The organism is Glycocaulis sp., from assembly GCF_050485565.1.
Classification (GTDB): domain Bacteria; phylum Pseudomonadota; class Alphaproteobacteria; order Caulobacterales; family Maricaulaceae; genus Glycocaulis.
Genome location: NZ_JBJHBQ010000008.1, coordinates 1 through 55,906, shown reverse-complemented (window position 1 = coordinate 55,906; position 55,906 = coordinate 1). Strand labels below are relative to the sequence as shown.

Here is a 55,906-nt window from a genome sequence, read left to right as displayed (position 1 = left end):
CAAAGACGTCGATCTGGTTGTCGAGGCGGTGTTTGAAAACTCCGATCTCAAGGCGGAGATCACGAAGAAGGCCGAGGAGCATCTGGGCAAGGATGCCGTGTTTGGCTCTAACACCTCCACCATTCCGATCAGCTCTCTTGCGAAGGCATCGGAGCGTCCCGATCATTTCATCGGCATTCACTTCTTCTCGCCGGTAGAAAAAATGAATCTGGTCGAGCTGATCGTCGGCAAGCACACCGGCGATTATGCCGTCAGCCGCGCCATCGATTTCGTCAGCAAGATCAAGAAGACGCCGATCGTGGTGGCCGATACGCGCGGCTTCTACGCCAATCGCTGCGTGATGCGCTATATCGAGCAGGGCACCTCGCTGCTGACCGAAGGCGTCAAACCCGCCCTCATCGAGAACGCGGCCAAGATGGCGGGCATGCCCGTCGGCCCGCTCTCCCTGCAGGACGAGGTGGCCATCGATCTTGGCTACAAGGTGCTCCAGCAGACCAAGAAGGATCTGGGCGATGCCTTCGAACAGACGCCGAATGCCGAGGTGATCGAGAAGATGTACGAGCTTGGCCGCTATGGCCGCAAGAATGGCAAGGGCTTCTACGTCTACGAGGAAGGCGGCAAGCGCCTGTGGGACGAGCTTGGCCAGTTTGCCCCGAACGGCAAGCTGCTCCCCGCAGACGACCAGCCGAGCGTGGGCGAGATCAAGGACCGTATCCTCTATGCACAAGCCATCGAGGCGGCCCGCACCATGGCCGAAGGCATTGTTGAAGACCCGCGCGAGGCCGATGTCGGCTCGATCCTGGGCTGGGGCTTTGCGCCCTATACCGGCGGCGTGATCTCCTTCATCGACACGGTTGGCACGGACAAGTTCGTGGCACGTGCCGACGAGCTGGCCAAAAAGTACGGCAAGCCGTTCGAAGTGCCCCAGCTCCTGCGCGACATGGCGGCGAAGAAGGAAACCTTCTACGCCCGCTTCGCGCCGAAGAAGGCGGCCTGATTTTCAGGTGAATGACTGACGAAGAGCCCCGGTGCGGTGACGCACCGGGGTTTTTCGTTGGGCGGAAGCTAGAAAGCTGGCAGAATTGAGCTAACTTCGTATTTGTGAAAGACACGCACCAATGCTTCCCTATGGAAAACCAAACACAGAGGGCGAGGCCCATCTGGAACGTTTAGCAAAGCGCGTGTTTTTGGACCTTTGGACGCATACTTCACCATTCCGTCCGAAAACCAGCGGAACTAAGGAAAAGCCGGTTGAACTTTGCGATTTGCTTATCGTTTATGGCAATGTTGTGCTGGTTATTTCGGAGAAAGATATAAAATATCCGCAATCTGGATCAGATGAAGTTCGATGGGCGCGATGGCATAAAACATCCATCATTAAATCTGCTTCACAGGCACGCGGTGCTGAGCGATGGCTAAAAGCAAATCCAAACGAAGTTTTCACGGATAGGCGTTTAGAGTACAGTGTTCCAAATGTGCCAGCTGATGCTGAAATTTTTAAGATATTATTGGTCAGAAATTCGAATGTAGCGTGCATTAACCACTTTGGTGGTGATACAGGATCATTTTCACTCTACGCTGGACCGGATGGATATCAGTCACCTTTTTTTGTTAATCAAATCGTCGACGGCGAGTTGTTTCATATATTTTGCGAATCGATTTTTGAGCTTATTTGTCGATTTATTGATACGCCGGAAGACATCATAAATTATTTGCGTGAGCGTCAGAAGCTATTTCTGAGTGCGCAGTCTGTTTATGTCAAAGGTGAGGAGGGCATCTTAGCAGAGTACATGAAGTCTGTTAACGAGTATGATCGACATTCACTATCAAAAATATATAGCAATGCTAATGACACCAGCTACATAGCATATGATGAAGACGATTTTCAGAGCTTGTATTTCGATGAGCGTTTTCGCCGGCGCGTGATAGCTGATGAAGTTTCGTACGCATGGGACCGGTTGATCGACCGATTTGGTAAAAACATGCGCGAGGGCACAAGTATCGATTTATTCAATACTAGCCTCGAGCAAAAAGAGCAGGGGATGCGATACCTTGCAATGGAAAACCGAACAGAACGACGCCTGATAATGGAGGGTGTGGTTGAATGGGCAGAAGAGCATATCGATAAACCTCTGGCTGCCCGTGCTATGTTGCGCCGAAAGCATGCTTCGGGACGCAAGCTTGCCTACGTATTCCTCCAGATGGACCGGGAGGAGCCAATTGTCGAAGGAGAATATGATGAATATCGACGCTCCAGAACTTCTTCGTTGTTCATGTACATGATGGGGTTATTTCAAAAAGACCTCGAGACTGAAATCGTTGTCGGCATAGCGTTCGAAAATCCAGCTAAGAAATTCAAATTCCGCTCTGAAGACATTATTTTTGCGACGCGGGACGCCCTGGAAGATGAGGATTGGGAATCTTTCGAAAAACTTTGTCAGGAAGTCGGTAAGAGGCCATTTGCGAATTCTGCTTTAATTGAAGCCAGCGTGTCTGAGTACCCTGAGGCGTGAGAGGTAAGCTCCGCCCGATTTCTTTTGTTCGCGAGGCATTTACCGCGTGAGCGCGAGGCGGAGCCGAGCTTCTGGGCGCCGTATAACGGCTCTCTCTCTGGCCTTTCAACCGGGTTCCCGGGCTTGACCCGGGATACCGAGATCATAGCGAAGTCAGTGCTGGTTGGCACTGGGTTCCCGCCTGCGCGGGAACGACGAGGTAAGAGGGAGTCCCCCTAAACGCTCAAGCCCTCGATCACCTTGGCCCGCAATTCCGCCAGCCGTTCGGGCGGCGTCTTGAACAGGCGGCGGGCTTTGAGATCCATCATGCAGGCGACGCCTTCGATGGACCAGAGCGGCTGGCCGGTCACCGGATCAAGCATCCAGTGGACCAGCGAGCGGACATTCTCGCTCGCGCCGATAAGCCCCGACCGCATCAGATAGCCATCACCGGGCAAAGGCAGGCGGCGATAGATGATGCGCGCTTCGAGCAGCGCGCCGCCAAGCTCCAGCCCGGCCCCGTCACCATGGGCGGACCATTCCTCCGGGAAGCCGTCCTTGAAATGGATCACGCTGTCGGAGGTCTTGCCGATGGCGGCTTCCGCGCGCATGCGCCCGAAAATGTCGGCATCTTCCGGCCCGAACCGCCCGCGCCCCGTCACCGCCATGCCGAGCTTGTCCGCAAGCTTTAGCGAAATATCGCTGCGCGGCTTGGAGGCGGTAAGGGTGCGCGCAATCACTTCTGCAGGCCGCTCGATACGCAAGTCTTCCAGCCCTTCGCGCAGACGGTCCGACCAGTTGAAGGGCTTGCCCGAACGCGGGTCGCAATGATCGAGCCGGATGAGGAAGCTCGCTGCCGGGCGTTCCTTGACGGTGTGTTCCATGATGAGGGCCAGCTCCACGCTGTCCTCACCGATATCCGTTACGCCGCCCTGTATGACCAGCGGCACGCCGGCATGGCATTCGGCGAGATAACGCACCTGCAGCTCGCGTGTGATCAGCGTGGCGATGGCGTCGCTGCGGAAGGCATGGCGCATGCCGGCAAGGTCAGACAGCGTGCCGACCGCCTGCATGGCCTTGGCGATGTAGAAGCGCACATTCATGTGCCCCAGCTCATCGCATTCCCATGCATTGGCATTACCGCGCCACAGCTCTTGCATGCTGACCTCCCGCCTCTTTGTCTGACCGGGAAAAGCCTAGGCCGGTTCGGGCAGGCGCGTCACGCCTTGCTGCATTGCGCGCAGCGCCCGTAATGCTCCAGCACGGAGCGGGCGATCTGAAAGCCTTCCGGCGTATGGTCGGGCAGGGCAGGGGCGTGCTGCTCGCGTACCTTGCCGCAGGTCTCGCAGATGAACAGCTCGGCAATCTCGTCACCATGGCCGTGCACGCAGGCCAGATAGGCGTTCAGCGCCTCCACCCGGTGGGCAAGGCCGGCCTGAGTGAGGAAATCGAGCGCGCGGTAAATGGTCGGCGGCTGGGCGCTGCCATCAGGTTTCAGCGCGGCCAGAAGGTCATACGCCTTCACCGGCCCTCCCGCTTCCAGCAGTAATTCCAGCACGCGCTTGCGCAGCGGCGTCAGCGACAGGCCCTTCTGCGCGCACACGGCATCGGCCTTGGCAAGCTTGGTCTCGGTACTGGTATGCGTGTGTCCCATAAGCCTCACCGATACAGCGAACGCGGCAAAAGTGCGAGCCTTTCTGCATATGGGTGCAGTAAGCGGGGTTGCCAGCGAGTGTTATGTAATAATATGACGTTGCGCAACACTATAACGTAGCGGCGGTTGATCGGACCTGCCGCCCATAGCGACAGGGGTTCCCGCATGCTCAGGCTTTCTCTTTCCGCATCCACGGCGCTGGCGCTGGCGTCAGGTCTGCTCGCGCTGCCTGCTGCGCACGGCGATGCCAATGCCCAGCAGCGCGGCGATGCTGCTCTGGACCGGATCGTGGTCACCGCAGGCCCGCTCGGCCGGCGCTATGTCGACGAGATGATCCAGCCGGTCAGCGTCCTGCATGGCGATGAGCTGGCCCGCCGCATGGCTGGCTCGCTGGGCGAGATGCTGGACGGCATGCCGGGCGTCACCAATGCCGATTTCGGTCCCGGCGTTGGCCGCCCCGTGATCCGCGGCCAGCAGGGTTCGCGCGTCATGGTGCTTGATGACGGCCTGCCGGTGGCAGACGTGTCCGGCGAGGGTGTGGACCATGCCGTGGCCATCGATGCGCGCGGTGCCAGCCAGATCGAAATTTTCCGCGGCCCGACCACGTTGATGTTCGGTTCGGGCGCGGCCGGCGGCGTGGTCAATGTGCGCAGCCAGCGCTTCCTGCCGACCTTCGCCGACTCTCCCTATCTGGAGCTGGATGCCAGCTATTCTCCCAATGGCAATGACCGCCAGCTTGATGTCAGCGGCGAGTATCAGCTTGGCAATGGCTTTGCCCTGCGCGCCAGTGGCGGCATCCGCCGCACGGATGATTTCGACATTAATGGCTTCCAGGAAGACGATCAGACCGAAGGGTTTGAGGGCCGCCTGCAGAACAGCTCGATCGAGACCGAGCTGGCCTCGCTGACCGGCATCTCTGCCGGTGACTGGGGCTTTGCGGCCCTGTCGGCCAGCTACTGGTCGACCGATTACGGCATTCCGGAAGTCTTTGACCCGATGCGTATTCGCGGCGATGGCTCGGACCATATCGAGCGGGTGACGGCGGACTATGTGCGCCTCGATTTCCGCAGCGAGCTGAACAACCCGCTGCCCGGCTTCTCGCTGGCCCGCCTGGCCGTCGCCTGGACCCGCTATGACCAGGACGAAACCGAGCTGGAGTTCAGCCGCACCGATGGCTCTTTCGAGGAGGCTGTCGTTGAAGCCACGTTCGAAAACAAGGAGTTTGAGGCACGCGCCGATTTCCTGCACGAGCCCGTCGCGGGCTGGGAAGGCGTGATTGGCTTGCAGTTCACCAACCGGGATTTCTTCGCCGATGATCCGCGCGGCGCTGACCGGGGCTTCTATGTCCGCCCGAACCAGACGCGCACCTTTGCCGGCTATCTCATCGAAGAGCGCCGCTTTGGCCCTGCCGTGATCGAGCTGGGCGCACGCGTGGAGCACACACGCAGCGAAAGCGATCCCGTCATCGCCTCGCGCGTGCCGGGCGTGACCCTGCCTGACACGACCTTCCTGCCCCAGCCCGAACAGATCGCGGATCGCAACACGACTGCCGTCAGCCTGTCGGCGGCGACGATCATCGATGTAGGGCCGGACTATCATCTGCGCTTTGGTCTGACCCGCGCCGAACGTACGCCGTCGCCCGAACAGCGCTATGCCTTTGGCCGCCACTCTGCGGCCGGCACGTGGGAGGTCGGCAATCCCGATCTCGACACCGAGCGCTACCTCAATTTCGAAGCCAGCATCGAGCGCCATACCGGCCCGCTGCGCTTTGACCTGACCGGCTTCTACAACCGCGCCGACAACTACATCTACCTGGCTTCGGAAGATGACGGGACGGGTAATCCGGTCTTCGTCAACGATATCGGCAACCGTGAAGGCGAAGGCGCGGCCGCTGGCTGTGCGCCCGGCGCCGGTGGCCTGTGCCGCCTGCGCAACCAGCTGGTCTTCAACCAGCAGGATGATGCCCATTTCTATGGCGCGGAGCTGGGTGGCAGCTGGGAGATTGCGGAAGGCGATCTGCCCTTCACCCTGCACTTCACGGCTGACTATGTTCGCGGCTCACTGCGCGATGGCGGCGACCTGCCACGCATCTCGCCCTGGCGCTACGGGCTGGGTGCCTCCACCCGGCTGGGTGATCTCGCCTTGCGCGCCGACTATCTGCGCGTGAACGCCCAGAACCGTGTTGCCGAAGCGGAAAGCGAAACCGGCGGGTATGATCTGGTCTCGTTTGATGCCAGCTATGCCCTTCCCTTTGAAGGGCTGGATGCCTCGCTCTATCTGAAGGGCCGCAACCTGCTTGACGAAGCCGGGCGCCGGCACACCTCCTTCTTCAAGGATGAGGCCCCGATTATCGGCCGCGCCATCTACTTTGGTGTACGCGCCCGCTTTGGCGGCTAGGCGTTCCGCCTGGAACGGCATAGAGCTTGCAGCCCTGCACGGGTAACGTGCGGGGCTGTATTGCCTTGGAAAGGCTGCTCCGCTAACAAGCCCGCAAGTGTTTTTTCAAGGGGAACTACAAATGGCTGATGCCGCAACCGGTGCGCCCAAAATTCAGGGTACACTGCCGCTTTACAAGAAGCCCGAGCCGCTACATGCGCAGACTCACAAGGGTAAGGGCCTGAAGTATGGTGATCGTCCGTTCGACTTTCTGAACCAGACGCATTTCTTGCCTCTGACCATGAGCGAGTTCGCTCAGGCAAGCAGTGCCTATCCCATCATCTTCCTGGGTGCCAACTACACACCCGTCGCGGTGATGGGGCTTCAAGAAGCGACCAACCTTTTTGTGGACCCCGAAACGGGCCTGTTTGAGCGCAACACTTATGTTCCCGCATTTGTGCGCCGCTACCCGTTTGTCGCAGCGGTCCACACCGAGGACAATGAGCGCTTCACCCTGTGCGTCGATGCCGGTTCGCATCTCGTCACATCGGACAATCCTGACCAGCCATTCTTTGATGAAAGCGGTGAGGCGACCCCGCTCGTTCAAAATGCGATCGAGTTTGTCCAGCGCTATGAAATAGACGCGCGCAATACCACGCAGCTGGTCCAGCGCTTGCGTGACCTTGATCTGTTTGAAGAGCAGAAAACCCACTTCCAGCCGCGTGACGAGCAGGGCCAGCCCACCGGTGATCCGCAGGTGATTGCATCCTACTGGGGCGTCTCGGGAGAGAAACTCCGGGCTCTGTCGCCTGAAAAGCTCGCCGAACTTCGTGATGATGCCACGCTCGGCGCGATCTATGCGCACATGATTTCGGTCGGACGCTGGGACGGTATTGTTGCCCGTGCCACCGCGCGTCAGCTGGGTGCGGCCGCGGCTGCGCCCCAGCCGGGCATCACCCCGCCTCCGCCTGAAGCGTAATCCGCTTCTGACAAGGCTTGCGTAATTGCGATGGCGGTCCCTTTTGGGGCCGCCATTTGCGTATCGGTTTGCGCCGCTGGATCACAAGACCGTCAGCCCCCTCGTTACCGATTGGAATGACAGCTATATCTAGCTTCAGCCGGGCCAGCACTTTGCGCCGGGCGTGAAACGGGACGAACGGGAGTCTGTCTTGCTGCGTACCTTCCCTGCCGGAATTCTGATCGCCCTTTGCCTGTTCACGGGCCTGGCTGCCGCGCAAGGCGCCAGTGGGCCTATGGTCGAGGCGAGCCTTGTCAGCGAGCGCAGCTCGGTCGCGCCCGGCGAGACCTTCCACCTCGCCCTGCATCAGGAAATCACCCCGCACTGGCACACATACTGGCGCAATCCGGGCGATAGTGGAGAGGCGACCCGCCTCTTCCTTGACCTTCCCGAAGGCTGGACCGTTGGCGAGATGGTGTGGCCTGCGCCCTCCACCTACCGGATCGGCCCGCTGACCAATTACGGTTATGAGGACCGGGTTACGCTACCCGTGCCGGTGACGGTACCGGCTGATGCAGAGCCCGGCACAGTCACCATCACCGGCGAAGGCACCTGGCTGGTCTGCGAGGATATCTGCATCCCCGAGGATGCGACATTCGAGATCACGCTGGAGGTCGGCGAGAGCGCTGCCGACCGGCAAGGCGCACGCCTGATCGAGACGGCCTTTTCGCTTGCGCCGCGCACCGGTATCGCCATCGAGGCCGGTCTTGCGCGCAAGGATGATGTGCTGGCGCTGACGCTGGCGGGCGACAGCTTCGCCGGCGGCGCTGACGAGATCCGTGATCTCTACTTCTTCCCGCACGATAGCGGCGTGGTGAACCACAGCGCGCCGCAGCCCGCGCGCGTCGAGGCCGGGTTCGCCCGTATCGACCTGACGCCCGGCTTCCTCACACGCAACGCCATCAATGCCGACTATACCGGCGCGCTGGCCTTCGAGGCACGCATCGGCAACCGGTGGGAGCGCCGCGTCATCGAGGTGACGGCCATCGCCGGTGAAGAGGTCAACACGCTTGCCGCGCCGGCCTCTGCACCAGCTACGGGCAGCGGAGGTGGTGGCGGCACGTCCGCGCCTGCGATGAGCTTCTGGCAGGCGGCCCTGTTTGCGCTGGTCGGCGGCCTGATCCTCAATCTCATGCCCTGCGTGTTCCCGATCCTCTCCATGAAGGCGCTTACCATCGTGCAAAAACGCGGCGCGGAGCGCGCCCACGCGCGCGAGCTGGGCCTGATCTTCGGGGCAGGGGTGATCGTGACCTTCCTGGCACTCGGCGGTCTCGTACTGGCGCTGCGCGGGCTTGGCGGCATGGAGGTGTGGGGCTTCCAGCTGCAGGAGCCGTGGGTGGTAGCCGGCCTTGCTGCGCTGATGTTCATCATCGGCCTCAACTTCCTAGGCTTCTTCGAGATCGGCACCTCCCTGCAGAGTGTTGGCGGCAATGTGCAGGGCAATGACCGCTCCGGCGCGTTCCTCACCGGCGTGCTGGCCGTCTTCGTGGCCGCGCCTTGCCTTGCGCCCGTCATGGCGAGCGCGCTCGCTTTTGCGCTCGCCCAGCCGCCGCTCGCCTCGCTGACGATCTTTGCCTTCCTCGGCGTGGGCCTTGCCCTGCCCTTCGTGATCGTCAGTTTCGAGCCGCGCCTGCTCGCCTTCCTGCCCAAGCCCGGCGTGTGGATGGAGCGCTTCAAGCAATTCCTCGCCTTCCCCATGTTTGCCACCGCCATCTGGCTGGTCTGGGTCTTGAGCGTGCAGACCGGTGCGCAGGGCGTCTTGTGGATACTCGTCCTGTTCCTCGCGATCAGCTTTGCCGTCTGGGCCTTGCGCTCGCCGACCCTGCTCTCGCGCGCGGCGGGCATTGCAGGCGTCGTGCTGGCCGCTGGCGCGCTGTGGACGACAGCCAGTCTGGAACCAGCTGCCATCGCTGCGGGTAATGGTGAGTATGAGGAGTGGAGCCCGGCGAGAGTGGAGGAGCTGCGCGCCGAGGGGCGGCCTGTGTTTGTCGACTTTACCGCCGCCTGGTGTGTGACCTGTCAGGTCAACAAGCTGGGCGCGCTGGCCGATAATCGCGTGCGCTCAGCCTTCGCCGAAAACAATGTCGCTTTGCTGCGCGCGGACTTTACCAATCGCGATCCTGTGATCGCCGGGGTACTTGCCGAGCATGGCGCGCCCGGTGTTCCATTCTACCTTATGTACCCGGCAGATGGCGGAGAGCCGGACATCCTTCCGCCACTGTTGACTGAGACCATCATGATCCGGGCGGTGGAGGCTGCTGCCAGGAATTAGTGCCACTCGAAGCCTGAACCTTTTTAACCTGAAGGAGACTTCCCGCCATGGCCATTTCCCGCCGCACCTTTACCCTGACTGCCAGCCTTCTGGCCGCTACCGCGCTGAGCTTCGGCGCTGCCGCCCATGCACAGCCTGTCATTGGCGAGCGCGCGCCCGACTTCACCGCCACGACCGCGACCGGCGAGACCGTGTCGCTGGCCGATTTTGCCGGCCAGACCGTCATGCTGGAATGGACCAACCATGACTGCCCGTTCGTCGTGCGTCACTATCAGGGCAATATGCAGGCCCTGCAGGATGAAGCGGCTGAAAACGGCGTTGTCTGGATTCAGGTGATCTCCTCGGCACCGGGCGAGCAGGGCTATGTCAGCGCCGAGCGCGCGCTGGCGCTCAATGAAGAGCGCGGCGCATCAAATGTCGCCCATGTCTTCATGGACGCGCCGGGCATTATCGGCCGGGCCTATGATGCGCGCACCACGCCGCAAATGTATGTCATCGATAGCGAAGGCACGCTGCGCTATAATGGCGGTATTGATGACCAGCCGCGCCCGCGCGCTGGCGATCCCGACCCGATCCCCTATGCGCAGATCGCTCTGAACGCCGTGCTGGCGGGTGAAGCGGTGGAAATGCCCGAGACCCAGCCCTATGGCTGCAACGTGAAATACGTCGACGAGGCGTAAGCCGCTTATCTGACCTGTTTCAGATGACAGACCCCGGTCCGGCAACGGATCGGGGTTTCATTTGCGAGAACGATAAGAGCTTTACACGCGTGGCGAATAGACAAAATCGTCAGGGTCTATTCCGGCGTCCACCAGCTTGGCCTTGATCAAATTGACTTCTTCTTCAGTGAACCAATCCCGCCATTGGCCGATACGGCCATCACGGACAAACCGGCTTTTTTTTTCCGATGAGTCTTTTTGCCTTGTCGCGATCACGCGTATGCATATGGCCATTCTCATCTTCGAACTGCTTGGCGCGTTTCATGGAAGAGTGTTCGGCAGCCATGTATGCAAGCTCGTCTGACACAGGCAGTTTATAGAAGTCAGCAGCTTTGGCGATACAGTCCGCCGGGCGCTCAATCATATCCTCGTAAGACAGCAGCAGAGCACGGCCGTCCGACTGTAGCTCGTGCAAGCGCTTATATGGTCGTGTGAACCTTGGCGCGCGTTCTTCAATGATGTCCCGTGGGTGAGCTTTCGTGGAACCGTTTCTGGTGTAAAAGTAAAAATAGGCCGAGACGAGTTGGTCTAATGGGTTGCGGTATAGTCCAATCAGCGGGCCGGCCAGTTTAGACCCCGAGCCAACACTATGGCCATAAACAAAATCTGAGTAAGTTTCTGGAAGATATTCCCTATTCGGTGTCTCCTGGTTGTTTTTTATATAGTCAGCGAATTGGTTGGGGAATGCCGCTACCAGATCATCATAGGTTTTTGGTTCCAGATCGCCTTTCAGGTGCGCGAGGTAATTGAACATTGCGACACGAAAAAGATTGGTTCCCGACTTCGGTATCGACGCCAGGAGCATTTTCGGGTTCTGATCCGCCAATGCGATGTTCCTTCGTTTAAAGCAGTGGTACCATTTCGCACTGGTGATCGAATATCTCAAGCCCGAGGCGGTCGCGGCTTTCGCGACAGGCCCCGGATACCGCGAAAGCGGTTCCGGGGTTTCAGCAATAGTTCGATCTGAACTCCCGGAGGCCCGAAGGGCCGTCCGGGACCGGATGCAGAACACGTTGAGAGGGGCCCCGGACGCTTTGTGTCCGGGGTTTCATCTATCCCGCAGACGGACAGGAAGGCGGAAAGCCGGTATCCGGGCCTTCGGTTTCCACATCGGCCGCTATGATGACGGCGTGGGAGAAGGTGCGGGCGAGCTGGCGATAGTCTTCTGCGCTTGCCGGGTCAGCCTCCAGCGCAGCGCGGCGTATGTCGGCATCCTCGGCCATGCCGCGGAAGATGCAGGGCAGGTCGGCCGGGCCGCCATGCGTATCGATATGAAGCGCCAGTGCGCGCATGTCCGCGGAGAAGCGCACCGTGTCGGCCAAGAACGCATCTTCGGCTTCGGCGGTTGGAGCGCTGCCTGCCTCAAGCAGGTCCGCCCGCATTTGCGCCTCGCCCTGCAGGCGTTCAGAGAGCGCAATCAGCCTGCCTGCGTCCTGCGCGAAGGCCGGTGCGGCCCCAGCGGCGAGCAGGAGAAGGCATGCGGCGAGGGCGCGAATGAGCTGCATTGGAACACTGGCCTTTAAAGTTTGGACGGCTAGTTGATGACCGTGCAAGGGGCGGGCCGCTTGAAAGCGGCGCGTGCAAAGGCTACTCCGGCCCTCCTTTCGATAGCGTTTCCATCCAGACCGGATCTGTCCCATGGCCAAAGAAAAGAGCTTCCGTCCCAAGGCGCGCCGCCCGCGCGGGTTCGAGGACCGGGCCGCCCATGTGATCCGGGCCGAGCGCGCGCTGGTGACAGCTGCCTCTGCCGTCTATGAGCGCTGGGGCTTTGAGCCGCTGGAAACGCCTGCGTTCGAATATGCCGATGCGCTCGGCAAATTCCTGCCCGACGAGGACCGTCCCAATGAAGGCGTGTTCGCCATGCAGGATGATGACGGGCAGTGGATGGCACTGCGTTATGACCTGACCGCGCCATTGGCGCGCTTTGCGGCGGAAGGCTTTCAGGATCTCGTCAAACCCTATCGCCGCTACCAGTTCGGCGAGGTGTGGCGCAATGAGAAGCCGGGGCCGGGCCGTTTCCGCCAGTTCGTCCAGTGCGACGCCGATAATGTCGGTGCCTCCGGTCCTGCCGCTGATGCGGAAATGATCGCGCTCGCCGCCGAAGTGATGCGCGCCGCTGGCTTGACCGACAGCGATTTCGTCATCCGGGTAAATGATCGCCGCCTGCTTGACGGTGTGCTGGAAAGCCTTGGCCAGGCGGATGATACGCGCCGCATGCGCGTGCTGCGCGCCATCGACAAGCTCGACCGGCTGGGGATGGAGGGCGTGGAGCTTCTGCTCGGCAAGGGCCGCAAGGACGAAAGCGGCGACTTCACCGAGGGTGCGGGGCTGGACGAGGCGGGCCGCGCGCGCGTGCTCGGCTTCCTTGAAGCTTCAAAAGCCGGTGGCACCCGCGCCGAAGTGACCGCGCGCCTTGCAGGCAGCGCAGGCGAAACCGCCGCCAGGGCCGGCGTAGAGGCGCTTGACGAGATCAATGCGATCCTCACCTCACTCGGCATCCCTGAAGAGATCGCCGTATTTGATCCCTCCGTCGTGCGCGGCCTTGGCTATTATACCGGTCCGGTCTTCGAGACCGAGTTGCTGGCCACCCCCACCTATCCCGATGGCAGCCCGATGCAGTTCGGCTCGGTGGCCTCTGGCGGGCGCTATGATGATCTCGTCGCCCGCTTTACCGGCCAGCAAGTGCCCGCGACGGGCTTTTCCTTCGGGGTCAGCCGGTTTGCCGCCGCGCTCTCCGCGCTGGGGCGTCTGGAAGGGGCTGATGCTGCGCCGCTGGTCATCGTGGTCGCTGCCGACAAGGCGCGCATGGCGGAGTATTTTGCATTTGCGGCTGAGCTGCGCAGCGCGGGCTTGCGCGCGGAAGCCTTTACCGGCAATGGCAATATGGGCAAGCAGCTGAAATATGCCGACCGGCGCGATGCGGCCTTCGCCGTCATCTGCGGCGAGGAGGAGTTCGCCAGCGGCACGGTCCAGATCAAGGATCTCAATCTCGGCGCGCAGCTGGCCGAATCGATCACCGACCGCGATGAGTGGAAAGAGCAGAAGCAGCAATTCTCCGTGCCGCGCAGCGAACTGGTATCGGCGATCCTCACCCGTCTGTCCGCGCGCGGATGATGGGTGCGCTGCGGCAAAAACGAAAACCTGCCTTGCACAAAGGGGTTGACTGAAACCTGTCTTCTGAGTCACGTTCATTAACAGACAGGGCCTGACCGTCTTGTCTTCTTGAGTGACGGCTCTGGGGAGGAGACGTCTCTTATCGACCAACCAAAATTTCAAAGCCCGGCATCTTCTGGATGCCGGGCCTTTTTTTGGTTTGGGGTTTGGCACTCTTGCTCAATTCCCTCGTCACCCCCGCGCAGGCGGGGGTCCAGAGATGCAAGAGCGAGGACTTCGCCGGTGGCTCTGGGTTCCCGCCTGCGCGGGAACGACGAGTCGAAGGGATTGTGAGGGATGTTTCCTTCCCTCACTCCCCGCCGGCCAGTGGCGGTTCGGGACGCTGGCGGATCATGCGCTGACCCTCATCGGAATTGAGCCAGCTGGTAAGGGCATCGCCTTCCAGCTCCTCGCCATCAATCCAGACGCGCACGCGGCCATCGCGGTCTTCCACGCGCACCCGGCGGCGGTCGGCGCTGTCGCTACCGTCGCGGCGCAGGGCCACGGCGCGGCGTTCGCCCGCTGCATCGTCTCCAAGCAGGACGGCGTGCTCCCCGCGGAACTCGGCGATACGCGCTTCCAGCCGGGCGCGGGTGGCTTCCATCTCCGCGCGTTCCTCAGCCGTCATGGCGCGCCGTTCGCCATTGCGCCAGACCTCGCCACGCTCCAGCGCCTCGTCTATGGCCCGCAGGCCCGCCTCCATGCCGCGCGCACCGGCATGCAACCCGATCACGCGGACGCGTTCGCCTTCAAGGCGGGCAAGGCGGCCCATCTCGCGGGCGCGCATGCCGGCTTCTTCGGCCCTTTCACGGGCGCGCTCCGCCACCACGCGTACGCGCTCGCGATGGGCTTCGCGGTCAAAACCGTCCATATCGCGCCATTCAAAGCGGAAGCCGCCCTCCGGCCCGCCGGGCAGGGTGGCCAGCGTCTCGCGCAGGGTTTCCATCGCCTCGCGCAGGGCCGCGCGGTGCTCCTCGCTCCAGCCGGTATCGTTGTCAAAGTCGAAGTCGAAGACCAGGCGCCCCCGCCGGCCTTCCCCGAGGGCCTCCTCCACGATGCGCCCGGCCTCGTCACCGATCTCCACTGTGCCGTCATGGATGAGGATAACGCGGCGTTCGGTCTCGCGCGGCGGATGCGGCGGTTCGGGCGGGACCGGCGTGGCGGCGATGAGAAGCGGGCTGGCCGCTACAGCCCAGATGAGATGTTTCATGGATGTGTTCCTCCCTTAACTCGTGCGCCATTACGCGCCGCGGCGAATTACACGGAGATGACAGCGCGCTTAATTGTTAGGAAGGACAGCAATGCCATCGCGCACTGGACAGGCAGGCTTCGGCGCTGCCTAATCGGGCGCGGGGAAAGTTTGAGGGGATTGCAGGCATGACAATGGATCGCCGCCAGCTTCTGGCCGGGCTTGGCCTTGCCGGTGCGGGTGCAGGACTGGCCAGCGCGCAGCCCGAACACTTTCCACGCATTGCCGAAGTGCCGGTTCGCCCGCTGGAGGCGCAGATTGCCCGCCTCATCATCATGGGGTTTGTCGGCGCTGATCCGCGCGGCGAGAGCGCTGATGCCATGGTGCGCCACCTTGAGGAGCGCTCCATCGGCGGTGTTCTCATGCTGCGCCATAATGCGCGCGAGCGTGATCCGGCGCTGGCACTGGCGGCAAGGCTGCGTGCGGCATCGGCTGATGCGTGGCTTGCCATCGATCAGGAGGGCGGGGTGGTCCAGCGGCTTAATGCCGAGATGGGCTTTACCCGCATACCGCGCGCTACCGAGCTGACCACGCGCGGGCTGGAGGCAGGCGCCGAACTCTTCGCCGTGGCCGCGCGCGAGCTGGCTGATGCCGGCTTCAACATGAACCTTGCGCCCATCGCGGACCTTTACGACCCGGCCAATGACGCCATCGGCCAGTATGGCCGGGCCTATGGCCCTGATCCTGACAGCGTGGCCACATGGTGCGCGGCCTTTATCGAGGCGTTCGAGGCGCAGGGTGTGGCCTGCGCCATCAAGCACTTCCCCGGTCATGGCCGCTCACGCGGCGACAGCCATGATGGCTATGTCGATATCAGCGATACCTGGACGTTCGAGGAGGCTGCCCCCTTCGGCCAGCTCATGCGCTCCGGTCATGCCCATCTGATGATGGGCGCGCACCTCATCAACCGTCGTCTGGAGCCCGATGGCCTGCCGGTGACGCTCTCGCGGCGCGTGCTGCACGGGCTCCTGCGGCAGGTGATGGGCTATGAGGGCGTGGTCATCACCGATGATCTCGACATGGGCGCGATCCGCCACCATTACACCCGCGAGCAGGCCGTCATCGGCGCGCTCAAAGCCGGTAACGACCTCCTGCTCATCTCCAACTCGGCCAATCCCGACCCCGACCTGCCGGCCAATGTCCAGCGCTGGGTGATGGCGGCCATCGAACGCGGCGAGCTGTCTGAGGAACGTATCAGCGAGGCCAATCAACGCCTTGACGCGCTTGAGGGGCATGTGAGGGGGTAGGGGAATTTTTCCCCACTCGGCCCGCCCTTCGTCATTCCGGGCGAGCCTGCGGCGAGACCCGGAACCCAGCCGCATTTTAAATCAACTGTGTTCCAGATAGCCCTTCGGGCTTCTGGAATGACGAGGGTGGAAAAGCATGGGTGGCCCGGTCAAGCCGGGCCATGAGGCGCGAAGGAACTCCCCATCCAGCGTTTCACCGGCGAAAGCCGGTGCCCAGTCAAACCGCTGCTCTGGGTCCCGACTTTCGTCGGGAAAACGAAGAGAGTGGGGGGAGACACCAGGGACATCCGGCCATGACAGCGCGGTGAGGCCAGACAAAAAAAGGGCGGCTGTTGCCAGCCGCCCTTTTCCGTATTCCGAAGGGGATAGAGCCTAGAAGCCCATATCGCCCATACCGCCGCCCGGCATGGCCGGCGGGGCGTCTTTCTTCGGCAGTTCGGCAACGGCCGCTTCGGTCGTGATCATCAGCGAGCCGACAGAGGCCGCGTCCTGCAGGGCAGTACGCACCACTTTGGCCGGGTCGATGATGCCGAAGGCGAACATGTCGCCATACTCTTCGGTCTGGGCATTGAAGCCGAAACCGTGCGAGCTGTTTTCCAGAATCTTGCCGACAACGATGGAGCCTTCAACCCCGGCGTTTTCGGAGATCTGGCGGATCGGCGCCTGGATAGCGCGCGCGATGATGGCGATGCCTTGCGTCTGGTCGGCATTGTCGCCTTCCAGGCCTTCAAGGGCCTTGGCCGCTTTGAGCAGGGCCACGCCGCCGCCGGCCACGATGCCTTCTTCCACCGCAGCGCGGGTGGCGTTCAGGGCATCGTCAACACGGTCCTTACGCTCTTTCACTTCGATCTCGGAGCCGCCGCCGACCTTGATCACGGCCACACCGCCGGCGAGTTTCGCCAGACGCTCTTGCAGCTTTTCCTTGTCGTAGTCAGACGAGGTGTCTTCGATCTGCTTGCGGATCTGGTTCACGCGGCCTTCGATCGCGGACTTCTCGCCAGCACCGTCAACGATGGTGGTGTCGTCCTTGGTGATCGACACGCGCTTGGCGGTGCCCAGCATGTCCAGCGTGACGTTTTCCAGCTTGATGCCGAGATCTTCGGAAACAACCTGGCCGCCGGTCAGGACAGCGATGTCCTCCAGCATGGCCTTGCGGCGGTCACCAAAGCCCGGAGCCTTCACGGCAGCCACTTTCAGGCCGCCACGCAGCTTGTTGACGACGAGCGTGGCAAGCGCCTCGCCCTCGACATCTTCAGCCACGATGAGCAGCGGACGGTTGGACTGCACCACGGCTTCGAGAACCGGCAGCATGGATTGCAGCGAAGACAGCTTCTTCTCGAACAGCAGGATGTAGGGGTCATCCAGCTCGACAGCCATCTTGTCGGCATTGGTCACGAAATAGGGCGACAGGTAGCCGCGGTCGAACTGCATGCCTTCAACGACATCCAGCTCGGTTTCCAGCGACTTGGCTTCCTCGACCGTGATGACGCCTTCATTGCCGACTTTTTCCATGGCGCGGGCGATCATCTCGCCGATTTCTTTTTCGCCATTGGCCGAAATCGTGCCGACCTGGGCAATCTCCGAAGAACCCTTGATCGGGGTGGAGTTGGCCTTGATGTCCTCGACCACTTTCAGCACGGCCTTGTCGATACCACGCTTCAGATCCATCGGGTTCATGCCGGCGGCCACAGACTTCATGCCTTCACGGATGATGGCCTGGGCCAGAACCGTGGCGGTCGTGGTGCCGTCGCCAGCTTCATCATTGGTGCGCGAAGCGACTTCGCGGACCATCTGGGCGCCCATGTTCTCGAACTTGTCTTCCAGCTCGATTTCCTTGGCGACCGAAACGCCGTCCTTGGTGGTGCGCGGCGCGCCGAAGGACTTCTCGATGACCACGTTGCGGCCTTTCGGGCCGAGGGTCACTTTTACGGCGTTGGCAAGGGTGTCGACACCCTTGAGCATGCGTTCGCGCGCAGAGGCGCCAAACTTGACTTCTTTAGCGGACATAAGCGTCAGCTCCTTGTTCGATCAGTCGATTGAATAGGGGAAAGGTTTGGGCCGGATCTAGCCGACGATCCCGAGGATGTCGGATTCCTTCATGATGAGGAGTTCCTGGCCGTCAACCGTGACTTCGGTGCCCGACCATTTGCCGAACAGGATGCGGTCACCGGCTTTCACGTCCAGCGGGCGCACGGTGCCATCATCCTTGATGGTGCCGCTGCCAGCGGCGATCACTTCGCCTTCCTGGGGCTTTTCCTTGGCCGTGTCGGGAATGATGATCCCGCCCTTGGTCTTGGATTCTTCCTCGACGCGCTTTACCAGCACGCGGTCATGCAGAGGACGAAAAGTCATCGCGTCACGTCTCCGTTTTCTTGGGCGCAGGCGGTCACCCGCCGCAAACAAATGAGTTCTGGCTTTATGCCGTTAGCACTCGATGCTCCCGGCTGCCAGCCCGCCGGAGATAAGCAGGGGACCGGTTAGCGTCAAGGGGCTGCCAGAGAATGTTGGAGCGATTTTTCCGTTCGCGCGTTTTACACCCCTGTTCAAGCTGCGTTCATCGCTCTGCCATGTAAGTTTCATGGTCAGAGCGCATCGGACGCGCTAGTGTTCGGGGCCTAACTTTTTAACGTCACCATGGAGCTTGATAGCCATGATCTTTCGTTCTCTCACTGTTGCCGGCATGGCGTTGACCATGGCGGCGGCCTGCACCACCACCGACCAGTACGGCAATGTCACCCAGAGCCGGACCGGCACGGGCGCCATTGGCGGCGCGCTGGCTGGCGCTGCTCTGGGTACGCTGGCGGGCGGCGATGACCGCCGCAATGCGCTGATCGGTGCTGGTATCGGCGCCCTCGCCGGTGCGGCCGTCGGCAATTATATGGACCGCCAGGAGCGCGAGATGCGCGAGCGCCTGCGCGGGTCTGGCGTCACCGTGCGCCGTGAAGGCCAGGACCTGTACCTGGTCATGCCGGGCAATGTGACCTTTGCCACCGGCCAGTCCAATATCGAGCCGAACTTCTTCCCCATCCTCAACGATGTGGCTGACGTTCTGCAGACCTATCCGGCGACCTATGTCGACGTGATCGGCCATACCGACTCCACCGGCGGGCGTGAGCTGAACATGCGCCTGTCGGCGCAGCGCGCGCAGTCGGTTGCAAGCTATCTGCAACAGGTCGGCGTTGATGGCCGCCGCTTCTTCATCACCGGCGCTGGCCCGGATTATCCGGTTGCCTCCAACGCCACCGATGCGGGCCGCGCGCTCAACCGCCGCGTCGAGATCAAGATCGCGCCGCATACGCAAAGCTAGGCGTGTGATCGCTGCAATCTGATGAAGGGGCGGGCTGAAAGGTCCGCCCCTTTTTCGTGACTGGAAAGAGGTCTGACAGGATGGCCCGGTACAGCATAGACTGCGCTTGCACAGGTGCGATTCGCGCCTGACGGGGACGTAACGGAGGCTTGGCCATCATACCGCGCGCGACAGACATGCTCGTCGTCATCACCTATGCGATGGTTGCCATCGTGGCGGCGCTGGCGTTCGAGCGGTTTGGCCTGATGAGCTCAGGGCTGGCCTGGGTCATGGGCGCGGTCGTGTTCCTGATCGCCGGGCAGGCCCATGCCGCCGCCGCGCGCGCAGAGGAACGCCGCGCCACCGAGAAGGCGCTGCATGAGCTGCGCGCCGCCAACCTCTCCCTGATCGAGGAGCTGGAGCTTGCCAGCGCGCGCATCGAAGAGGTGGAAACCCAGCTCGCCACACAGCCCGCCCGCCCGTCAGCGCAGATTGCACCCGCCACCTATGCGCGCTCTGCCGCCCCGGCGCGCGATGAAGGGCCGGGCGATGAGCTGCTCAACGAAATTCTGCAAAAGCTGGAAATGGCCGGCGCAGGGCAGGCGGCGAACGTGTCCAGCTCGGCGCGTGTGGAGCTGATCCGCGATGCGCTGGATGCCAACCGGGTCGATCTCTATTTGCAGCCCGTGGTCGGCCTGCCCCAGCGGCGCACCTACTTCTATGAGGGCTTCACCCGCCTGCGCGACGCCAAGGGCAATGTCGTCACGCCCGCAGGTTTCCTCAAAGCAGCCGAGGAACATGGTCTTATCGCCGAGGTGGATAATCTCCTCCTGCTGCGCTGTGTGCAGATCGTGCGCAAGCTCACCAAATCGGACCGGCGCGTCGGGATTTTCTGCAATATCTCGGTGCGCTCGCTCACCGATGAGGAATTCTTCCCGCCCTTCCTCGATTTCCTGCGCCGCAATTCCGATCTTGCGACCTCGCTGATCTTCGAAATGCCGCAAGCCGCCTTTGACGGACGCTCCTCGGTCGCGGCGCGTCACATGGCGCGCCTCGCCGATTACGGTTTCCGCTTCTCCATCGATCAGGTCAGCAATCTCAATCTGGATCTGGCCGAGCTGCAGCGCGCGGGCGTGCGCTTTGCCAAGGTGGAGGGCGTGCGCCTGATCGAGATGGCGGGCGGGCATATGCCGGTCGCAGGCCGTGAGCCCGGCACGATCGCGCCCGAAGATATTGCCAGCCTTTTTGCCCGCTACGGTGTCGATATCATTGCCGAGAAGATCGAGACCGAGGCGATGGTGGTCGAAATCCTCGATCTCGATATCGCTTATGGTCAGGGCCATCTCTTCGGCGCGCCGCGCCCGGTGCGCGATGACGTGCTGTCCGAAGGCAGCGCCGAGGCGCGGCGGGCGGGCTGACCAGTCTTTTCAGTTGCAGCACGGCACAGGGTTGCTGACATGGCCGGGAGGGGCGGTTTTCGCCCCGCTGGAGCCTTTCATGCGCGCACGCCTTGCTGCCCTCATTGCCCTCTTTATGGCCTTCAGCGGCGTCTCATCACCCCTTGCGGGCGCGGCTGAGCCTGCACCGCGGTGGTATCATGAAATACCAGAGGACTGGCCGCTGGAGACGCCGCCGCTCTACACTCTGCTGGCACTGGAATGGATGGCCCATGGCCATTCCTACCGCATCACCACCGCGCAAGCTTACCGTGCCTACCGGGATGGCGATTACGCGCTGGCGGCGCAGCGCTTCAACCAGCTTGGCGATTATTTCGATGAGGCTCTCTTGCGTACCGGACCGTCAGGCCCGGAAGGCGAGCTGGGCTATGAATACCGGATGAGCGCGGCCTTCGCCCGCGTCAACGCGGCTTTGTCACAACGCGCCGCCGGAGACGACGCAGGCGCGGTGGAGACGTTGCGCCCGGTGGAGGTGGGTTTCGTGCCGCTGGCAACAGATCTGGCCGAGGAGAAGGTTTCCGCTGGCCTTGCTGCCGGTGACATCGCCTTTGCCCGCGCGGCGGCTGAAGAGCTGGCCCGCCAGTTCGAGATACAGAGCTGGACTGAAGAGCATGATGAGCGCCTTGCCGCCATGTTCGCCGCGATAGAGGCGGCGTCCGAAAACTGACCTTTGGCCTTTCAGGACTATCATCCTCCGGCCGCGTAGCGGTCCGGGGGAACCATGCCTGCAAAGATCCCGCTAGCTGTCCCCTCTCAGGCATGGGTCACCCGCGTAAAGCGGGTGATGACAAGCTTGGGAGGTAAATGGAATTGACGCGTTTCCCCGACGAAAGCCGGGGCCCAGAAAGACTGGGCACCGGCGTGCGCCGGTGAAACGGGTGATCTTGGGGGCGTTTATTGCCTGTCCGGCGCGCAGCGCCGCAAGCGCGACCGCGCGCCCGCAGCTTTAGCGAGGAGCGACGCGCGGATGTGCGGAGCATCAAAATGAGACTGGGCACCGGCGTACGCCGGTGAAACGCGTGATGTGGGTCTCCGCGCAACAAAAACCCCGGACGTTTCCGTCCGGGGCTTCCTGCATCGTCAGGGCACGCGAAAGGCGGTCAGTTGCCCGCCACAGCCGCGTCATAGCGCTCAGACGCCACATCCCAGTTCACCACCTGCCACCAGGCGTCGAGATAGTCGGCGCGGCGATTGCGGTAGGTGACGTAATAGGCGTGCTCCCATACATCATTGCCCAGGATGGGCGTGCCGCGTGTCTCGGCGACGTCCATCAGCGGATTGTCCTGGTTCGGCGTGGCGGTGATTTCCAGCTCGCCGTCGCCATTGACGATCAGCCAGGCCCAGCCAGAGCCGAACTGGCCGGCACCGGCGGAATTGAACTGGCTCTTCATCTCGTCGAGAGAGCCAAACTGCGCGTTGATCGCCTCGGCAAACGCGCCGCTGGGCGCGCCGCTATTCGCAGGCGCGGTCATGCTTTCCCAGAAGAAGGCGTGGTTCCAGTGCCCGCCGCCATGATTGCGGAAGGCTTTGGGCAGGTCCGAAACGCGCGCCAGAATGTCTTCCAGCGAGGAGCCCTGCAGATCGGAGCGGTCTTCCATCGCTCCGTTGAGGCCGTTCACATAGGTCTGGTGGTGGCGCGAATGGTGCAGCTCCATGGTTTCGGCGTCGATCACCGGTTCCAGCGCGTCATAGGCGTAGGGCAGGTCGGGGAGGGAGAAGGCACTCATCGTTTCTGTTTCCTCTTGGTGGGTGGTTGCGCTGTCCGCATAAGCGGCAGCGCTTATCAGGCCGAAACTGGCAAAAGCAGCGGCGGCAGTGCGGGTGGTAAGGTCGATAAACATGGCGGGTGTCTCCTCCTTGACGACTTTTTTAGCGGGCAGGGCCGGCGCAAGTGCGTCGCCTGAATCCGTGCGTCTCCATTCCCTCTAGCTAGGGTCGGTAGTCCGGCCCTTCCAGTGGCAAACGGGAATCCTGTGCGGTTTGTTCCTTTGTTAAGCCTGTTTGTGAGCCAAGTGTTAACGTGGCCGCCCCATACTCCGCGCCAATTCAGCCAGGCGGAATTCACATGCTCGACAGAAGCCGGACACACGCAGGCACCGCTCTGCTCGATGGTGCACACCTTCACCGTTATACCGGCGGGGATGTTGCGCTGGAGGTTGAGCTCTACGGGCTGTTGCGCGGCCAGATCGTCTCCACGCTCGATGCTCTGGCACGCGCTGGCGATGACGCGGTGTTGTGGCAGAGACTGGTACACACGCTCAAAGGCGCGGCGCGCGGTGTCGGCGCGATGGCGCTGGGCGATGCCTGTGCGGCGCAGGAGAGCAACGCCAACGACCCGTCTGCGCTGGAGGCTATCCGCGCCGTGGCCGACGAGACCCTCGCCGCCATCGATACCGAGCTGGAACGCCGCGCGGCCTAGGGTCTGTCCTCATAAAGGGTTTGAGGCGCGGTATGCGGCCAGATTGTCCGGTTCGAGGAGCGAAACCGCAGGAAGGGCAGTCCCCTTTCAAGGGTTCGCGACGATGAAACGGGCGATCTGGCCCATATCCTGTTGGACGCGGCGGATTTTGCGCCTGACGGCGTCTAGCCGCCCTTGTGGAGGGATGCTCCACGGCGGCCGCCTCTCCTTCTCAGACATAAAATCCGCTTCGCGCCGCGCCGCTTAAGACCGCTTGCGCTGCGGCTCGCGCGTGGCGTCCCACACCTGCAATTCATGCTGGATGGAGCGTTCCACCAGTTCGCGCCAGACCGGCTCGGCAAGGCTTTCCGGCACGCCGGCCTTGCGCGCTGCCGCCTTCACCTTGGCAATCACATCCTCGATCCGGTCTTCATCGCGCACCACATCGCGCGACGGCTTGATGCGCGCTGCCGCCTCCATATAGCGCGTACGCTCGGCGATCAGGCCGATCAGCGCCCGGTCCAGCCGGTCCACCCCGTCACGCACCTCTGCCATCTGCGCGCAGTCCTGCGGCGGCGTGCGGCGGTTCAGATCATCAGCGTCGAAGGGCAGTGTCATCTCGCAAACATCCTGTCAGGCATGGTCCCGTCATACAGGCCCGAAGGCGCGGCTGGAAAGCCTTCATACACCCCACGCCCGATTGCTCTGTCAGAATCGCACGCACGCTTCTACCATGCCGGGCAATGGATTGGCGGATGCAGGAGCGGCAAATGGACGCCTTCAGACTCTATGGCCACAAAGAGAGCGGCAATTGCCTGAAAACCCTGTGGACGGCGCGCCATCTCGGCCTCGATTTCGAGTGGATCGAGATCGACATTTTCAAGGGCGCCAGCCGCACCGATGAATTCCTCGCGCTGAACCCGGCGGGCCAGGTGCCGCTGCTAGAGCGCAGTGATGGCCGCACGCTCGCTCAGTCCAACGCGATCCTCACCTACATGGCCGAAGGTTCAGACCTTATCCCGGAAGATGCATTTGACCGGGCCAAGATGATGGAATGGCTGTTCTGGGAGCAATACTCCCACGAGCCCTTCATCGCCGTACGCCGCAGCCAGCTGCGCTTTCATGCCCGCCGCGCCAGCGATCTCGACCCCAAGCTCCTGTCGGGCGGACGCCGGGCGCTCGGCGTGATGGAGATGCGCCTGCTGGCGCGCGAGTATTTCGTCGCCGAGCAGCTGACCCTGGCTGACATCGCGCTCGTTGCCTACACCCGCGTCGCGCATGAGGGCGGGTTTGACCTTGCAGATTTCCCCGCCGTGCAGGGCTGGGTACGCCGCGTGGAAAGCGCGCTTTCCCTCCCCCATGCGGGCGATGCGGCGATGGCGGGGTAGGGGGAATCCCAACAAAGTTGTCATCACCCGCTTTATGCGGGTGACCCATGCCTCTGACTTCTCAGCATAATCGTTCCTCTCAGGCATGGCTCCCCCGGATCGCTTCGCGACCGGAGGATGACAGGCGGAGGGGTCAGAGGGTTTACCTTCTCGCCAGTTCCTTCATCGCCCCGTCCAGCCCCTCCAGCGTGAGGGGGAACATGCGCTGCGGGCCGATGATCTGGCGGATCAGCTCGATGGAATAGGTGTGCTGCCACCATTTGTCGGGCTGCGGATTGAGCCAGATGAGGTGGGGGTAGGTGTCGACGAGGCGTTTGAGCCAGACCGAGCCGGCTTCCGCATTCCAGTGCTCCACCGAGCCGCCCGGATGGGTGATCTCGTAGGGCGCCATCGAGGCATCGCCCACGATCACCACCTTGTAGTCGTGCGGGTATTTGTGCAGCACATCAAAGAGCGCCATCGTCTCCGACTGGCGGCGCAAATTCGACTTCCACACACCCTCATAGATGCAGTTGTGGAAGTAGAAATAATCGAGCGATTTGAAGACGGATTTCGCTGCCGAGAAGAGCCGCTCGGTCAGCTGTATATAAGGGTCCATAGACCCGCCCACGTCGAAAAACACCAGCACCTTGATGGCGTTGCGGCGCTCGGGCCGCATCTTCACATCCAGCCAGCCCTGCTTGGCGGTGGCGTTGATCGTGCCGGAAAGGTCCAGCTCCTCGGCCGCGCCCTCGCGCGCGAATTTTCGCAGGCGGCGCAGAGCGAGTTTGAGATTGCGGGTGCCCAGCTCCCGGTCGGAATCATAATCCTTGTAGCGGCGCGCCTCCCACACCTTGGCGGCCTTTTTGTGCTGGCTCTGGCCGCCAATGCGCACGCCGGACGGGTTATAGCCAGAATGGCCGAACGGGCTGGTGCCGCCTGTGCCAATCCACTTATTGCCGCCCTCATGGCGCTCGGTCTGCTCCTGGAGGCGCTGATTGAGCGTGTCCATCAGCTCGTCGAAATCCATCGCCTCCAGCTCGGCCATCTCTTCTTCGGTGAGGTGGCGGCGCATCTCGTTGCGCAGCCAGTCTTCAGGGATTTCGGCCTCGTTGAACATCTCGCCAAGAAGCTCCACGCCCTTGAAGACATGGCCGAACACCTGGTCGAACTTGTCGAAATTGCGCTCGTCTTTCACCAGCGCCGCGCGGGAGACCGCGTAGAAATCGTCAATGGCGGGCGAGACCGCGCCCTTCTCCAGCGCTTCGAGCAGGGTGAGGTATTCCCGTGTCGAGACGGGAACTTTTGCGGCGCGCAATTCGGTGAAGAAGCGATGGAACATGGCGGCAAGGATAGGCGCTCGCGAGGCTATGCTGCAAGCGCGCTATCCCGCCAGAAGCAAAGCTCTAGCGGCGGGCGAGCAGGGCGCCCGCGATGACGCCGATACCGGCGGCGATGCCGAGCGAGGCATAGGGGTTGTCCTTGACGTAGCCCACCGCCTGCTCCTCGATCTTCCCGGCGCGGCGCGCTACTTTCCGGGCCTGACGGCGCGTGGTTTTCGCGGCGCTTTCCAGTTCCTTCTCGGCAGCCCGGCTGACCGATTTCAGGGTCTTTTCACCCGTTTCACGGATGTTCTCTACGCGCTTGCTGGCACTCGTCGCCATGGGGAGCCTCCTTGGTTCAGGCATTATCACTCGCGCCCGGTCATTGATGCCGGGCGCATCCCCTGATTAACGGTGCCGGGGCAGGAGGGTTCCAGAATTCCTACTGCGCCGCATCCCGTCTCGCCATGAAGGCGAGTTTTTCAAAGAGCTGCACGTCCTGCTCGTTCTTCAGAAGCGCGCCGTGGAGCGGCGGGATGAGTTTGCGCGGATCCTTCTCGCGCAAAAGCTCCGGGTCCACGTCCTCGACGAGCAGGAGTTTCAGCCAGTCGAGAAGCTCGGAGGTTGACGGCTTCTTCTTCAGGCCGGGGACCTGGCGCACTTCGTAGAATTTTTTGAGCGCTTCGGAGAGCAGGCGGCCTTTGAGGCCCGGGAAGTGCACCTCCACGATGGCGCGCATGGTTTCCTCGTCCGGGAAGGCGATGAAATGGAAGAAGCAGCGGCGCAGGAAGGCGTCCGGCAGCTCTTTCTCATTGTTCGAGGTGATGATGACGATGGGGCGCACGTCGGCCTTCACCGTCTCGCCCGTCTCGTAGACATGGAACTCCATCCGGTCGAGCTCCTGTAGGAGGTCGTTCGGAAACTCGATATCGGCCTTGTCGATCTCGTCGATCAGCAGGATGGGCCGCGTCTCGTGGGTGAAGGCTTCCCAGAGTTTCCCCTTGCGGATGTAGTTCCTGACATCATGCACCTTGTCATCGCCGAGCTGGCTGTCGCGCAGGCGGGCCACCGCGTCATATTCATAAAGCCCCTGCTGGGCCTTGGTGGTGGACTTGATGTGCCATTCCAGCAGCGGCGCGTTCATGGCGCTCGCGATCTGGCGGGCCAGCTCCGTCTTGCCGGTGCCGGGCTCGCCCTTGACCAGCAAGGGCCGCTCCAGCGTGACGGCCGCGTTCACCGCTGCGGCCAGTTCCTCTGTCGCGACATACTGGCTGGTGCCTTCAAAGCGCATGATCGTTAACCCTTGGCTATAGCGTTTCAGTGTCAAACCTTGGGCGAGAAACTAGAACGCGAAAACGCAATTCGCGAGTGCCTGGCGGCATTTTCTTTTGCGTTGCAACACAAGACGGGAAGGACGAGGCCCCATGCGCGCGCTCGCCATCGGTGCGGGATCAGAACAGGCAAGGGCGATTGCCGCTGCCCGCGCACTCGGCGCAGAGGTGCTGGCGCTCGATGGCCGCCCCGATGCCGAAGGGGCGGGTGCGGCGAACCGCTTTGCCCATGTCGATCTGATGGACGCGGACGCCGTGCTGGCCATCGCGCGTGAGTTCCGGCCCGATTTCGTCATCCCCGTACCGCTCGCCCGTCCGCTCATCATGGCGGGTATCGTCAATGACGCGCTGGGCCTCAAAGGCGTCACGGAGCGCGGCGCGCGCCTTGCCAATGACAAGCAGGCCATGCGCGAAGCGTTCACCGCCAGAGGCGTGCCGATGGCGCGCCAGATGCGCGTTGAGGATGCGGATGGTTTGCGCGCGGCGGCAGACGCGCTGGGCTTTCCGCTGGTGCTGAAACCGCGCGCCGGTTCGGGCAGCCGAGGCGTGACGCTGATCGAGCGCGAGAGCGCGCTGCCCGCTCGCCTTGATCCGATTCCCGGTGATGACTGGATCGCCGAAGCGGCCCTGCAGGGGACAGAGCTGGGCGTGGACGGGGTGAAGATCGACGGGCAGGTGCATGTGCTGTGCCTTCGGGTCAAGCGCATGACAGAGCCGCCCCACCGGCAGGAGCTGAGCTATCACGCCATCGACCCGGCCAGCTTCGCGCTGACGCCGCGCATCACGGCGCTGGCGGCGACCTGTCTTGAGGCGATGGGCTGCGATGACTGCTTCTTCAATGCCGACATGATGGCCGGGCCGGACGGGGAGGTGAGCGTGATCGAGCTCGCCCCGCGCCCCGGCGGCAATAACATCTTCTCCCACATCCTCACCCGCGTGTTCGGCACCGACCTCATCAGCTGGTTCATGGAGGCGCAGATGGCCGGGCGTGCGGCCACACCGCCGCCCTTTGGCGCGCCGGTCTATTTTGAATATCTGCCGGTTCCGGCGGGCCGTGTGGTGCGGATGGGTGATTTGTCGGCCCTGCAAGGCGGCAAGGCGGGAATCGCGGTGGAAAGCCCGCTGCGGCCGGGTGACGTGCTCGGCCCGGTGACGGATGGGGCATCGGCCATGGCGCGCGGCTGGGTGCTATGCAGCCCGGCAGATGCCTGCGAGGGCGCCAAAATCGCGTTAGACTGCGCGCGAATCATCATCGTGGAGGCACAGCCATGAGCGCCCAGCCTGACAGAACGGTCACCGCCCGGTTCTGGGGGGCGGAAGCCTCCCGCGCCATCCTCAGCTACCCGGACGAGAATATCGTGCGCTTCCTCGCCGCGCGTTTTCCCGACCGTGCGGCCAATGCGGGTTTGCGCGCGGCGGAGCTCGGCTGCGGGAACGGACGCAATCTCCTGCTCCTCAGCGATTACGGCTTTGCGCCGCACGGGGTGGATATCAGCGAGGGCGCGATAGAGACCTCCCGCCAGGTGCTCGGCTCTGCCGGGCGCGAGGCCGTGTTCCATACCGGCGCGTTTCAGGACGCGCTGGCCGGTGAGGCGGGCTTTGACCTCATCATCTGGGACAGCCCGTATCTTGATACGCGCGAGGGCATGGAAGCGAGCTTTGCGCAGGTCTTCTCCCTGCTAGCGCCGGGCGGGCAGATCTGGACCCGCTTCCGCCATCCCGATAGCTGGTTTGCCACGCTCGGCAAGACGGCGGCGGACGGCTCCATCCTGCTTGATGAGCGCGCGGCGGGCTATGCCGGGGCGCTCTACATTTTCGTCGATGGCGATGAGGCGGAAAGCCTGCTGGTGAAGACCGGGCTCGAGGTCATCAACCGCGAGCGTGTGGAGCTGTGGAAGAAGCGCGAGACCGAGCGCCATGTCTGGAACACGTTCTGGGCGGCGCGCCCGGCATGAGCGCGGGCGGGGCCAGTTTTGACGTAGCGGGCCGCATGGTCGGCGGCGATGCGCCCTGCTTCATCGTGGCCGAGATCGGCGCCAACCATGATGGCGATCCGGAGCGTGCGCGCGAACTGGTCGATATGGCCGCCGCGGCAGGGGCAGATGCCGTCAAGTTTCAGACCTATAGCGCGGCCGAGCTGGTCGCTGACCCGGACCGTGTCATCACATGGGGCCGGGAAGGGCGCGAGCGCAGCGAGACGATTGGCGGGCTTTTTGACCGGCTGGCCTTGCCGCGCGCGGCGCACAAGCCCTTGTTTGAATACGCAAAATCGAAGGGCGTCATGCCCTTCTCCACCCCGTTCAGCCTCGATGGCGTCGATTTCCTCAACGCGCTCGACGTGCCTTTGTGGAAGGTCGCCTCCTCGGATGTGCGCGACAAGTTCCTGCTCGAGCATCTGGCCCGCACCGGCAAGCCGGTGATCCTGTCGACCGGTAAATCGCTGCTGTCTGAAACCGTGCGCGCGGTCGACACGCTGCGCGCCGCAAATGTACCGTTCGCGGTGCTCCACTGCGTCGCCCAATACCCCGCTCCGATGGAGGAAGTTGGCCTTACCACAATTCCAGCCTTCAAAACCGTGTTTCCGGACGCCGTTATAGGTTTCTCAGACCACACTGTGGGTATCACCGCCGCGCTGGGTGCGGTCGCATTGGGGGGAAAGATTATCGAGCGGCACGTCACGTATGATCAGGACGCGGACGGGCCGGATCACTGGTTTTCCTCATCGCCTCAGGAGTTTAACGATCTCTGCCGCGAAATCCGGCGTCTGGAAGCGGCTCTTGGCAGCGTGCGCACCGGGATTTTGCCGTCCGAAGTGCGCGAACGCGAAGTTTCCGTTAGATCCCTGATACTTAAGAAGGGGATCAAGGCAGGCGAGGTGATAACGGCTGATCATCTGGAAACCAAGCGCCCCGGCCACGGCATTGACCCCTATGATGCTGAAAAAATTATCGGAATCTCTGTGCCGCGAGACCTTGAGCAGGGCTCTGTCCTCACCTGGGAGGCGCTGAAAGCCTGATGCGGGTATTAGTCTGGACGATGGGGGGCGGGGATGCCGGGATCGGACACCTCACCCGTTGCCAGGCACTTGTCCCCGCCCTTCTGGCGCGCGGCGCGAAGGTGCAAGTCATTGTGCAGGCAGAGCTTTCCCTTGCGCCCTTCATCGAGGCGGAGGGGGCCGGGATACAGCTTATCCCGGATGCGGGCGCGACCTTGTCCGTCCTGAAGGCGGCCATGCCCTGCGATCTGCTGATCTGTGACCGGCCCGATCTCTCGGTGGCGGATAGCGAGGCATATTATGCCGCCGGGGCAGGGCGGATCGCGCTGCTCGCCAGTTCCAGAATTGGCTATTTTCCCTGTGACTTGGCGATAATTGATGACCCACTGCTTGCAGATTCCGAGATGCCCCTCGCACGGCGGATAGAGGTGGGGGCGCATCTGCATATGGTCCGCCAGGACGTGCTCGCCCTGCGCCCTGCCGCGCCGGTCAGGCTGGAGCCCGGAAAGCCGGTCAAGCTATTGATAGCATTGAGCGGAACTGATCCGGGCGCGCTCACCGAACCGCTGGTAGCCGCCCTGTCCCGGCAGGCCGTTGATACCGGACTGCCCTTGCAGCTGCGCGTGCTGATCGGGGCGGGATGGCCGGCCGGGCGGCGGGCGGATTTCAGAGAGAAAGCCCCACAAGGCATTGAAATAGTTGAAGCACCGCGCGCGCTTGGCGAGGCGATCCGTGCCAGCGATGCGATTGTCACGCTGGGCGGACGCACGACCTATGAGGCGTTTGCGCTGGGCCGTCCGGCCTTCTGCATACCGTGGGACAGCACGGCGCGTTACGTCTTCGCGCTCGATGAGCAAAAGCTCGCCCTCGCCCTTGATCCTGATCCGCAAAATGCGGCGCGCGCCATCCTCGTGGCGCTGGATAGCCCGGCGGATATCGAGGCCCGCGCGGCCCGCGCCTTCGCTCTTGCTGATGCCGGCGCGGCAGAGCGGGTCGCGGCGCTGTGCCTGGAGGGCGTCACATGAAGGCCGCAGCGATCATCCAGGCGCGCATGAGCTCCTCACGCCTTCCCGGCAAAGTGTTGATGGAGCTGGGTAATCGCCCGATGCTGCAGCTCGTGATAGAGCGCCTGCAGCGCAGCACAAACCTGTCTGATATTATCGTCGCCACCAGCGGCGAGGAGGCCGACGAACCGATTGTAGATCTGTGCGCGGCGCTGAATATTCCCGTCGCGCGCGGCTCTCGCGATGACGTTCTGTCCCGCTTTTCCGGGGCGCTTCATCTGACCGGAGCCGACGCGATTGTCCGCGTCACGGCCGACTGTCCGCTCATCGATTCTGCCTTGATAGACACGGCCTTGGCGGTTTTCGGGGACGAACGCCCGGACCATCTCTCCTGCGGATCAGATGGCGGCTATCCGCGCGGGATCAACGCAGAAATCATCGCCCGCGCCGCGCTGGAGCTTGCAGCCCGCGAAGCCGCCGAACCCTTCGAGCGCGAGCATGTCACGCCCTTCCTCTATACGCGGCCAGACCGGTTCAAACTGGTAAATATGCAAGCGCCACAAGAGCTTAGGCGGCCAGACTATCGCATCACCGTCGATGAACCGGTAGACATCGAGATGGTACGCGCCCTAGTCGCCGGTATTGGCGGTGACCCGCTTGGTATAAGCCTTTCAGAAATAGTCACTTTTCTGGATACGAACCCTGATATCGCCGCCATGAATGGCGGGGTGTACCAGAAGCATTTCACGGAGACGGGGTGATGAACGAGGCCGTGGTTGTTGGCGGTGGGCCGGTCGGGCTGGTCGCTGCTATCCTGCTGAAACGTAAGGGTTTTGCTGTCACACTTCTGGAGCGCGAGGACGCGCTTGGCGGGTTGATGCGCTCCCTGCCGGTGATTGACGGGTTCGAGTTTGACAACGGGACCCGCTTCGCCCCGCGCCTGGGCGATGCGGCGCTGGATGTTGAACTCAGCCCGGCCAGCGGAGACTGGCTGGAGTTTAACCAATTGCTTTCAGGTACATTTTTCGCCGGTCGGCTTCAGGAAGAAACCGCTTTCGCCGATATTAACGGCCTTCCCACCGGCATTCTGCAGGCGGTTGAGGAGGGCTATTTCAACGCCCGCAACAGCGCGGACAGCCATGCCAGCGTTGAAGATCATGTGCGTGACCGTTTCGGCGCCGCCGCGCTGGAGCATGTGTTCGAACCCGCGCTGGCAAAGATCACCGGGCTGTCGTCGGGCGAACTTTCGCCAGGTGTTGCAGGGCTTTACGGCTTGTCACGCCTGGTCATGTTCACGCCAGAGCGTACCCGGGAACTGAAAGCTGATCCGGCTCACGATGCGCGCCTTGCCTTTCATTCGCGCGATGAAGGCGCGCCGTCCCATCCTGACCGCGTGTTCCGCTATCCCCGCCGGGGCGGAATCGGCTTGTGGGCAAGGCGGCTTGAAGAGATCGCGCGGGCGGAAGGCATCACCATCCGCACCGGCACGGCCGCGGAGCGGGTGGAGCCGGTATCCGGCGGCGGCGTGCGTCTATCGCTGCCGGGTGGAGAGGTGCTGACCACGCAGAAACTGGTCTGGAGCGTGCCGGGCGCGCTGCTGCTGCGCGCAGCCGGGGCGCTGCCGCCCGGTCCGCCGCCACGCATGACCTCCGGCCTCACCCTGTTCCATTTCGTCGTCGACCGGACTTTCGCGACAGACTTGTTTTACATCACGAATTACGACCCCGCCTTCGCCAGCTACCGGGTGACGCTCTACCCCAATGTGCAGGGCGGGCCGGTGCGCGAGGGGCAGTATCATCTCAGCGTGGAGGTGATCCTCAACGCGCAGCGTGCTGAAGCACCGCCTTCGGGTGTCATTGCCGATGAGCTGGTGCGCATGGGCGTGCTCGCGCCCGGCAGCCGCGTGCTCGCAGAAGCCGTCACCCATGTGCGCCAGGGCTTTCCCCTGCCTACGCCGGGCCTTGCCGCGCAGCTGAAAACGCATGGTGAATTGCTGGCGGACATCTTCCCCGGCACCATCGTGCTCGGCCGTGGACAGGCGGGTGTGTTTTTCCTGCGCGATGCGCTGGGCGAGTGTGTGCGGGCGCTGGCTTAAGCCGCTTGGCGCTTGTGTGTTTTGACAAAAGCACCAAAGGCTTCAGCCATCTTCTTCATGCCGCCCACCCAGTCGCGATAACGCTCGCCGCAGAAGGTGCGGCTGCCGGGATACCAGAGCATCTCGTCCTGGCCCAGCATGGTCCAGGCGACGGGTATTGGCCGGATAAACCAGACCTGTCCGCCGACCGAAGCGGTGAGGTTGGTGGTGGCGTTCATCGGCCCAAGCACCAGATCACACGCCTTGCCAAGCGCAGCCACGCCGTCAAGATCGTCTTTAAGATCAATGTCCTGCAGCTGGTGGATTTTCACACCAAAGCGCGCCTCGGCCTCGGCCAGCTCCTCATTCACATCGCCATATTGCAGGTTGATGAAAACCGCGCCGGGCGTCTTCAGGATAGGTTTCCACATCTCGAACGGGGCAAAGTGCTTGGAACGCGCCGCATTCATTTTCAATGACTTCCACAGCACGCCCACTTTCGGGCCGGGTCCCAGCGCCGCGAGCTGTTTGGCGAACGCCTTCACCCGCTCCGGATCGGCGGTGAGAAAACCGGCCTGTGAGGGGAAGTCATCCGTGCTCGAGCGGAAGGCGCGGCACAGATTGCCAGCCGGCGCCCACATATTGGCCCTGCCGTCCTTGAACAGGTCCGGCGCATGGCGGTGCTGGCGGCCTTCGCGCTCGACCGTGTAGTGGCGCTCCACAAGGGCCTTGGGGAAGGAGCGCTGCATGAGCGGTACCAGACGCTTCTCGCAGGCAATGCGCAGCTCGCCGTCCGGGCCGACAGCCTTCTGGGCGTCATGGAAGGTGCTGGCAAACAGCACTTCATCGCCAATGCCCTGCTCGCCGACGACGACCAGCGTCTTGCCGTCCAGCACGGCCGGATCCGCCCCGTCCCAGGCCGGGGCGGGGATAAGGAAATTGGTGGCGAAGCTGTAATGCATGTTCAGCCGCCAGCGATACATGTCCCAGCCCTCTTCCAGCTGGCCCGCAGATAGCAATATGCTCGACAGGCCGTGGCTGCTGATGACGTGCTCGCGCTCGCTCTCGGCGTTTTTCACCGCCGCACGGAAATGGAAGATGGCGTTCTCGACATCACCGAGAAGTCCCTGCACATGCGCCAGATTGTGATGCGCGCGGGCATAGCCGGGCTTCAGGCGCAGCGCCTCAGTATGGAAGGTAACAGCTTCGGCGGCCTCGCCGCTTTCCATCACTGTTGTGCCCATTGAATTCCACAGATCGGGATTTTCCGGGTCTGCATAGATCGCCTGACGCAACAGCTCGATGGCATCTTCAAACTTGGCCTGATCGCGCAAAATGCTGGCCAGCTGTACGGTGCCGCCCTTGGCGTTAGGGGCAATTTTCAGATAGATGCGCATGAATTTTTCTGCCGTCGGCAAGAGGCCCAGCTTGGAGGCGAGCACGCCGAGGCTCTTGTAGACTTCCGCATTTGACGGGTCGCGCTGCAGCGCCCGCTCATAGAATTCCAGCGCCTTTGACAGCCGGCCCAGATGCTCCAGCGCCATGCCCATGGCCTGGTTCACCACCGGATGGTCCGGGTGGGTGTCCAGCAGTTTCAGAATGATGCGCGCGCCCTCGGCCGCCTTGCCGTCATCGACCAGCCCCATGGCCCGGCGCAGGCGCGCGGCGACTTTCGGGTCGGACTTCGCAGCGGGGCTGGCTTCAAGATCAAGGCCCGGAATGGCGGTAGTGTGCACTTCTTCAGACGGGTTGATGACGTCCTCGACGCCCTTGGCGAGTTCTGCATCAAGATCGAGAAGTATCGTCATCGTCTGGCCCTGCCGTCGCTGGAAGTGTATCAGTGCCGAGACAGGCCTGCTTCGATTAAGAAGCTGCTAACGATTGGCGATGTGCAATTTATGTTGCGTGAGCAACGCTTTGTTCACCCCGATTGGACAACATCGCGTTCAACAGGGCTGCATACCTGCACGAACTGTTAAGGGGGTCTTTCCATGCCGCTTAAATTGTCCTTGAAACCGGGCGAGAAATTCGTGCTGAACGGGGCGGTTGTGGAAAATGGTGACCGCCGGGCCACGCTGGTGCTGCAGAACAAGGCTTCGGTCCTGCGCGAAAAGGACATCATGCAGGAGCATGAGGCCGACAGCCCCGCGCGGCGTATCTATTTCCCCGTGATGATGATGTATCTGGAGGGGCGGGCCGAAGGCGCCGTTTACGACCAGTTCGTGCTGCGCATGACAGAGTTCATGAACGCGCTGACCAATCCCGAAGTGCTGGCGGACTGCGTGTCGGTCAGCCGCGACGTCATGGCCGGCGATTTCTACAAGGCACTCATCCGCTGCCGCAAACTCATCACCTACGAAGATCAGCGCACGGGCCGCGCACCGGCCGCGTCGAAGGGTTAGACCGCTCCATGTCCTACCAGGCCTATCAGACTACGGCAGCTCGCACCGAAGACCCGCGTTCGGCGGAGTATCGTCTGTTCGGACAGGTTACCCGCGCCCTTATGGTGGCGCGCGAGTGCGGGCCGTCGGAGTTGTCGAAGCGCGCCGATGCGCTGGACTGGAACCGGCGCATGTGGACGGCCTTTGCTGCCGATTGCTCCAGCGAGGACAACAAGCTGCCGGAATCGCTACGCGCCGCGATCATTTCGCTTTCCATCTTTGTCTCGCGCCAGACCAGCGAGGCAATCCGCGACAATGACGCGGTTGACACGCTGGTGGAGATCAACCGCACCATCATGCAGGGTCTGGCACCCCAGGGGCAGGGCGCAGCCAGCGCCGCCTGACGCAATTCAGACCGGGTGATATCTGACAGGGGCCGGATGCTTCCTCCGGCCCTTTTTGCTGCGCGCCATTCAGGCGGCGCATTTTGCCCACAGGCCCGAATAGGTCCGGCAGTTTTGGCCGGGCGCGCGCCGCGGATCGGGCTGGCGATATATTTCCTATTGAAAACAAACAGCTGACCGGGCGGCATCGCTGCGCTGAACGGCACAGGGTTTGCGCAAGGCAGGGCAGGACAAAACGTCCCTTACCCACTTCCAGAACGGAGGAACCCCACAATGACAAATTCCGTGAACACGAACTATGGGGCCATGGTGGCCCTGCAGAACCTGAACAAGACCAATATGCAACTGCAAACCACGCAAAACCGGATCAATACCGGACTGCAGGTCGCAAACGCGAAGGATAATGGCGGCATCTACGCCATTGCCCAGCGTATGCGGGCGGATGTGAGCGCGTATGGTGTCGTTCAGGACAGTCTGAACCGCGGCATCTCAACAGTGGATGTCACCCTGGCCGCGGGCGAGGCAATCTCTGATCTGCTCATCGAGATGAAGGAAAAGGCTCTGGCAGCCGGCGATACGTCGCTCGATACGCCCAGCCGGGTCGCCCTGAACGAGGACTTCAAGGCATTGCGCGACCAGATCGCGACAATCGTCGAGAATGCCGAGTTCAACGGCCTCAACCTGATCGATGGCAGTGCAACGGACGGCTTTATCGCTCTGGCGAACTCGGACGGCTCGAAGACGATCACGGTCGGTACGGAGAATCTTTCGCTCTCCGGCACCGTCGTTACGATCACCTCGACGGCCTCGTTCGGCACAGCGAGCGCCGCTTCGGACATCGCCTCGCAGATCGCCACCTCGCTGGAGAACGTGAACAGCGCGCTTGCGCGTCTGGGCACCAAATCAAAGGCGCTGGAGATCCATCAGACGTTCGTCACTAAACTCTCTGACGCTCTGGAAAGCGGTATCGGCAACCTTGTCGATGCGGACATGGCCAAGGAGTCGGCCAAACTTCAATCCCTGCAGGTCAAGCAGCAGCTTGGCATTCAGGCTTTGTCGATTGCCAACTCGGCACCACAGTCCGTTCTCAGCTTTTTCCGGTAGGGACAGAAAACCAGGGCCGCCCTTCGGGGCGGCCCTTTTTTGCCCACGTAAAGCGTTAGTATTTTGTCAATAAATGGCTGATTTGTCTCAGATTTTAGCGATTCGATAACCGGCAGAAACTGCCTGCTCGGCAAAATTTGCCGGGTTTTTGGCCGTCTGCCCGGCAGTTTTTGCCGCGCCCGCTTTAGGCTCAGGTTTTACTGTTGCAGGCAACCAATTGAAAGATAGGGCATTTCTAGCTTTCTGCATTCAAGTGATTCGTTTTGGCCTCACCCTTGCTGGGAGCCCTCCGGGTCAGAAGACCTGGCACGCAAAACGCGCGTCACACCATAGAACGTGAAAAGGAGCCAAGAAATGGCTAGTGTAAATACCAATGTGGGCGCGATGGTCGCCCTGCAAAACCTCAACCGCACCAATCAGGAACTGCAAACCGTTCAGAACCGGATCAATACCGGCCTGAACGTCGCAAGTGCGAAGGACAATGGCGGCATCTACGCCATCGCCCAGAACATGCGTGCGGAAGTCGGTGGCCTGCGGGCTGTCAACAACTCCCTCGACCTTGCCATCTCTGTTGTCGACGTCAGTCTGGCAGCCGGTGACGCCATCTCCGATCTTCTGATCGAGATGAAGGAAAAGGCGCTGGCCGCTTCGGACGCGTCGCTGGACAGTGCGTCGCGTACGGCTCTGAGTGAAGACTTCAAGGCTCTGCGTGACCAGATCTCGACGATCGTGGAAAACGCCGAGTTCAACGGCTCCAACCTGATCGACGGTTCGATGTCCGGCGGCATTTCGGCTCTGGCCAATGCCAAGGGCACCAACACGATCGACGTGTCAGACGAAGACCTGTCGCTGTCCGGCACCATCATCGGCCTGTCCGGTGGTACGGATATCGCGTCCCAGTCCGATGCGACTGCAGCCGTCACGGCTATCGAGTCGGCACTGACCAACCTGAACTCTGCGCTCGCGCGTCTGGGAACGGGTTCGAAGTCGCTGGAAATCCACAAAACGTTCGTCAGCAAGCTTTCCGACAGCCTTGAAAAAGGTATCGGCAACCTTGTTGACGCCGATCTCGCGAAGGAATCGGCACGTCTGCAGTCCCTGCAGGTCAAGCAGCAGCTTGGCATCCAGGCGCTGTCGATCGCCAACTCCGCACCGTCCACGGTGCTGGGCTTCTTCCGCTAGGTTAGTGGTGGGGAGAGTGGCGGGGGCATTACGTGGGGTTCTGCCTCCGCCGCTTTCTTTCCTGAAGGATATTGTAGCCTCCGGGCGACGAAAAGGATCGGATTTTCAAAGGGGAAGTGGGGGCGTCTGTACGTAGGAGCGCCAGCCAGGTGACGTTATGAACGCAATAGTTCCGATATCAGGGCGAGAGCTCGTTGTGCCGGTCAGCGGCATAGCCATGAGCACGGCGCCTGTCAGCACAGGACCAAATGTGGTCCCGCCGGTAGAGGCCAGCACGCGCCAGCCCGGTTCAGATGCCCGCGATACGTTGCGCCAGAGCGAAGCTATCGAAAAGATGCGCGCCGATCTCAGCGCCAGCGGGCGCACCCGGCTCCAGATCGAGCGGGACGAGGACAAGGCCGGCCGCTTCATCTACAAGCTCATGGATCCTGACACCGGCGAAACGCTTCGCCGCTGGCCGCCCGAAAGTTTCGGTGATCTTGTCTCCTTCTTGCAGAACGAGACTGGCGGGCTTGTCAACGAAACGGCCTGAAACAGGCGCCTGCCCGGCAGAATTTGACCGGCCAAGGCAGGGAATTTTTGCCTCCAAGCCGCCTCCTGCGACAAGCGGAGGCGTTTTTCATTTTACCAACTATATGACTTTGCTCAGCTAATCCCGATTTAACCATGATGGCCCGGCTCTTGCTCCGACAGGCGCGAAGGGCTGCCAAAAGGCGGCGGGACTCTGGGAGAAGACCGATGGCGCTAAGCGTCCAGACAAATGTATCCGCAATGCTCGCATTGCAGAACCTGAACAAGACCAACACGGATCTGCAGACGACCCAGAACCGGATTAATACCGGCCTGAAGATAGCTGGCGCAAAGGACAACTCCTCGGTGTTCGCCGTTGCCCAGTCGATGCGGGCCGATATCGGGGCGCTGGGATCGGTCAAGACATCACTCGACCGGGCAGTTTCAATCGGTGATGTGGCGATTGCAGCCGGTGAGGCGATATCCGACCTTCTCATCGAGATGCGCGAGAAGGCCACCGCCGCGATGGATGCCTCCATCGACAGCTTTGCCCGCGCTGCCTACGACAGTGACTTCAAGGCACTGATCAACCAGATCCAGGTCATCCTGCAAAACGCGGACTTTGACGGCGCGAACATGCTCAACGGCTCCATCACCGGCGGCATTGCCTTCCTGGCAGACGCGGACGCGGCCCGCTCGGTCACGCTGAGCACGCAGGATATGAGCTTCTCCGGCACGATCATCACCCTTTCGGGTACGGCGAGCCTTGGCACCGTCTCGCTGGCAGCAAGCGCCGTGTCCTTCGTTAATGCGAGCCTTGATAACGTCAACGCAGCTTTGGCACGCCTCGGCTCTGACATGAAGAAGATGGAGGCCCACCGGACCTTCATTGGAAAACTCAGTGACAGCCTCACCGCCGGGGTCGGCAATCTGGTGGATGCAGACCTTGCCAGGGAAAGCGCGCAGCTGACGGCCTTGCAGGTCAAGCAGCAGCTCGGTGTTCAGGCGCTCTCGATCGCCAACGCCGAACCTCAGATCATCCTGTCGCTCTTCGGACGATAGGGATTTCGTCCGAGGGGGACGAATAAAGGGCGCGGCCTCATCAAGGCCGCGCCCTTCGCATTTCAGCGCGCTGTATCGGGCTAGAATGCTTTGGAGATGCTCAGCACTGCCGTGGCATTGCCTTCACGGAAATTCTCCGAGGTGTCGATATAGGCCAGCGACCAGTCGACGCCGAGAGCGGTCCACGCCACGCCCAGCGACCAGTCCCATTTGTCATTGCCGTCACCATCGGGGTCACCAAAGGCTCCGGTTTCATATCCCACCGAGCCGGTCAGGCTGAGGCCGGTCTCGCCCAGCGGATAGGCGGCCTCGTAGAAGATGTAGAGATTGTCTTCGCCGCCGATATTGTCCTGTTCGGGGGCGTAGGCCAGACCGAAGGTGGATTCCAGTGCGCCCGTGGTGAAGCCTACAGAGCCGTAGAACTCCCAGTAGTGGGCATCGGATTCTCCCGGATAGGTGTAGAGCAGCGCGCCCACATCGAACTCAGCGCCGCCTGCCTCAAAGGCAAACCCGGCATAGAGGTCGAGCTCCAGCTCGGATGCGCCTACCGGCTCGATGCTCGATGCCCAGGTGCCAACATAGAAGCCACTGGCAAAGCTGATATCGAATCCGCCCTGGATGGCCGGGTCCTTGTCCGAGAGCGAGACCCCGCGGAAGCGGTAATCGCTTACCAGTGCCACATTGGCCTCGATCTCCAGCCCGTCCCTGGCATGAGCCGCCGGAGCGATAGCCAGGGCGGATGCCGAAACGGCGAGCAGTACGGCAAGGCTGGCTGTGCGGCCCTGCAAGGTGTTGAGATATTTCATGTCTAATCCCCTTTATTGTGTGGCTGGCCGCCCCGCATCCGGCCGTTTCGAAAGGGCGTGCGCTCTGTCAGGCTGGTGCGCGCGCCGTACCGCACCGGAACCGGCCAGCCCTTCAGGGCAGGCGGGGACCCGGTCAGGTCGAGAATGGTCATCTGGAACAGGCGCTGCTGTTTTTTCGGACGAGCCTTCTTTGCCGGCTTGCGAGGTAGGCCGGCAGGTGTAGGGCGCGTTGGTGAAACCGCTTCTGGCGCGGGCAGTTCTGCCCCGGTGTGACCGGTGAAGGGCGGCCGGGAGGGGGTGAGGCCCGCCCGGTCCGCCATTTGCGTCATGTTGCTGCCGGGGCTTTCTCCTTTCCCGGCAGGAACTCCGGATAGGCGCTGTGGCCAAGCTCGGTGTAGTCGCCGCCTACCGTCTCTTCATCAGGCTTCAGGCGGATGCCGACGGTGATTTTCAGCACCAGGAAAACAACAAAGCTGGCGGTGAACACGAACGCGCCGATGGCGCCCACGCCGATTGCCTGGGTGACAAAGCTGGCATCGGGATTGGTCAGCGGCACGATCATCGTGCCCCAGATGCCGGCAAACAGGTGGACGGGGATGGCCCCCACCACATCGTCAAGACGCAGCTTTTCCAGCAGGATCGCGCCAAAGGTGGCGATAACGCCGCCCACCGCGCCGAACAGGATGGCCTGCCCGATTGTGGGAGTAAGAGGCTCGGCGGTGATCGAGACCAGGCCGGCCAGTGCCCCGTTCAGCACCGCGCCGAGATTGGCCTTGCCGCGTCCCAGAGCCAGCGTGAGCAGATAGGTGGCCACAACGCCGCCGGCAGCGGCCATGTTGGTGTTGGCGAAAATCTGCGCGACGGCGGTCGCATCGGCAGCAGAGCCCAGAGCCAGCTGCGAAGCACCGTTAAAGCCGAACCAGCCGAGCCACAGCACAAATGTGCCAAGCGTCGCCAGCGGCAGGCTGGAGGAGTGCATCGCCACCGCCTTGCCATCGACAAAACGCCCGCTGCGTGCACCCAGCAGGATGACACCGGCCAGTGCCGCCCAGCCGCCAACCGAGTGAACAATGGTGGAGCCCGCAAAGTCGGAGAAACCGGCAGCATCCAGCCAGCCTTCACCCCATGTCCAGGCACCCTGAATGGGGTAGATGACAGCGGTCAGCGCGACAACGAACAGGAAGAAAGCACCGATGCGCACGCGCTCGGCCACTGCCCCGGACACGATGGAGGCGGTGGTGGCCACGAACACCATCTGGAAGAACCAGTCAGAGGCGGTCGAGTAGCCGTTTTCCGCGACATCGATGATCTCGTCGCCGGTCAGCTCATCTGGCGACCACGGGAAGGGGATGCCGAAATAGCCCCCGCTCTGGTCCACGCCCAGATACATCAGATTATAGCCAACAAGGTAGAACATGATGCCGGCTATCGAATAAAGGCCGATATTTTTCAGGCAGATGGCCGCAGCGTGCTTGCCCCGTACCGAGCCCGCTTCCAGCATGGCAAAGCCGGCCGCCATCCACATGACGAGGAAGCCGCCAATCAGGAAGAGTAGCGTGTTGAAAATATAGGCGGCTTCATCGGTCACCTGCGCCGAGGCAGGCGCCGCGAAAGCCAGGGCGCCGCCGAGTGCCAGCGCGCCAGCCCAGGCGAGTGGACGCGCACGCCTGGGCGCGCCGATCTGATCTGAATTCATTGATAATCCCCTTGAATGTGTTCTGAAGCCGGTTTCCGGCAGGCTTGCAGAGGGGATCGGTCCGGTACCGGCTGGGCCGTGATTTCCGTTTGCCGCATATGCCTGCATCACACCGTCTCCTCCGCGTGGTCGCGCGGCTGGCGGGATCGCATTGCAGAGGCTTCGCGCTGGTCTGACGCCGCGCTTTGTCACATTAGCTTTACGCAGCTGTTGGTGCGCCGCAACATTAATTGCCGCAGCTTCGCTGCAACGCAGCAGAATGTGGTAAAAATGCCGCAATACTTGGGGGCTTGGAAGTTATGATGATAGTCTATGCTTCGCAGACACAGGAAATGAGGCCGTGCGAGCACGGCCTCGAGTTTTTCTGCAAATACGGATCACCAGAACCGCATGAACATCGCGTGACACGCCCGCCGGTGAGTCAATATGGACTTGCCGATTCAGAGCCTTTCCTGACAAATCAGCTCTCTGTGCTCGCCTCAAGAGCGCGTCTGCCTGCAAACCGGGCGGGCGATGGCAGGGGCGCGACTCACGCCATGCTGGTCTGCAACATGAGATGGGCTACGGAGCACCCCGATGACGCAGCAGGCTGATTTCCTTGCCTATGGGCGCCAGGATATTGACGAGGTTGATATCGCCGCCGCCGTGCGCGCGCTGCAATCTGATTATCTGACGACCGGGCCGGAAATCCCCGCATTCGAGGCGGAGTTTGCGCGGTTCACCGGGGCCGCCCACGCCATTGCATGCTCCAATGGCACGACGGCGCTTCACCTCGCGCTGGATGCGCTGGGGGTGGGCGAGGGGGATGTCTGCATTGTCCCGTCCATCACCTTCATGGCGACCGCCAATGCCGCGCGCTATTGCGGGGCGGAGATTGTGTTTGCCGATGTGGACCCGGCGACGGGCCTGCTGACCGCTGACACGTTGGCAGACGCGCTGGAGCGGGCAGGCGGCAGGGCGAAGGCCGTGCTGCCGGTGCATCTGGCCGGTGTGCCGTGCGACATGGAGGCAATTGCCCGCCTCGCCCGCCAGCATGGCCTCGCGATTGTCGAAGACAGTTGCCACGCCATCGCCTCGCGCGGCGCATCGGGCGCGATGGTGGGATCATGCGCGCATAGCGATGCGGCCTGCTTCTCCTTCCACCCGGTCAAATCGCTGACCACCGGTGAGGGCGGGATGGTGACCACGAACAGTTCCGATCTCGCTGCCCGCATGGCGCGCCAGCGCAGCCACGGTATTGAGCGCGATGCGGTGCGGTTTGAGCGGGCCGAAGGCGCAGGCGAGCCCTGGTATCATGAGATGGCGTCTCTGGGCTGGAATTACCGCTTGCCGGACATCAACGCCGCGCTTGGACGATCGCAACTTGCTCGCATGGCGCAGTTCGCCGCGAAGCGCCGCGCGCTGACGGCTTCCTACCGCGAGCTCTTGCGCCCGCTCGCGCCGCTGGTGCGCTTGCCTGACGATCCGCAAGGCAGCGATCCGTGCCGGCATCTGATGAATGTGGGAATCGATTTCGAGGCCGCCGGGCGCACGCGCGCGGCCGTGATGCATGCCCTGAAAGAGCGCGGTATCGGCACACAGGTGCACTACATCCCGGTCCATACCCAGCCCTATTATGTGCAGCGCTATGGTGCTCTGCATCTGCCGGGGGCCGAGGCGCATTATGCGCAGACATTATCGCTGCCGCTCTTCACACGGATGGAGGCGGGCGATGTGGAGCGGGTGTGTGCGGCGCTGGGTGAGGTGTTGGGGTAGCCTGCTACCCCCCGAACGCCTGCCCCAGCAGGGATTGCAGCGCGCGCGCGTCCAGCCGCTCAGGATTGCTGTCAGAGGCATAGGAGAAGCCGTCAGGGGCCGCTGCGCCCGCGTCCAGCCATTGCGCCATCAGCGTGGTGCGCTGCGGGGGCACGATGACATAGCGGTCTTCCAGCTCGACCGTTGAGCGGGCATCGTCCTCTGGCACCATGATCTCGTGCAGCTTCTCGCCGGGGCGGATGCCGATAATCTTGTGCGGGAGGCCGGGGGCGAGTGTGCGGGCCAGATCCGTCGTGCGCATGGAGGGGATTTTCGGCACGAAAATCTCTCCGCCCTTGGCCATGGCCAGCGAGGAAAGGACGAAATTCACCCCTTGGGTGAGCGTGATCCAGAAGCGGGTCATGCGCTCGTCTGTGATCGGCAGATGGTCTGCGCCTTCAGCAATCAGCTTGTTGAAGAAGGGCACGACCGAGCCGCGCGACCCCACCACATTGCCGTAGCGCACCACCGAGAAAATAGGACCATCCTCGCCACCAATGTTCTGCGCCGCGCTGAATATTTTGTCGGAGGCGAGCTTGGATGCGCCATAGAGATTGATCGGGTTGGCCGCCTTGTCGGTGGACAGGGCGCAGACATGCTTCACGCCGCGCTTGATGGCCGCCCGCACCACATTTTCGGCGCCGAACACATTAGTGCGGATGCATTCAAACGGGTTGTATTCGGCAATCGGCACATGTTTGAGCGCAGCAGCGTGGATCACCACATCCACCCCGCGCATCGCCATGTCCAGCCGGCCCTCATCGCGCACATCGCCGATGAAATAGCGCATGAAGGGATATTGCGCGGGCGGGAAAAGCTGCGCCATCTCATACTGTTTCAGCTCGTCGCGCGAAAAGATGATGAGTTTCTTTGGCTTGAACTCCTCGATCACAGTGCGGACGAAATGATGCCCGAACGAGCCGGTGCCGCCGGTAATCAGCACGGTCCTACCATCGAGATTCATGCGCGGAGCGCGAAAATCCCGGCCCAGGAAGAGCGGCTCCAGATCGCCTTTCGCGGCGGCCGGGGCAGTGGCTTTGGACGCTGTGGCGCTCATCTGTCCTCACAAGGAAATATCGAATCACGAATGCGCGTTAACCTTCGGCCCGCAGCCGTTAACACTCTCTTAGCCTTGATTGACGCCGCAGGAGCAGATGCGCAGCGGGCTAACCTTTTGTTGGTGATGGTTTGCGAGACTGGCTGGTGGACGATCCTGTCCGCAGGAGCGACACGTGATTGCTGGCCTGTCAGGCGATGTTCTGGGTGCGTGGTTTTCCGCACAGAACGCTGCGCGCAATGCGGCGGCAAACGCGCGTGCGCCCTTACAGCAGACGCAAGGCTCCACGCGCGACAAGGACGTGCTACCGCCCTGGGATCCGCGCGGCGAGGTAACGGCGCTGGACGCGGTGCGCCGCTCGGTTCTGGCCAATGGCCGCTTCTTCGATTCAGACGCCAGCGCTTTTTCCAAGCTGAATGTCAGCCAGGACGAGAAAAAGCTCTACGCGATGTTCACCGGCCTTCGCGCGCTGCAATCGCTGGCCGCTGCGGCCAGTGAACGCAATGCCAATCCGGCCGATCTGGCCTTCTGGAACCGCCGTTTCCAGGAAGGTCTTGGCCAGATGGATGACTTTTTTTCCAAGCTGAAGCTGGACGAGATTTCCGTTCTGAAGAACACCCAGCTTACCCGGGCGGAGAGCGAAGTCGCGGTCAGCCGCGGTATCAGCGAGTACACAACCGGCATCATTCACAAAGGCCCGGCCGATCAGGCGGTGACGGCCTTCCAGGGCGATGTCGAGTTCACGGTGACGGTGCGCAAGAATGGCGGCGACATCAATGTCGCCATCGATCTGTCCGAAATGGGCGCGACGCCGCGCACCATGGGCAACGTCACCGACTTCATCAATTCAAAGCTGGAAGAGCAGGAGATCATCACCCGCTTTTCGGCTGTCCGCGTGGGCGAGGTGGGGCCTGCGGGCATCGTCACGGCCAATGACTGGGCGCTGCGCATCAGTGGCGTGCTGACCGAGCAGGTCTCGTTCTCTGCGCCGCAGGGCAAGCCGGCCATCTACATGGCAGGCGTGACCGGGACAGGCGACAGCGCGGCTGGTCAGCTCTCAAAAATCACCGGGCTGGATGGCACGCCCATTGTCCAGTTTGCACAGCGCATTGAAGCGGACGGTACCATCACCGAGGTGCCTTTGCCGGGCGGCGAGACGCGCAGCTCTGAAACAGCCAACCCGCTGACCATCGATTCCATTACGCAGGCCCCCGATGGCGGCATTTATGTCGTTGGCCGCACCAGCTCGGCGGTGAACGGGCAGGATATCAAGGGCGAGTCCGATCTGGTCCTCATGCGCTACGATTCCAACGGCAAGGAAGTGTGGAGCCGGGTGCTGGGTGCAGCGGGCGAGGCCAATGGCGCATCGGTGGCCGTGGACAGCGCTGGCAATGTCGTCGTTGCGGGATCGGTAAAAGGCGCGCTTGGCGGCACGAACGATCTGGGCGGCGAGGATTCCCTTGTCGTGAAATTCAATGCCGATGGCGTGGAGCAATGGGCCCAGCGCTTTGGCGCAGCCGGCGATGACCGTGCCAACGCCGTGACCATTGGCGATGACGGCACGATTTTCGTTGTCGGTGAAGCGCGCGGCAGTTTTGGCGGCATGACCAATCAGGGCAGCCTTGATGGCTATGTCCGCGCGATCGGGGCAGACGGCAGCGTGCTCTATACGCGCGGCGTGGAGGCCAGCGCAGGGATTGAACGCGCACGCGCCGTCACCACGGCGCAGGATGGCGGCCTGCTGATCGCCAGCGAGGTTGACGGACGGGCGGTCGTTACCAAGTTCGCGCCCGGCGATGACGGCACCGGTGATCCGGTCTGGACGCTGGATATGGGCGCGCTTGGCGGCGGGCGCATCACGGCCATCACCGTGGATGATGATGGCGCGATCTATCTGACCGGCGGCGCAGGCGCGGCTTTCGCGCCCAGCGCGCCTCTGGCAGCCAATGAAGGCGGGCGCGATGCCTTCCTCGTGAAAATCGAGGACGGGGCGAGCGCCTCGGTCAGCTACACGACTTTCCTCGGCACCGGCGTTGATGATCTCGCGACCGGCATTCAGGTGTCGGGCGGCAAGGTTTATCTGTCCGGCACGACAAATGGCGAACTGCCCGGCGCAAACCAGATCGGCACGCGCAATGCGTTCGCGGCCGGTTTCGATGCGGCCACCGGCGCGCATGAGTGGACGCAGCAGATTTCAGGGCGCGGCGGCGTCTCGCAAGGCGCGGGCATTATCGTTGATCCGCAGGGCGATTCGGTCCTGTCAAAGCTGGGCCTGCCGAGCGGCAAGATCGTCTATGCCGACAGCCGGGTGGTGACCGCCCAGAGCGCGGCGCGCGAAGGCGACCATTTCTACATTTCGGTCAATGGCCGGCGCGCGCAGAAGATTACGATCGACGCGAACGAGACCATGCGCTCGCTAACCTTCAAGCTGAACGCGGTCCTGCTGCTTAACGGTACGTCAGCCGTCGGGCGGCGCACGGGCGAAGAGTTCCTGCGCATCACCCCGCGCGACGGGGTCAGCATCGAGCTGAAAGCGGGCTCAGACGGCCAGAATGCGCTGGAAAGCCTCGGGCTTCCCTCCGGCACGATCACCGGCAAATCGCTGACCAAGAAGAGTACGCGCGATGAGAGCGCGGCCGCGCCGCCTTCCTTCTCGCTCAGGCTTGGTGGCAGCTACAATATTTCCAGTCGCGACGGCGCGATTGCCGCAAACGAGGCCCTGACCGATGCGATGGCCGTGATCCAGCGCGCCTGGCGCGAGCTGACGCAGGATCCGGCGCTCAAACAGCTGCTGGAAGGTCCGGGCGCGGGCAAGAAAGGCGGGCAGGTCCCAGCCTACATGCAGGCCCGGCTCGCCAACTATAATGCCGGCCTGGACCGGCTGATGGCAGGCAGCCCGCAAGCGGGCACGCTGGGCTTTTTCTAACCACTGTCTGGCGGTCGCAGTTTGGTGACGGTGCCAAACCGATTGTCATTACCGGCGACGGGATGTCCTCCCCCGTTTACGGGGGAGGTGCCTTCGAAGAAGGCGGAGGGGGGGCTTTTTGAGATAATCCCCCCCACCGTCCGTCGGGCCACTCCCCCCGTAAACGGGGGGAGACATCATGGCTCCCCCGGACAAGCCCCTGTTGGATCAAAACATGACGCGGACCGCCGGTGGGGCGGTGATCTCGTCTAGTTCCCTGTGATCGTGGAGAAGGTCGAGACATTGCCGACCGCTGTTGCCGATCCGGTCATGCCGCCGACATAGCCATTGGCCCGCATCTGGGTCACCGAGCTGATCGCGCCGGAATTGACCTGGTTCACCGGAGCATTCAGGCCCACCGGGCAGGTCGCACAGATATAGGCCGATTGCGCGTTGCCGATGGCCGAGCTGGTGCCGTAGGCGGCCATGCCGGTTCCCAGCTGCATGGAGACCTGGCCCGTCACCGCGCCGGAATTGTTCTGCGTCACGCCGCTATAGGCATCTGCCCCGATATTGGACACCAGCGCATTATTGCCAACCGCGTGGGCCGAACCGACGACCGGGCCGTCACCAAACGTGCCGACGGCCAGCGTTGTCGTGGCGCGCACCTCGCCTGAATTGTTCTGGCCGCCCTGCAGATGGCCATAGCCCCAGCTGTTCTGGGACGAGGCGGTATTGCCGGAGGCTTCGCTCATCGCGGTAACGCCCCAGTTGGCATGGGCGATGTCGGCATCGACGGTCGAGCGCACATTGCCGCTGTTTTCCTGATCGATGAACGCGATGATGTTCGCCTCATAACCGGTCACGGTCAGGCTGTTGCCCGCGCTCTGCGCGGTGGCCAGCGCCGTTTCGACCTCTTCGGCCTCGATCTGCGAGCGTGCTTCGACATCGGCTTCAGAAGACTGGCGGATATTCATCGGCATATTGCCCGAACCCATCACCTCGACGGCGTTGGCGCTGGCGATGGCCGATTGTGCGGTATTGCCACCATAGGTGTTCAGGCGCAGCGCGGACAGCGCCGATACGCTGGCACCGGCACCGGCCGTTTGCTCGGCGTCAATGTCGAGACCATTTTCGCCGTCCACAGTCAGGGCATTGCCCTGCGCGGTGGCAAAGCCGGTCGACAGCCCCCACACCGAGTCTGCCTCGATATCGGTCGTGGCGCTGGTCGCACCGGTTGTGACCTGCGTCGATTCGATCTCGGTTTCGTTGGCAAAGCTGCCGCCGGCCGAGTTGCTCTGCGCCGTAGCAATGGCGGTAGCAATCTCTGTCGTGACAGCTTCGACTTCGACAGTGGCGTCGACCGGGGCAGCGTTGGCCTGGTCGTTCTCTATCCTATCGATAGACGCCGCGAAGGACGCTGCGGATGTCGCTATCGCGGCGGTCATGGCCACGATTGACGTCAGTGCGTGCCTGGACATAGGGGGCCTCCGTACCGGCATAAGCCGTATTGAGCTGGACGCCGCCGGTAACATTCGACGGGCCAATGGGATCATTGAACTGGCAGACCGATTCAGCACGGACGCCATAAAGCTGGGACGAGATTTCAAGCACGGCGCGCTCGATGACGGCGCGTACTGCGAGCTGGACCGGCTCAAGCGAGCGGCCACCGGCGGACAGATCCACCACCGCATCACCAAAGAAGCTGAAAATGCCAGCCGAGAGCTCGCGGCCAATGATCTGCTTCTGGTAGGACACAACGTCGACCACTTCGAGCGTGCGGCTATCCACAAGGCGCAGATCAAGCGCGACATTCATCACATAGACGCGGCGCGAGAAGACCGCTGCCGGGCTGGAATCAACGCTGTCACCGGCAAACAGATCCTGACCGTTGGAGCGGATATTGGAGTTGAGCTCGGTAATGCCGCCGACCAGGAAATAGTCCGAACCGGGCATTGCACCGGCGTAGATCTGGCGAAAGCCCTGCTCTTCAACTTCGTCGCCGATCAGCTGGCTGTTGGTGTAACGCAACTCCAGCTCGGCCACCGATGTGTCGAAACGCTCCACCAGCCGTGCACCAGCCTTGGCAAAGGCGCTCATCGCCATCAGCGATGCGCCTTGCGTGACGCGTGTGCCGCCCTCAGGTGCCAGCTGGCCGGTATAGTCCGCGATGCGGCCCACCGCGACGCGCGGTGCCGGACGGCCCTGCTGGCGCGCATGGCCGGAAATGCATACCAGCGCTTGCGAGTACGGGGTCGGGTTGGCCGTAACCGGCGCATTGCCCGTCGGCGTTGCATACAGCCCGTCAGAGCCGGAATTGGAAGTGGCGCAGGCCGATACGGCAAGAGCCGATACGGCGGCCACGAAAAGGCTTTTAATTCGGGTCATTGGGGCGACTCCGGACTTTGAGGGGTAGAGGAGGAGGTTTGCGTGTTGGCTTGCTGCGCCGCGCGAGAGGCGCTGGCATTGGCCGAGACGTCGCCATTATTGATCTGGCGCGAATTCACGACCACCGTGTTGTAATTGCCATTCACGACAACATTGAGCTGGTTGGCGATGGCGGTGGCTGAAGAGCCGGTATGGCCGCCAACACCGCCGCGAAGACCGGTCGAACCGGTAACTGTGCCTTGCGCCGAGACGCCAACGCCGGTCTGGATGATGCCATTGATCACGACGCGGTTGGCACCACGCCCGCGCTGGCCGGCATAGGGGCGGTTCTCGTCGCCTTGTGCCATGCCATAGGGCTGGTTCCAGTTATCCCCGGCCTGCTGGGCCTGGGCTATACTGGTGCCTGCAAGCGCGATGGCTGCGGCGGCGAGGGTGACTTTGGCAAAACGCGGCATAATCTTTTCCAGTGTCCTGTTTGGATACGCTTGGACCTGGTGGCTGCAACGCGTGTGCCAGTCGCCATCCGCGATGGGTTTCGAAAAGGAAAAACCATTGACTGAACAGGAACCTGGCGCACCTGGCGGTGCAGGCCCCGGCGAGCAGGACCCCGCAGACCGGGCGGCGGCAGTGCGGGCGCCATTCCTCGGGCCGGGCGTATCCGGCCTGGTGCTGGCTCTGTGCGCGCTGACCCTGGCGGTGCACGGCGTTGATAGCTGGGCAGCGGCCAATAACCATGTGCTGCATGGCCTCATCATGTGGTCAGGCGCGCTCGTGACGGCGCCTGACATGCTCCCCTATCCGCCGCCAGAGCCGCCCCTTGGCGGTCTCAGCCCTTACGTTCTGCATGTCTTTGTCCATGCCGGCTGGTGGCATGTCCTGCTCAATATGGGGATATTGCTGGCGGTAGGCAGCGCGGCGGCTGCGCCCTTCGGGCGGGGCTTTTCCGCTGCGGCGGGATTTCTCGCCTTCTATTTCACCTGTGCCATCGCGGGAGCCGGGCTGCACGCGCTGATCCATCTGAACGAGCCCACATTCATGGTGGGGGCGTCCACGGCGGTGTCGGGCGTGTTTGCAGCGGCGGGCTGGGCCAATGGCGGCCGGGCAGGGATGTTGCGCCTGGCCATGCCCTGGCTGCTCATCAATGTGCTGATCGCGATTGGCGGCATGTTCTATTCCACCCCCATCGCCTGGGCCGGCCATGTCGGCGGGCTGCTGGCGGGCATGCTGCTCTACCCGGTCTTTGTAAGGGTGTTCAGGCGGTAATTTGCGGCGCGCTAGCCCTCAGGGAAATTGCGCGCCAGAACCCGGCCCACGGCAGGGTTCTCGCCAACCCTGCCGGCAATGGCGGCCAGGCGGGGCGCACTGGCTTCGTACCACGCCTTGCCGGGCCGCCAGTTGGTCATCACGCCGATATAGATATCAAGCGCGCTCATACGCTCGCCGAGAAACCACGGGCTGCCAGCCGCACCGTCCAGCTGCGTGTACAGCTTCTGGGCGTAGGCGTTGACGGCCTTGAAGAAGGGCTTGCGGGCGGCTTCCTCCGCAACGAAGCGGGACGGATCGTCAGCATAGGTGTAGGTCGGGTAGATATTGGCCACGATAAAGACGAGCCATCGCAGGAAGGCCATGCGTTCGCGGCTGCCGGGGCCGGGCACGAGCGCGTCGCTCCCCGTCATGTCAGCCAGATACAGCGTGATGGCGGCGCTCTCGGTCAGGATCTCGCCCGAATCCAGAACAAGCGTGGGTATCTGTGCCAGCGGATTGATGGTGGCCAGCTTCTCGCGCGCGGCGGCGTCCTGGAAAAGATCGCCGCTTTCCACCAGCTGGAAATCGATGCCGTACCAGGCGAGCTGCGCCTCCACGATAGCCGATCCCCAGCCGGCATTGGCGTATAGCTTTATGGTCATCGTGCGGTCCTTCAGAACAGCCGGTCGAGATGATCTTCGCCGTCGATTTCCAGGCCACGGATAACCGCGCTGCCTGAACCGCCCAGTGACACAATCAGGCGCAGGCGCGATTCGTTGCGCAGAGCTTCCAGCTCCAGCGCGGCCTCGGGCGAGGCGAAATAGCGCTCGATATTATAGTGGACGGTCAGCCACTGGCCCGGCTCGTCACGGACATAGCCGGCATGGCGCACCCGGCCCTCAATATATGTTCCGCTGCGCGGCGAGGGATGAACAGACACCGCCCGGAACGATCCGTCCGCATCGCTCTCCAGCCCGACCCAGATCCGGTCGCCTTGCGCGAACACGTGTTCGCTCCCGCCTTGCAGCTGCGCGGTTTCAAGCCGCTGCAAGGGCGTGACCAGTTCCACATAATGGCCCAGCAGCAGGTCGCGCGGATCGACCGGCTCCATGGCGAGGCGGATTTCGGTGCCGCCAGCACGGGCATTGGCCTGGTTGATGACCATCAGCGCCAGCAGGGCCGTCATGCCCGCGGCAATAATAAGCAGGCGGATCATCACGCTCATGGCAGCACCTCCTCTGTACGGGTCTGTTTGCGGCGCTGCAGCCGCATGGCGATGACCGACATCGCGATCAGCAGCAATCCGCCAATCAGGAAGAACAGCGCCGTGTCCAGCAGGCTGCCAAACAGCGCCGTGTAAACATGCAGGGCCTGGGCGATGAACAGCACCAGCCCCAGCCCGCCGGTAAAGCCCCGCCCGGCCCGCGCGCCCTCAGCCACCATGGCGGCGGCAAGCGCGAAGACGGCCGTGCCGGCGATCACTTGCAGCGCGTCCGTCCAGTCCGGCGCGAAGGCCGGAACAAGGGCCAGCCCCAGACCGCATAGCGCGATCAGCGGTACAGAGTAGGCCAGCAGCGGGCGCATCGTGCCTGCGCGCAGGCGTATGAATGCGGCCGCGCCGATAATGGCGATGCAGACCAGCCCGGCAGGGATAAGGGCGCCCGTGGCACCGTCATATCCCCGCTCGAGGGAGAACTGGGCGGCAAACGCGCTGGCCACCGCGCCGGTCATCAGCCAGCGTGAGGCGATGCGGCTGAGCGTCAGCCCGCGCTCTTCAGCCAGTGCGAGCACCAGGGTGCCAGCAGCGCAAACCAACGCGAGCGTCACGAACATTGCGTACCCGCCAAAATCATCGCCGCCGACAAGCCAGCGCGCGAGTGTATAGAGCCAGGCGAGCAGGCCCGCGCCCAGCAGGTTGGCGGTGAGGGGGCTGGCATAGCGGATAGCCGCGACGCTCAGAACCAGCCAGAGCGGCACAAAGCCCCATACGATACGCGCCGTGAGCGGATTGGCAGCTTCCAGGACCATCCAGCTGCCGCCCAGCAGCGCCGCCAGCGCCAGAACAGGCCGCGAGGGAATCGCCACCGCGACCGCCAGCGCGCCGAGCGCCCAGATGAGAATGCCGGTATTCCTGAACGCGCTGATATTGAAGGTTTGCGCGGTCAGCATGATGGCAGCGCCGAAAATGGACGCGCCGACAAGCGCCAGAGCATGGCCGAAAGCCGGGTTATTCCGGCGAAACGCCTCACCTGCTCCGGCGAGAGACGCCCAGAGCGCGGCAAGAATCAACACGAATCGCGCCAATGGGGGCATCCCCGCCCAGTTCGCAGCGATGAATGACAGGGCCGCCAGCGCCAGCAGCACGGAGCCGAGAATCAGCCCGGCACCGGTGGCGCTCCAATGGCCGCTCTTGCTGGCCGCATCGTCGAGAATCGCCGAGCGGTGCGCCGGCTCCACCCAGCCGGACGCGATCCAGCGATCAAGATCGCGTTCGAGTTTGCGCTGTCTGCTCATGGAAAGCCTTCTCCCGGCATTTTTAACCGTGCCCGGGAGATTGTTTGCACACCGGGTCCGCTTCGGGCATCATCCCTACAGGCAATCTTGCCGATATGGAGGCAGCCATGAATGTTGCCGCGATACTCGCCCAAAAAGGGCGGGACGTCATTACAATACCGCCCCATACCACGCTGGCTGAGGCCACACATGTGCTGGCCGAGCACCGTATTGGCGCGGTTGTCGTTGCGGGCAGGGACGCCGATGTGGTCGGCGTGTTTTCCGAGCGCGATCTTGTGCGTGCCGTTGCACGTGACGGCGCGGGCGTGCTTGACCAGCCAGTGTCGTCGGTGATGACGCGGGCGCTCATAACATCCAGATCCACAACGCATATCGACACGCTGATGGAGCTGATGACCGAAAAGCGGGTCCGCCACATCATCATCATGGATGAAGGCCGGATGAGCGGCTTTGTGTCGATCGGCGATGTGGTGAAACGCAAGATAGCAAGCGCGGAAGCCGAGGCTGGCGCGCTCAAGGCCTATATCGAAACGGCCTGAATCGCCCGATTGCAGCTCTGGCATGTGGAAAACTCGGCCCGGAGCTTCATTTCGGCCTTGCCTTGAGCGCGAAATCTCGTCATATTGCGCGTCCTTTCCGAGTAGGACAGGACTTGCGAAGGCCGCGCTTACGGCGCAGTCGCGGAGTTTTATGCTCTGTAGCCAGGCCGATGAGGTTTAGCAGCAAGTCGCGAAATACTCGGTTGACACGGGCGCAGCGGTTCCATAAAAGCCGCCACCTCGCGTCAAGCGGACGACATCGGCGGCGGTCAAGTTGAGCGCCGGGGCGGAAAGCTGTTGCCTTCCACACCGGACTGCACAAGCGCTGCACAAAGTCGGAAGCGGGGCGTTGACAGGGAGTTAGGGGTCCAATAGACACCGCGCTCCCAACGCCGGGTGGCCCACCAAGACGGGCGGCGCGGCGGGTTTGGATCGGAACGGAAGTTCCTGATTTTAAACCAGCTCTTTGACATTGTTGATTTTGGAAAGAGAAACGCAGGCGGCGGCGCTCTGCGGGCGGAACTGGCCACTGGCCTAGGCCGCTCATGAGGCGCCGACATTGTCGCGTTTCTCTATAGTGACGATTGTTCGTCGCTCCTTCGGGAGTGGCGACCACAATCTCCGTCACTTTGAGTACGTTTTATGCAGTGTCGGAGTCGAATCAACCTGAGAGTTTGATTCTGGCTCAGAACGAACGCTGGCGGAAGGCTTAACACATGCAAGTCGAGCGCGCCCTTCGGGGTGAGCGGCAGACGGGTGAGTAACGCGTGGGAACGTGCCCTTTGGTTCGGAATAGCCCCGGGAAACTGGGAGTAATACCGAATGTGCCCTTCGGGGGAAAGATTTATCGCCAAAGGATCGGCCCGCGTTAGATTAGCTTGTTGGTGGGGTAATGGCCCACCAAG

General features: G+C 62.5%; 52 protein-coding genes and 1 rRNA gene (1 of these 53 cut by a window edge). 30 read left to right on the top strand and 23 right to left on the bottom strand.

Annotated elements, in window-relative coordinates; translation table 11 throughout:
- Both ACQ5ID_RS10135 and ACQ5ID_RS10130 read left to right on the top strand, forming a co-directional pair.
- Positions 1–997 carry the 3' portion of a 3-hydroxyacyl-CoA dehydrogenase NAD-binding domain-containing protein gene (locus ACQ5ID_RS10135; RefSeq protein WP_429912334.1) on the top strand. The gene continues 1,202 nt to the left of window position 1, outside the view, so the window shows 997 of its 2,199 coding nt (coding positions 1,203–2,199); its start codon lies beyond the left edge, outside the window; it ends in the stop codon at positions 995–997.
- Between the two features lie 121 nt (positions 998–1,118).
- Positions 1,119–2,513 (top strand): hypothetical protein, encoded by a 1,395-nt coding sequence (locus ACQ5ID_RS10130; RefSeq protein ID WP_429912333.1) that lies wholly within the window; start codon positions 1,119–1,121, stop codon positions 2,511–2,513.
- Positions 2,514–2,728: 215 nt separating this feature from the next.
- Here the strand turns inward: ACQ5ID_RS10130 and ACQ5ID_RS10125 are convergent, their stop codons facing one another.
- Entirely contained in the window at positions 2,729–3,652 is a 924-nt protein-coding gene (locus ACQ5ID_RS10125; protein ID WP_429912332.1) for a thioesterase family protein, read from the bottom strand.
- A 59-nt stretch (positions 3,653–3,711) separates the two neighbouring features.
- Positions 3,712–4,146: a Fur family transcriptional regulator gene (locus ACQ5ID_RS10120; protein ID WP_429912331.1), complete on the bottom strand. Its 435-nt coding sequence runs from the start codon at positions 4,144–4,146 to the stop codon at positions 3,712–3,714.
- A 165-nt stretch (positions 4,147–4,311) separates the two neighbouring features.
- On the opposite strand from ACQ5ID_RS10120, the gene ACQ5ID_RS10115 reads away from it, so the two are divergent.
- From ACQ5ID_RS10115 to ACQ5ID_RS10100, 4 genes are all read left to right on the top strand, one after another.
- The gene (locus ACQ5ID_RS10115) at positions 4,312–6,543 is read left to right on the top strand and encodes a TonB-dependent receptor (protein ID WP_429912330.1); all 2,232 of its coding nucleotides are present in this window, start codon (positions 4,312–4,314) and stop codon (positions 6,541–6,543) included.
- Between the two features lie 121 nt (positions 6,544–6,664).
- Positions 6,665–7,501, top strand: a complete 837-nt coding sequence (locus ACQ5ID_RS10110) for a SapC family protein (protein WP_429912329.1) — start codon at positions 6,665–6,667, stop codon at positions 7,499–7,501.
- Positions 7,502–7,691: 190 nt separating this feature from the next.
- On the top strand, positions 7,692–9,812 hold the full coding sequence (locus tag ACQ5ID_RS10105) for a protein-disulfide reductase DsbD family protein (protein WP_429912328.1): 2,121 nt from the start codon (positions 7,692–7,694) through the stop codon (positions 9,810–9,812).
- Positions 9,813–9,859: 47 nt separating this feature from the next.
- Positions 9,860–10,492 carry a redoxin domain-containing protein gene (locus ACQ5ID_RS10100; RefSeq protein ID WP_429912327.1) on the top strand — a complete coding sequence of 211 codons (633 nt, stop codon included), beginning with the start codon at positions 9,860–9,862 and terminating at the stop codon, positions 10,490–10,492.
- 199 nt (positions 10,493–10,691) lie between these two features.
- On the opposite strand, the gene ACQ5ID_RS10095 is transcribed toward ACQ5ID_RS10100, so the two are convergent.
- Positions 10,692–11,357: a sulfotransferase domain-containing protein gene (locus tag ACQ5ID_RS10095; protein WP_429912326.1), complete on the bottom strand. Its 666-nt coding sequence runs from the start codon at positions 11,355–11,357 to the stop codon at positions 10,692–10,694.
- A gap of 226 nt (positions 11,358–11,583) precedes the next feature.
- Positions 11,584–12,036, bottom strand: coding sequence for a hypothetical protein (locus ACQ5ID_RS10090; protein ID WP_429912325.1), 453 nt, complete (start codon positions 12,034–12,036; stop codon positions 11,584–11,586).
- A 133-nt stretch (positions 12,037–12,169) separates the two neighbouring features.
- Between ACQ5ID_RS10090 and hisS the strand changes: the two genes are divergently transcribed.
- Entirely contained in the window at positions 12,170–13,645 is a 1,476-nt protein-coding gene (gene hisS / locus ACQ5ID_RS10085) for a histidine--tRNA ligase (RefSeq protein ID WP_429912324.1), read from the top strand.
- 349 nt (positions 13,646–13,994) lie between these two features.
- Here the strand turns inward: hisS and ACQ5ID_RS10080 are convergent, their stop codons facing one another.
- Entirely contained in the window at positions 13,995–14,894 is a 900-nt protein-coding gene (locus ACQ5ID_RS10080) for a hypothetical protein (protein ID WP_429912323.1), read from the bottom strand.
- Positions 14,895–15,061: 167 nt separating this feature from the next.
- On the opposite strand from ACQ5ID_RS10080, the gene ACQ5ID_RS10075 reads away from it, so the two are divergent.
- Positions 15,062–16,180 (top strand): glycoside hydrolase family 3 N-terminal domain-containing protein, encoded by a 1,119-nt coding sequence (locus tag ACQ5ID_RS10075; RefSeq protein ID WP_429912322.1) that lies wholly within the window; start codon positions 15,062–15,064, stop codon positions 16,178–16,180.
- Positions 16,181–16,552: 372 nt separating this feature from the next.
- Here the strand turns inward: ACQ5ID_RS10075 and groL are convergent, their stop codons facing one another.
- Together groL and groES are read right to left on the bottom strand one after the other, a co-directional pair.
- Entirely contained in the window at positions 16,553–18,187 is a 1,635-nt protein-coding gene (groL, locus tag ACQ5ID_RS10070) for a chaperonin GroEL (protein ID WP_127567948.1), read from the bottom strand.
- Positions 18,188–18,244: 57 nt separating this feature from the next.
- A complete protein-coding gene (groES, locus tag ACQ5ID_RS10065) occupies positions 18,245–18,532 on the bottom strand; it encodes a co-chaperone GroES (protein ID WP_127567946.1) in 288 nt (95 codons plus the stop codon).
- A gap of 298 nt (positions 18,533–18,830) precedes the next feature.
- Here groES and ACQ5ID_RS10060 point away from each other — a divergent pair, with 298 nt between their 5' ends.
- The 3 genes from ACQ5ID_RS10060 to ACQ5ID_RS10050 all read left to right on the top strand — a co-directional run bounded on the left by ACQ5ID_RS10060 (position 18,831) and on the right by ACQ5ID_RS10050 (position 21,590).
- Positions 18,831–19,487: an OmpA family protein gene (locus ACQ5ID_RS10060; RefSeq protein WP_429912321.1), complete on the top strand. Its 657-nt coding sequence runs from the start codon at positions 18,831–18,833 to the stop codon at positions 19,485–19,487.
- A gap of 149 nt (positions 19,488–19,636) precedes the next feature.
- On the top strand, positions 19,637–20,884 hold the full coding sequence (locus tag ACQ5ID_RS10055; protein WP_429912320.1) for an EAL domain-containing protein: 1,248 nt from the start codon (positions 19,637–19,639) through the stop codon (positions 20,882–20,884).
- A 79-nt stretch (positions 20,885–20,963) separates the two neighbouring features.
- The gene (locus tag ACQ5ID_RS10050; RefSeq protein ID WP_429912319.1) at positions 20,964–21,590 is read left to right on the top strand and encodes a hypothetical protein; all 627 of its coding nucleotides are present in this window, start codon (positions 20,964–20,966) and stop codon (positions 21,588–21,590) included.
- Between the two features lie 433 nt (positions 21,591–22,023).
- On the opposite strand, the gene ACQ5ID_RS10045 is transcribed toward ACQ5ID_RS10050, so the two are convergent.
- Entirely contained in the window at positions 22,024–22,764 is a 741-nt protein-coding gene (locus ACQ5ID_RS10045) for a superoxide dismutase (RefSeq protein ID WP_429912318.1), read from the bottom strand.
- A gap of 224 nt (positions 22,765–22,988) precedes the next feature.
- Here ACQ5ID_RS10045 and ACQ5ID_RS10040 point away from each other — a divergent pair, with 224 nt between their 5' ends.
- Entirely contained in the window at positions 22,989–23,342 is a 354-nt protein-coding gene (locus tag ACQ5ID_RS10040) for an Hpt domain-containing protein (protein ID WP_429912317.1), read from the top strand.
- 243 nt (positions 23,343–23,585) lie between these two features.
- Here the strand turns inward: ACQ5ID_RS10040 and ACQ5ID_RS10035 are convergent, their stop codons facing one another.
- The gene (locus ACQ5ID_RS10035; RefSeq protein ID WP_429912316.1) at positions 23,586–23,939 is read right to left on the bottom strand and encodes a chorismate mutase; all 354 of its coding nucleotides are present in this window, start codon (positions 23,937–23,939) and stop codon (positions 23,586–23,588) included.
- Positions 23,940–24,091: 152 nt separating this feature from the next.
- Between ACQ5ID_RS10035 and ACQ5ID_RS10030 the strand changes: the two genes are divergently transcribed.
- The gene (locus tag ACQ5ID_RS10030; protein WP_429912315.1) at positions 24,092–24,709 is read left to right on the top strand and encodes a glutathione S-transferase family protein; all 618 of its coding nucleotides are present in this window, start codon (positions 24,092–24,094) and stop codon (positions 24,707–24,709) included.
- 142 nt (positions 24,710–24,851) lie between these two features.
- Here ACQ5ID_RS10030 and ACQ5ID_RS10025 read toward each other — a convergent pair whose 3' ends face one another.
- The 3 genes from ACQ5ID_RS10025 to ACQ5ID_RS10015 all read right to left on the bottom strand — a co-directional run bounded on the left by ACQ5ID_RS10025 (position 24,852) and on the right by ACQ5ID_RS10015 (position 27,301).
- Positions 24,852–26,030: a vWA domain-containing protein gene (locus ACQ5ID_RS10025; RefSeq protein WP_429912314.1), complete on the bottom strand. Its 1,179-nt coding sequence runs from the start codon at positions 26,028–26,030 to the stop codon at positions 24,852–24,854.
- Between the two features lie 64 nt (positions 26,031–26,094).
- A complete protein-coding gene (locus ACQ5ID_RS10020; protein WP_429912313.1) occupies positions 26,095–26,352 on the bottom strand; it encodes a DUF883 family protein in 258 nt (85 codons plus the stop codon).
- Positions 26,353–26,452: 100 nt separating this feature from the next.
- Positions 26,453–27,301, bottom strand: a complete 849-nt coding sequence (locus tag ACQ5ID_RS10015) for an AAA family ATPase (protein WP_429912312.1) — start codon at positions 27,299–27,301, stop codon at positions 26,453–26,455.
- Positions 27,302–27,434: 133 nt separating this feature from the next.
- Here ACQ5ID_RS10015 and ACQ5ID_RS10010 point away from each other — a divergent pair, with 133 nt between their 5' ends.
- Genes ACQ5ID_RS10010 through ACQ5ID_RS09985 form a run of 6 tightly spaced genes read left to right on the top strand, consistent with a single transcriptional unit; the run spans position 27,435 to position 33,435 of the window.
- Positions 27,435–28,613, top strand: a complete 1,179-nt coding sequence (locus ACQ5ID_RS10010; protein ID WP_429912311.1) for an ATP-grasp domain-containing protein — start codon at positions 27,435–27,437, stop codon at positions 28,611–28,613.
- Complete coding sequence (locus ACQ5ID_RS10005) at positions 28,610–29,296, top strand: class I SAM-dependent methyltransferase (RefSeq protein WP_429912310.1); 687 nt, start codon at positions 28,610–28,612, stop codon at positions 29,294–29,296. Before ACQ5ID_RS10010 ends, ACQ5ID_RS10005 begins: the two co-directional genes overlap by 4 nt.
- On the top strand, positions 29,293–30,357 hold the full coding sequence (locus ACQ5ID_RS10000) for an N-acetylneuraminate synthase family protein (protein ID WP_429912309.1): 1,065 nt from the start codon (positions 29,293–29,295) through the stop codon (positions 30,355–30,357). Before ACQ5ID_RS10005 ends, ACQ5ID_RS10000 begins: the two co-directional genes overlap by 4 nt.
- On the top strand, positions 30,357–31,361 hold the full coding sequence (locus ACQ5ID_RS09995) for a hypothetical protein (RefSeq protein WP_429912308.1): 1,005 nt from the start codon (positions 30,357–30,359) through the stop codon (positions 31,359–31,361). The genes ACQ5ID_RS10000 and ACQ5ID_RS09995 overlap by 1 nt, the downstream gene beginning before the upstream one ends.
- Positions 31,358–32,101 (top strand): cytidylyltransferase domain-containing protein, encoded by a 744-nt coding sequence (locus ACQ5ID_RS09990; RefSeq protein ID WP_429912307.1) that lies wholly within the window; start codon positions 31,358–31,360, stop codon positions 32,099–32,101. Before ACQ5ID_RS09995 ends, ACQ5ID_RS09990 begins: the two co-directional genes overlap by 4 nt.
- A complete protein-coding gene (locus ACQ5ID_RS09985; protein ID WP_429912305.1) occupies positions 32,101–33,435 on the top strand; it encodes an FAD-dependent oxidoreductase in 1,335 nt (444 codons plus the stop codon). Before ACQ5ID_RS09990 ends, ACQ5ID_RS09985 begins: the two co-directional genes overlap by 1 nt.
- Here the strand turns inward: ACQ5ID_RS09985 and ACQ5ID_RS09980 are convergent.
- The gene (locus tag ACQ5ID_RS09980) at positions 33,432–35,222 is read right to left on the bottom strand and encodes a tetratricopeptide repeat protein (protein WP_429912304.1); all 1,791 of its coding nucleotides are present in this window, start codon (positions 35,220–35,222) and stop codon (positions 33,432–33,434) included. The genes ACQ5ID_RS09985 and ACQ5ID_RS09980 overlap by 4 nt on opposite strands.
- A gap of 183 nt (positions 35,223–35,405) precedes the next feature.
- Here ACQ5ID_RS09980 and flbT point away from each other — a divergent pair, with 183 nt between their 5' ends.
- The 3 genes from flbT to ACQ5ID_RS09965 all read left to right on the top strand — a co-directional run bounded on the left by flbT (position 35,406) and on the right by ACQ5ID_RS09965 (position 37,303).
- Positions 35,406–35,816 carry a flagellar biosynthesis repressor FlbT gene (flbT, locus tag ACQ5ID_RS09975; protein ID WP_429912303.1) on the top strand — a complete coding sequence of 137 codons (411 nt, stop codon included), beginning with the start codon at positions 35,406–35,408 and terminating at the stop codon, positions 35,814–35,816.
- An 8-nt stretch (positions 35,817–35,824) separates the two neighbouring features.
- Positions 35,825–36,199 (top strand): flagellar biosynthesis regulator FlaF, encoded by a 375-nt coding sequence (flaF, locus tag ACQ5ID_RS09970; RefSeq protein WP_371392272.1) that lies wholly within the window; start codon positions 35,825–35,827, stop codon positions 36,197–36,199.
- Between the two features lie 273 nt (positions 36,200–36,472).
- Entirely contained in the window at positions 36,473–37,303 is an 831-nt protein-coding gene (locus ACQ5ID_RS09965; RefSeq protein WP_429912302.1) for a flagellin, read from the top strand.
- An 87-nt stretch (positions 37,304–37,390) separates the two neighbouring features.
- Here ACQ5ID_RS09965 and ACQ5ID_RS09960 read toward each other — a convergent pair whose 3' ends face one another.
- Complete coding sequence (locus tag ACQ5ID_RS09960; protein WP_429912301.1) at positions 37,391–37,552, bottom strand: hypothetical protein; 162 nt, start codon at positions 37,550–37,552, stop codon at positions 37,391–37,393.
- 105 nt (positions 37,553–37,657) lie between these two features.
- On the opposite strand from ACQ5ID_RS09960, the gene ACQ5ID_RS09955 reads away from it, so the two are divergent.
- From ACQ5ID_RS09955 to ACQ5ID_RS09945, 3 genes are all read left to right on the top strand, one after another.
- Positions 37,658–38,485: a flagellin gene (locus ACQ5ID_RS09955; protein ID WP_429912300.1), complete on the top strand. Its 828-nt coding sequence runs from the start codon at positions 37,658–37,660 to the stop codon at positions 38,483–38,485.
- A gap of 217 nt (positions 38,486–38,702) precedes the next feature.
- Entirely contained in the window at positions 38,703–39,017 is a 315-nt protein-coding gene (locus ACQ5ID_RS09950) for a flagellar protein FlaG (protein WP_429912299.1), read from the top strand.
- Between the two features lie 206 nt (positions 39,018–39,223).
- On the top strand, positions 39,224–40,057 hold the full coding sequence (locus tag ACQ5ID_RS09945) for a flagellin (protein WP_429912298.1): 834 nt from the start codon (positions 39,224–39,226) through the stop codon (positions 40,055–40,057).
- An 80-nt stretch (positions 40,058–40,137) separates the two neighbouring features.
- Here the strand turns inward: ACQ5ID_RS09945 and ACQ5ID_RS09940 are convergent, their stop codons facing one another.
- Both ACQ5ID_RS09940 and ACQ5ID_RS09935 read right to left on the bottom strand, forming a co-directional pair.
- A complete protein-coding gene (locus ACQ5ID_RS09940; protein WP_429912297.1) occupies positions 40,138–40,863 on the bottom strand; it encodes a TorF family putative porin in 726 nt (241 codons plus the stop codon).
- 325 nt (positions 40,864–41,188) lie between these two features.
- The gene (locus ACQ5ID_RS09935; protein ID WP_429912296.1) at positions 41,189–42,559 is read right to left on the bottom strand and encodes an ammonium transporter; all 1,371 of its coding nucleotides are present in this window, start codon (positions 42,557–42,559) and stop codon (positions 41,189–41,191) included.
- Between the two features lie 576 nt (positions 42,560–43,135).
- Here ACQ5ID_RS09935 and pseC point away from each other — a divergent pair.
- The gene (pseC, locus tag ACQ5ID_RS09930; protein ID WP_429912295.1) at positions 43,136–44,314 is read left to right on the top strand and encodes a UDP-4-amino-4,6-dideoxy-N-acetyl-beta-L-altrosamine transaminase; all 1,179 of its coding nucleotides are present in this window, start codon (positions 43,136–43,138) and stop codon (positions 44,312–44,314) included.
- A gap of 4 nt (positions 44,315–44,318) precedes the next feature.
- Here the strand turns inward: pseC and pseB are convergent, their stop codons facing one another.
- A complete protein-coding gene (pseB, locus tag ACQ5ID_RS09925; protein WP_429912294.1) occupies positions 44,319–45,410 on the bottom strand; it encodes a UDP-N-acetylglucosamine 4,6-dehydratase (inverting) in 1,092 nt (363 codons plus the stop codon).
- A 175-nt stretch (positions 45,411–45,585) separates the two neighbouring features.
- On the opposite strand from pseB, the gene ACQ5ID_RS09920 reads away from it, so the two are divergent.
- Positions 45,586–48,336, top strand: coding sequence for a hypothetical protein (locus ACQ5ID_RS09920; RefSeq protein ID WP_429912293.1), 2,751 nt, complete (start codon positions 45,586–45,588; stop codon positions 48,334–48,336).
- A 248-nt stretch (positions 48,337–48,584) separates the two neighbouring features.
- On the opposite strand, the gene hfaD is transcribed toward ACQ5ID_RS09920, so the two are convergent.
- Genes hfaD through hfaA form a run of 3 tightly spaced genes read right to left on the bottom strand, consistent with a single transcriptional unit; the run spans position 48,585 to position 51,158 of the window.
- Positions 48,585–49,796, bottom strand: coding sequence for a holdfast anchor protein HfaD (gene hfaD / locus ACQ5ID_RS09915; protein WP_429912292.1), 1,212 nt, complete (start codon positions 49,794–49,796; stop codon positions 48,585–48,587).
- On the bottom strand, positions 49,711–50,703 hold the full coding sequence (hfaB, locus tag ACQ5ID_RS09910; protein WP_429912291.1) for a holdfast anchoring protein HfaB: 993 nt from the start codon (positions 50,701–50,703) through the stop codon (positions 49,711–49,713). Before hfaB ends, hfaD begins: the two co-directional genes overlap by 86 nt.
- Positions 50,700–51,158 (bottom strand): holdfast anchoring protein HfaA, encoded by a 459-nt coding sequence (hfaA, locus tag ACQ5ID_RS09905; RefSeq protein ID WP_429912290.1) that lies wholly within the window; start codon positions 51,156–51,158, stop codon positions 50,700–50,702. Before hfaA ends, hfaB begins: the two co-directional genes overlap by 4 nt.
- Positions 51,159–51,255: 97 nt before the next feature.
- Here hfaA and ACQ5ID_RS09900 point away from each other — a divergent pair, with 97 nt between their 5' ends.
- Positions 51,256–51,966, top strand: a complete 711-nt coding sequence (locus ACQ5ID_RS09900) for a rhomboid family intramembrane serine protease (protein WP_429912289.1) — start codon at positions 51,256–51,258, stop codon at positions 51,964–51,966.
- An 11-nt stretch (positions 51,967–51,977) separates the two neighbouring features.
- Here ACQ5ID_RS09900 and ACQ5ID_RS09895 read toward each other — a convergent pair whose 3' ends face one another.
- The 3 genes from ACQ5ID_RS09895 to ACQ5ID_RS09885 are packed head-to-tail and all read right to left on the bottom strand — an operon-like array spanning position 51,978 to position 54,462.
- A complete protein-coding gene (locus ACQ5ID_RS09895; protein ID WP_429912288.1) occupies positions 51,978–52,610 on the bottom strand; it encodes a glutathione S-transferase family protein in 633 nt (210 codons plus the stop codon).
- An 11-nt stretch (positions 52,611–52,621) separates the two neighbouring features.
- Complete coding sequence (locus ACQ5ID_RS09890) at positions 52,622–53,173, bottom strand: GDYXXLXY domain-containing protein (RefSeq protein WP_429912287.1); 552 nt, start codon at positions 53,171–53,173, stop codon at positions 52,622–52,624.
- Complete coding sequence (locus ACQ5ID_RS09885; RefSeq protein WP_429912286.1) at positions 53,170–54,462, bottom strand: DUF2157 domain-containing protein; 1,293 nt, start codon at positions 54,460–54,462, stop codon at positions 53,170–53,172. The genes ACQ5ID_RS09890 and ACQ5ID_RS09885 overlap by 4 nt, the downstream gene beginning before the upstream one ends.
- 44 nt (positions 54,463–54,506) lie before the next feature.
- On the opposite strand from ACQ5ID_RS09885, the gene ACQ5ID_RS09880 reads away from it, so the two are divergent.
- On the top strand, positions 54,507–55,001 hold the full coding sequence (locus ACQ5ID_RS09880; protein WP_429912285.1) for a CBS domain-containing protein: 495 nt from the start codon (positions 54,507–54,509) through the stop codon (positions 54,999–55,001).
- 662 nt (positions 55,002–55,663) lie between these two features.
- Positions 55,664–55,906: ribosomal RNA gene (locus tag ACQ5ID_RS09875) — 16S ribosomal RNA — on the top strand; the annotation flags it as partial.

Bases quoted from the DNA above. Each gene is read 5' to 3' on its own strand.
- ACQ5ID_RS10130 (WP_429912333.1), top strand. From the start codon at position 1,119: ATGCTTCCCTATGGAAAACCAAACACAGAGGGCGAGGCCCATCTGGAA.
- ACQ5ID_RS10125 (WP_429912332.1), bottom strand. From the start codon at position 3,652: ATGCAAGAGCTGTGGCGCGGTAATGCCAATGCATGGGAATGCGATGAG.
- ACQ5ID_RS10120 (WP_429912331.1), bottom strand. From the start codon at position 4,146: ATGGGACACACGCATACCAGTACCGAGACCAAGCTTGCCAAGGCCGAT.
- ACQ5ID_RS10115 (WP_429912330.1), top strand. From the start codon at position 4,312: ATGCTCAGGCTTTCTCTTTCCGCATCCACGGCGCTGGCGCTGGCGTCA.
- ACQ5ID_RS10110 (WP_429912329.1), top strand. From the start codon at position 6,665: ATGGCTGATGCCGCAACCGGTGCGCCCAAAATTCAGGGTACACTGCCG.
- ACQ5ID_RS10100 (WP_429912327.1), top strand. From the start codon at position 9,860: ATGGCCATTTCCCGCCGCACCTTTACCCTGACTGCCAGCCTTCTGGCC.
- ACQ5ID_RS10090 (WP_429912325.1), bottom strand. From the start codon at position 12,036: ATGCAGCTCATTCGCGCCCTCGCCGCATGCCTTCTCCTGCTCGCCGCT.
- hisS (WP_429912324.1), top strand. From the start codon at position 12,170: ATGGCCAAAGAAAAGAGCTTCCGTCCCAAGGCGCGCCGCCCGCGCGGG.
- ACQ5ID_RS10080 (WP_429912323.1), bottom strand. From the start codon at position 14,894: ATGAAACATCTCATCTGGGCTGTAGCGGCCAGCCCGCTTCTCATCGCC.
- ACQ5ID_RS10075 (WP_429912322.1), top strand. From the start codon at position 15,062: ATGACAATGGATCGCCGCCAGCTTCTGGCCGGGCTTGGCCTTGCCGGT.
- groL (WP_127567948.1), bottom strand. From the start codon at position 18,187: ATGTCCGCTAAAGAAGTCAAGTTTGGCGCCTCTGCGCGCGAACGCATG.
- groES (WP_127567946.1), bottom strand. From the start codon at position 18,532: ATGACTTTTCGTCCTCTGCATGACCGCGTGCTGGTAAAGCGCGTCGAG.
- ACQ5ID_RS10060 (WP_429912321.1), top strand. From the start codon at position 18,831: ATGATCTTTCGTTCTCTCACTGTTGCCGGCATGGCGTTGACCATGGCG.
- ACQ5ID_RS10050 (WP_429912319.1), top strand. From the start codon at position 20,964: ATGCGCGCACGCCTTGCTGCCCTCATTGCCCTCTTTATGGCCTTCAGC.
- ACQ5ID_RS10045 (WP_429912318.1), bottom strand. From the start codon at position 22,764: ATGTTTATCGACCTTACCACCCGCACTGCCGCCGCTGCTTTTGCCAGT.
- ACQ5ID_RS10040 (WP_429912317.1), top strand. From the start codon at position 22,989: ATGCTCGACAGAAGCCGGACACACGCAGGCACCGCTCTGCTCGATGGT.
- ACQ5ID_RS10035 (WP_429912316.1), bottom strand. From the start codon at position 23,939: ATGACACTGCCCTTCGACGCTGATGATCTGAACCGCCGCACGCCGCCG.
- ACQ5ID_RS10030 (WP_429912315.1), top strand. From the start codon at position 24,092: ATGGACGCCTTCAGACTCTATGGCCACAAAGAGAGCGGCAATTGCCTG.
- ACQ5ID_RS10025 (WP_429912314.1), bottom strand. From the start codon at position 26,030: ATGTTCCATCGCTTCTTCACCGAATTGCGCGCCGCAAAAGTTCCCGTC.
- ACQ5ID_RS10020 (WP_429912313.1), bottom strand. From the start codon at position 26,352: ATGGCGACGAGTGCCAGCAAGCGCGTAGAGAACATCCGTGAAACGGGT.
- ACQ5ID_RS10015 (WP_429912312.1), bottom strand. From the start codon at position 27,301: ATGCGCTTTGAAGGCACCAGCCAGTATGTCGCGACAGAGGAACTGGCC.
- ACQ5ID_RS10010 (WP_429912311.1), top strand. From the start codon at position 27,435: ATGCGCGCGCTCGCCATCGGTGCGGGATCAGAACAGGCAAGGGCGATT.
- ACQ5ID_RS10005 (WP_429912310.1), top strand. From the start codon at position 28,610: ATGAGCGCCCAGCCTGACAGAACGGTCACCGCCCGGTTCTGGGGGGCG.
- ACQ5ID_RS10000 (WP_429912309.1), top strand. From the start codon at position 29,293: ATGAGCGCGGGCGGGGCCAGTTTTGACGTAGCGGGCCGCATGGTCGGC.
- ACQ5ID_RS09995 (WP_429912308.1), top strand. From the start codon at position 30,357: ATGCGGGTATTAGTCTGGACGATGGGGGGCGGGGATGCCGGGATCGGA.
- ACQ5ID_RS09990 (WP_429912307.1), top strand. From the start codon at position 31,358: ATGAAGGCCGCAGCGATCATCCAGGCGCGCATGAGCTCCTCACGCCTT.
- ACQ5ID_RS09985 (WP_429912305.1), top strand. From the start codon at position 32,101: ATGAACGAGGCCGTGGTTGTTGGCGGTGGGCCGGTCGGGCTGGTCGCT.
- ACQ5ID_RS09980 (WP_429912304.1), bottom strand. From the start codon at position 35,222: ATGACGATACTTCTCGATCTTGATGCAGAACTCGCCAAGGGCGTCGAG.
- flbT (WP_429912303.1), top strand. From the start codon at position 35,406: ATGCCGCTTAAATTGTCCTTGAAACCGGGCGAGAAATTCGTGCTGAAC.
- flaF (WP_371392272.1), top strand. From the start codon at position 35,825: ATGTCCTACCAGGCCTATCAGACTACGGCAGCTCGCACCGAAGACCCG.
- ACQ5ID_RS09965 (WP_429912302.1), top strand. From the start codon at position 36,473: ATGACAAATTCCGTGAACACGAACTATGGGGCCATGGTGGCCCTGCAG.
- ACQ5ID_RS09960 (WP_429912301.1), bottom strand. From the start codon at position 37,552: ATGCAGAAAGCTAGAAATGCCCTATCTTTCAATTGGTTGCCTGCAACA.
- ACQ5ID_RS09955 (WP_429912300.1), top strand. From the start codon at position 37,658: ATGGCTAGTGTAAATACCAATGTGGGCGCGATGGTCGCCCTGCAAAAC.
- ACQ5ID_RS09950 (WP_429912299.1), top strand. From the start codon at position 38,703: ATGAGCACGGCGCCTGTCAGCACAGGACCAAATGTGGTCCCGCCGGTA.
- ACQ5ID_RS09945 (WP_429912298.1), top strand. From the start codon at position 39,224: ATGGCGCTAAGCGTCCAGACAAATGTATCCGCAATGCTCGCATTGCAG.
- ACQ5ID_RS09940 (WP_429912297.1), bottom strand. From the start codon at position 40,863: ATGAAATATCTCAACACCTTGCAGGGCCGCACAGCCAGCCTTGCCGTA.
- ACQ5ID_RS09935 (WP_429912296.1), bottom strand. From the start codon at position 42,559: ATGAATTCAGATCAGATCGGCGCGCCCAGGCGTGCGCGTCCACTCGCC.
- pseC (WP_429912295.1), top strand. From the start codon at position 43,136: ATGACGCAGCAGGCTGATTTCCTTGCCTATGGGCGCCAGGATATTGAC.
- pseB (WP_429912294.1), bottom strand. From the start codon at position 45,410: ATGAGCGCCACAGCGTCCAAAGCCACTGCCCCGGCCGCCGCGAAAGGC.
- hfaD (WP_429912292.1), bottom strand. From the start codon at position 49,796: ATGTCCAGGCACGCACTGACGTCAATCGTGGCCATGACCGCCGCGATA.
- hfaB (WP_429912291.1), bottom strand. From the start codon at position 50,703: ATGACCCGAATTAAAAGCCTTTTCGTGGCCGCCGTATCGGCTCTTGCC.
- hfaA (WP_429912290.1), bottom strand. From the start codon at position 51,158: ATGCCGCGTTTTGCCAAAGTCACCCTCGCCGCCGCAGCCATCGCGCTT.
- ACQ5ID_RS09895 (WP_429912288.1), bottom strand. From the start codon at position 52,610: ATGACCATAAAGCTATACGCCAATGCCGGCTGGGGATCGGCTATCGTG.
- ACQ5ID_RS09890 (WP_429912287.1), bottom strand. From the start codon at position 53,173: ATGAGCGTGATGATCCGCCTGCTTATTATTGCCGCGGGCATGACGGCC.
- ACQ5ID_RS09885 (WP_429912286.1), bottom strand. From the start codon at position 54,462: ATGAGCAGACAGCGCAAACTCGAACGCGATCTTGATCGCTGGATCGCG.